Raw genomic sequence first — 54,781 nt, 5'->3', positions numbered from 1 at the left:
CGACGCTGTCCGAGTGGCCGTTAAGATATTTTGTCGTCGAGTGAACGACGATGTCGCAGCCGAGGTCGAGCGGCCGCTGAAAGTAAGGCGACATGAACGTATTGTCGCAAACGACCTTGGCACCGCGGGCATGCGAGAGCTCGGCGACGGCGGCGAGGTCGGTGACCGTCATCACCGGATTGGTCGGCGTTTCGACAAACACCATTTTCGTGTTCGGCTTAAAGGCGTTCTCAAAGGCGGAAAGGTCGGAGCTATCGACCAGATCAAATTCGACGCCGTAGTTGCGCAGTACGCGATCGAAGAGGCGGAACGTGCCGCCGTAAGTATTATCGCCGAGCAGGACGTGCTCGCCGGCCTTGACGAGCTTGAGCACCGTATCGATCGCCGACATCCCGGAGGCGAAGGCAAAGCCGAAGCGTGCATTTTCAAGTGCTGCAATATTTTTCTCGAAAGCAGTGCGGGTCGGATTTTGCGTTCGAGCGTATTCCTTAAGCCCTTGTGCCGGCCAAGGCCGTCCTGTGCGTAGGTCGAGGTTTGGTAAATGGGGACCGATACCGCGCCGGTTGCCGGATCCGGTTCGTTTCCGGCGTGGATCGCAATTGTTGAAAATCCCATACTAGATAGAGCAGAAACGCTGAACTTGCTAATCAGCCATTTTATCTACTTTTGAGGAAATTGACCAACGCGGCGGGACTTTGATCGCCAACCGAAATGGTATCGGTCGAAGTCTTGTATGTCAAACAAGTTAGGGCCGAAACAAGGGCTCCGGAAAAGTGCGGAGTGTAAGGCATCTCGGGCGCTTTTTGGCGAAAATTTGAAAATCGACTCGGTTTATAATTGAAAGTTATAAAACTATCGGATAGGATAATCTCACAATCTCTGAATTAAGATGGATATTAACCAGCTTGAAGTACTAGTGACGGTGGCCAATGAGCGGAGCTTCTCAAGGGCGGCCGAGATACTTGACCGAACGCAGCCGGCAGTAAGCCAGGCGATCAGCCGGCTTGAGCAGGACCTCGGGCAGCGGCTCTTTGATCGCTCGTCAAAGGACGGTACGCTGACCGATGCCGGCGAGATACTGGTCGAATACGCACGGCAGATACTGAACCTCCGCCGCAATGCGGAGCTTGCGGTAAAGGAGCTTTCCGGAACTCCACCGCGGAAAGGTGACGATCAGCGTAACGAGCACACGGTCTTTTACCTGCTGCCGTTGATAATCGAATTTCGCCAGCGGCATCCGCAGATCAAGGTCGAGGTCAAACGCGGCGTCGCGAGCCGGATACCGAAAGAGATCGCCTCGCGTGAGGTCGAGCTCGGCGTGCTTTCATTCAAGCCTGCCGATGCCGGTTTGAAGGCGATGCAGGTTCTAACTGATGAGCTTGTGCTGATCGTCGCACCGGGTACCGGTTTTCGGGAGCCGAGATCATCCCGATCAAAGAACTGGCGGAAGAGACCTTTATTGCACACAATGCGAAATCGCCTTATCGCGAAAAAGTGATAGAGTGTTTTGCAAGTAATCGGACCCCGCTGCGGATAACGGTCGAGCTGCCGTCGCTCGAAGCGATAAAGCGGATGGTCGAGCAGAATGCAGGCGTTGCTCTCGTGCCCAGATTGACGGCAGCGGCTGAGATCGAAAGCGGACACTTGATTGGGATCTCAGTTAAAGAAATGAGGCTCGAACGGCGGCTTCACATAGTTTACCGCCGAAATTCGCCGCTCTCACACGCGGCCAAGGCGTTCCTCGAACTTGCGGAGCAAATGGCAGCCCCGGGCGAGCCTGCTGCCGAAAGCACAGCGGCATAAAAGCAGTTAACAGAATAGAAACACCGCCTGAATATTCTTAGGGAAGGAAGAGACACTAAATGTTTGAACAATTCACACTCGGCATCGAAGAGGAATTCCAGATCGTCGACCCGCACACACGGGAACTAAAATCTCATGTTTCCGAGATCCTCGATGAGGGCAAGCTGCTGCTCGGCGAGAAGATCAAGCCGGAGATGATCCAGTCGATGATCGAGGTCGGGACGGGCGTTTGTGCCAATATTCAGGAAGCTCGCGAAGATATCACGAAGCTTCGCTGCATCATCTCCGGGCTCGCTCGCCGAAAAGGAATGGCGATCGCTGCGGCCTCGACGCATCCATTCTCAAAGTGGTCCGAGCAGGAGATCTACGAAGGCGACCGCTACAAGCTGCTCGTGGACGAGCTGCAGATGGTAGCCGCAGCCTGCTGATCTTCGGCGTTCACGTCCACGTGGCGGTCGAGGACCTGGACCGGCGGATCAACATAATGAACGCGGCCCGCTATTTTCTCCCGCACGTTCTGGCAATGACGACCTCGTCGCCGTTCTGGCTTGGCTTTAATACCGGCCTCAAGTCATACCGCTCGGAGGTTTTCAAGAAATTCCCGCGAACGGATATTCCCGATCATTTCGAGTCGTTTCAGCAGTATCAGCGTTACGTCGATCTGCTCGTCAAGATGAACTGCATTCAGGACGGTACGAAGATCTGGTGGGACGTGCGCCCGCACTGCAAATTCCCGACGCTCGAATTCCGGATATGCGACATCCCGACCAGGGTAGACGATACGATCGCGGTGGCGGCCTATTCCAGGCGATCGTTGCCAAGCTGAACGTGCTGATAGACAAGAATCTGGGTTTCCGGCTTTATCATCGCCGTCTGATACAGGAGAACAAGTGGCGGGCGGTCCGTTACGGGCTGGACGGTAAGCTCCTCGACCTCGGCAAGCAGAAAGAGGTGCCGGTAAAGGACCTGATCCGCGAACTGCTCGATTTTGTTGACGATGTGCTTGATCCGCTTGGTTCGCGGAAGGAGGTCGAGCATATCCATACGATCCTTGAACGGGGAACTTCGGCCGACAAGCAGCTGAAGGTTTACGAGGAAACAGGCGGTGATTTCAAGGCCGTAGTCGATATGTTGATCGAAGATACGCTCGAGAACGTTCCCGAGCACTGTTTCGATTGATCGGCGACGGTTTCGTAGAAGCAACGAAAAAGGCTGCCTCGAATATCGGGGCAGCCTTTTTTAAGCTTTCGTATATGGGCTAGCGGTGTTGCTTTGCGAGCTTGAGGAAATTTTCGAAGAGGATGCGGCCATCGCGGGACTCGTTCGGGTGTTCCCAGCGGGTCGGGTTCTTTGACCAATCTTCGAACGACTTTTCGAGGTGGAACTGAACGCAGTAGATCATCTGTCCCTCGGACCGCTTGACCATCATCTGGTTGCGGCAGAGGTATGAGCTGGCAAGCAGATGAAAGCCCTCGGGCACGCCCATTACCTGGACGCCATGGTTCTGCCAAACGCGGAGGACGTCGCTCTCTTTGGTGTAGTCCTGCCAAACGCCGGACATCGTATCGTCGATCCCATCGAAGATCGGGTCCGAACGGTCGGTGATCTTGACGAAGCGGTACTGATATTCAACGAGCCGATCCGAACGTTTTTCGTGCAGCTCAAGACCATCGAGCGTTTTGAGCTCAGAACCATAGGCGACGCCGACGAGCTGATGTGCTCCGCAGATGGCGAGCACGGGTAGCTTTGTCTTGTGAATAAACTCCTTGAAGCTCTCGATGTGCTCCGGATTGTAGTAGTCAAAATCGCTAAAGGTTCCGCTTAAAACGATCGCCTCGGGGCGAAAATCGGCCACTGCCCGAGCGATCTCCGAGAGGTGAACTGTGATCGATTTTGGCGAACGCACAAGCCGGTTGAGGTTCTGTGCGATGTTGTCGGTCGCCATTCCGGCGACCTTGCGTTCAAATCGAAGCCGCGAGGGGATCGAGTCCTGCCAGTCCTCAAACGCCAGCGGCGAGAGGTCGGTTTCGTAACGCAGCAGATTATTGACGATCAGGACTCGGGCGCTGTCGATTGTCTTTTCGATCGGCTCGTAAAGACAGAAGGTTCGGTTTCCATGTGGGAACGGCAACTCTTCTCGAACGGCGGATTGGCGAACGGCATCGAACATAAGCGTTAATCTACTATGAACTGTTCCTTAACCCGTAATTCCGGGTTAAGAACAATTTGATGATTATATCAGTCTTTCCTTTGCTTGGTCGAGGTGTCAAAGAGCGGCATCAGTTCGCCGGAGCCGATCTTTGCGATCTCCGTCCGCATTTCGCGGACGACGGCGGCCCGTTGGGCATTGAACGCGAACGCGGCCGACCTTAAGCTCGCAGCCGAGCAGTGTGTCCATTATCTCCGGCGACGTCTCGCGTTCGGCGATGTCCATCTCAAAGGCTCGCGTCCTCAGCGGGCGAACGCGGTCCGCATAAATATGCGGTATCCATGCTTCGCCGATGGCTTCCGCGGATCTCTTGAGCTCGCTTCATATGCCGAATGCTTGTCGGTTTAAAATACCAAAGCCGGATGTAGCGCTAGGGCTCTGACATCCGGCTCGGTCGATCAACGCTGTGAAACGGCCTCGGCGATAGGCTGGCTGCTGAACCGTTCGATGACGCGGTTGCCGAAGATGCCGAAGTAAAATGTGCCGATGACCGTAACCAGGATCGCCGCGGCGAGTGCCGACGGAATTCGGGGCTCGACCCAATCGGACGCACGCTCCTTGAAGAACATCACGACGATCATACGCAGGTAATAGTAAGCCGAGATCGCGGTATTGATAACGGCGGCGACGACCATGATCGTCAGCAAAGGGTTGTTTGCCTCGAGAGCGGGCCGAAAGACGAGCACCTTGCCGATAAAGCCCGCGGTCAAAGGCAGCCCGAGCAGGCTGAGCATAAAGAGCGAGAGCGTAAAGGCGAGCACGGGCGATTTAAAGCCGATGCCGTTGAAATCCTCAAACTCAGTCCGGCGGTCGTTCTTCTGGCCGAGCAGGGTGATGATGGCAAATGAGCCAATGTTCGCCACCGCGTAAGAAAGCATATAGAACGCGACCGCGGCGATGGCGGCGTCGCGGTTCGATTGGGTTAGGGCGACGCCCGCTCCGACAAAGCCGACAAGGGCATAGCCTGCATGAGCGATCGAGGAATACGCAAGCATACGCTTGACGTTGTTCTGCATTATCGCGGCGACGTTGCCGACCGTCATCGTTGCGATGGCCATGACGGCAAGGGCGGTCGTCCACGAATAATTTAGATAACCTGCGGCCTCGAGCCCGCCGACCACCGGAAAGCCGATGACGAATATCCGAAGGAACGAGGCAAATGCCGCAGCCTTGGGCCCGGCGGCCATAAAGCCGGTAACGGGCGAGGGAGCACCCTCGTAAACGTCCGGCGTCCAGACGTGGAACGGAGCGGCCGCGACCTTGAAACCGAAGCCGACGACGAGCATCGCCGCACCAACGAGAAGAAGGGCGGGGAAGTTCGGGTCGGCGGCCTTGGCGGCGATCTCGGTGATGTTCATCGTTCCGGTCGCTCCATAGACCAGGGCCATTCCATAGAGCAGAAATGCCGAGGCGAGAGAACCGAGGATGAAGTACTTCATCGCGGATTCGTTCGACTTGAGGTCCGACTGCAGGAGCCCGGCCATGACGTAGGTGGCGATCGAAAGCGTTTCAAGCCCGGGGGGAAAATGATGACGAGGTCATTGCCGAAGACATCAGGAGCATGCCGAATGTCGCAAAAAGGAGCAAAGCGTGATACTCACCGCCGGGCACATCCTCGCGTTCGATCCAGACGCTCGAGACCAAAATCGTAAGCGCGGCGACGAGCAGAAATACGACCGAGAAACTCAGCCGGAGGCTGTCGTGAACGATCATTCCGCCCCAGGCCGAGGTCGGCACCGAACCGCCGGGCCAGATCAGTGCGATAGAGATGGCGGCCGCCGCAATGCCGATGAGCGACATCGTGCCGGTTATCCCGCGGTTCTTCGGGAAAAAGCAATCGTAGAGCATCACGACAACGCCGGTCAGGGCGATGATGATCTCCGGCATTATGATCAAAAGATTTACGTTCGGGTCAGACAATTGCATACAAACTTTCTCGGGCCGTTATTCCTTTTCGAAGGTCTCAACCACCTCGACCGTTCCGCCGGCCTGTTTCACAACGCGTTCTTGAATCGCGACGACCGCATCACGCGAGCGGTCAAGGAACGGACGCGGATAAACACCCATGAAGACCATAAGGAAAAGAAGCGGGATCATAATGCCGATCTCACGAGGGCTGAGGTCGACGAGGCCGCGATTCTTCTCATTCGTCACCTTGCCGAAAAAGACCCGCTGGATCATCCAGAGTAGGTAGACGGCGGCGAAGATGACGCCGGTTCCGGCGGCCATCGTCGCGATGTAGTTCCAGTTAACGGTTGCGGTGACGGCGAGGATCGAGGACTTCCACATCCCGATCATGATCAGGAACTCACCGACAAAACCATTAAGGAATGGCAGGCCGACCGACGACATCGCTGTAATGACGAAAAAGGTCGCATAGATCGGCATCACGTTCGCGAGGCCGCCGAATTCGCTGATCTCGCGGGTGTGCCGGCGTTCGTAAATAAAGCCGACGAGCAGGAAGAGTGCACCGGTCGAGATGCCGTGGTTGAGCATCTGGTAAAGTGCTCCCTGCATTCCCCATTCGGTGAACGAGAACATTCCCAAGATGACAAAGCCCATGTGGGCAACCGATGAATAAGCGACGAGCCGTTTTACGTCCGGCTGTACCATCGCGACGAGGGCACCGTAAATGATACCGATGATCGCGAGGACGATGAAGATCGGGGCAAGCTCGCGGGCCGCCTCAGGAAAGAGCGGAAAATTGAACCGCATCAGGCCGTAGGTTCCCATCTTGAGCAACACGGCGGCAAGGATCACGGAGCCGGCCGTCGGTGCCTCGGTGTGCGCATCCGGAAGCCATGTGTGAAACGGGAAAAGCGGCACTTTGATCGAGAACGCGAGAGCGAACGCGATGAACAGCAGCAGCCCGGTCGATGCCGAGAAGGCGAGCGTTCCGGATTCGATAGAGCCGAGGAGCGTGACGAAATCGAACGTGCCGACGCCGGTCGCCTGCTGATGCATGAAGTAAAGCGCGATGATCGCAACGAGCATCAGGAGGCTGCCGACTGCCGTAAAGATAAAGAACTTGACCGCGGCATAAATGCGGTTGGCTCCGCCCCAAATGCCGATAAGGAAGAACATCGGGACGAGCGAGGCCTCGAAAAACAGATAGAAGACCAACAGATCAAGCGAGACAAAAACGCCGATCATCGCGCTCTGTAAAAGCAGCAGAAACGCGTAGAACGCCAGCGGCCGCTTCTCGACGGCGTGCCAGGTCGAGAGGATAGCGATCGGCATTATGAACGTCGTCAGAATGACCAGCCATAGGCTCAGCCCATCGATGCCGACGTGATAATTCGTATTGATCGCCTCGATCCACGGGACATTCTTGACGAACGAGAAACCGCCTGCCTTCGTTCCGCCCTCGCCAGCAGTGAAGCGAAAGCAGGAAGATCACCACCGTGATGGCGAGTGTGACCCATTGAGATGCTCTTCCTGCTTCCAGAACATCTGATGGGCGACGAGGCTACCGCGCCGAAACCGGCAGCAGGATAAGCAAGGTCAAAAGATTTTCAGATACAAAGTCCATTTTTGTTCTTCTATCCGGAGCCTACGGTGCGGCCGGATAAAGGTCATCTGTTTTCAGCCAACCGCGGGTCGTGCGGCCGGTGTCGTTCTTGAATATCGCTTCAGCCCAACCGGCCCGAATTTCCGAAATGCGGACGACGTCGTTCTTTACAACAAACGCACGGCCCTTCGTTTTCGCATCGGCAGAGCTATGAAAATAAGCCTTCGCTGCCTTGGCCATTCTGATCTCCGGTCAATCGCCGGGCGATGTCAGATCAAAATCGACGCCCTCGTCTTCTTTAAGCATCGGAGCTACATTCCAGCAGCCGCCGTGCTCGCCTTCGAGCTTAATCCGAAGGCCGGAACGCCCGTCCATTTCAACGAAAGAGAGTTCGCCCTCGATGACTTCCTCGCGAAATTCCGGATGCCATGTTTTGATCCGATAAAAGCCATCGTCGCCCGTTTCGCCCCGGATCACGAACGAGCAGGTAAAACGCGGTCGGCCATTTTCGTCCATTCCGGTGGTTTCGCGGAAATGGCCGGTCAGCGTTCCATCGGCGGCAACACCGATAAGCAGGCTGCCGTATTCGCCGCTCTTGATCGCTTGCGAGCCCGCAGACGCTGCGACGGCGAGCAATAACACTGCAAAGATCGACCGAAAGAAAAGCATACGAGAAAAACTAACCGATCAGCTTATAGCCGAAATAAACGAAATAACCGAGCACCAGAACCGCACCGCCGATGATGAACGCCGCATAGGAGCGGACAAATCCGCCCTGTATGTTTCGAGCGATGCCGCCGAGCTCGGAGACGAAGCTCCCGATGCCATTGACAATGCCGTCAATAAAGCCGAGGTCAAAGCCTTTCCACAAAGTGTTGGTCGAGAGCCGCGTCAGTGGATCAACAATGTAACCGTTGTAAAGCTCGTCGAGCCGCCACTTGTCCTCGAGTATCTTCGGCATCTTCCGGAGCGGGTTGCTGCGGAAGCCAAACCAGCCGATGGCAATTCCGACCGCAGCCAGAACGATCGAGAGCAGAGCAAGCCAACGCTCGGTGCTGATAGCCTCGGGCGAATGTGCCTTGGCATTCTCGCGGGCCTTTTCGGCGGCCGGGGTATGGACTTCGGCGACGACGGGCTCGAGCACATGCTCGAAGTGATTAGCTTCCTTGCCAACGATCGAACTTACGACCGGAAGCGAGCTCATCGCATAGGGAATGCCGACGAGGCCTCCAACGGTCGAAAGGAATGCGAGGACGATGAGCGGAACCGTCATCACCCACGGCGATTCGTGCGGCTTGAAGTCCGGCGGAAGAGCATGGTGGTGCTCGTCTTCGTCGTTATCGGTGTGAGCATCAGCACGAGCGTCCTGATGCTCGGCACCGTGAGCATCCGCGTGAGCGTCATCGTCGTGGCCGTGATGCTCTTCGCCCGGCAGCACCTCATGGAAACGCTCCTCGCCCCAGAATGTCATCACCATCATCCGCGTCATATAGATGGCGGTCAGGATGGCGGTGACGACCGCAACGCCCCAGAGGATCTCGTTGCCGGGGAAGTAGCCGTTCTGGAAATATTTATCGGCGGCAAAGGTCTTGTAAAGTATCTCGTCCTTTGAGAAAAAACCGGCCCAGATCGGGATGCCCGCAATTGCGAGCCAGCCCATCACCATCGTGATGAAGGTGATCGGCATATATTTTTTCAGGTTGCCCATCCGCCGCATGTCCTGCTCGTGGTGCATTCCGTGGATAACAGAACCGGAGCCGAGGAAGAGAAGTGCCTTGAAGAAGGCGTGGGTCATCACGTGGAAAATGGCGACGACGAAAGCGCCGACGCCCGCCGCAAGGAACATAAAGCCGAGCTGCGAAACGGTCGAATAGGCGAGCACCTTCTTGATGTCGTTTTGAGCAATAGCGATGGTCGCGGCAAAGATCGCGGTCGCGGCGCCGATAACGGCGATGATCCACATCGCGGTCGGCGAAAGCTGATATATTGCGTTCGAGCGGACGACGAGATAGACGCCGGCGGTGACCATCGTCGCGGCGTGGATCAGGTCAGGCCGCCGGCGATGATCGCACCCCAAGTGAAGGGCTCGGCCTGCATATTGACGAGCACGTAGGTGAAAACGCTCTGAACCTCGACGCCGTCAACGGTCTTATCAAAGAAAGAGATCGACCCGGTCAGCGTAAAGATGAGAAAAATTCCCATCAGCACGCCCCAGTCGCCGATGCGGTTCATCACGAAAGCTTTCTTTGCAGCCTCGCGGGCTTCGTTCTTTTTAACGTAGTAACCGATGAGCAGATACGAGCACAGCCCGACGCCTTCCCAGCCGACGAACATCAGCAGGTAGTTATCCGCGAGCACGAGCGTCAGCATCGCGAACATAAAGAGGTTCAGGTAGGCAAAGAACCGGTAGAACCCGCTGTCGCCGTGCATATAGCCGGTGGCGAAGATGTGGATCAAGAGCCCGACGAAGGTAATGAAGCAGGCATAAATGCCCGAGAGCGGATCCATGCCGAGGGCGAAGTCCGCTCGGAAGCCGGCGACATTCACCCACGTCCAGATATGGTCGAGGGTTGGCTTTTCGTTGAACAACGCTCCGCCATTCGCAAAAAATGCGAGATAGAAGGCGACGACGGTCGAAATGGCGATAGAGCCGCAGGCGACCAGGCCGCTGAACATTTCGTTCTTTAGCCTTCCGCCGACGAGCCAGTTGATCAACGCACCCGCAAGCGGGGCGAAGATGATTATGCTTAAGAGATTATTCTCGATCATTACATTTCACCGGGTATATCCAGTGTCGCTTGAAAATTCCCCGTACGACCAACTGCAACCGCTAGAAAGTCTTCAGCGGATCTTCAATTCCTTTTACGCGGCTGCGGCTTCGCGGTCGCCGCCGGCAGCACAAAATCGTCGGCCACCGTGATCTGGTGTGTCTGGATAAGCGAGGCCAAAAGCTTTCGCTCTTTCTCAGTTTCGATCTGCTGCCGAGCATATTCGCGAACCGGCAGTCCGCGTCCTTCGGGGGCGTCCGGATCGGCGATGGTCGTACCGATCAGAATATGGCGCACGTCGAACGTTCCATCGGCAGACGGTCCTTTCGCTCGGGTTTGACGACGCGAAGTCGGTCTCGACCAACGTCGGGAAGATTTCCCCGGGTTTGAGCGAAAGTGCTGCTTGCTCGAACGCGGGAAGAAACACGCCGCGGCCTACACCTTTATAAAGCCCCCCCAACTTGCCGCTCTCATCGCCGTTTCCCGGATCTTCGGTGAATTCATTCGCTAAAGCCGCAAAGTCCTCGCCCTTTTGTGCACGCAGTAATATCTGTTCCGCTTTTGCCTTTTTTGCAGAATTGTCCAATTCCGGCCGTGCGGTAATGAACTTGGCAATCTCATCATCGGAAGCAGAGATCTTGCTCCCGATCGTTTCAGCATAACGGCGAGCAAGGAACTGTGCCTGCTGAAGCTTGATGTTCATCTCGATCAAGCCTTTGGTCCGGTCTGAGACCTGAGTTTTCCGTGACTCAAACTCGCTTACGGCGATCTTTGTTCGAGCGAAAAAGTCCTCTGCCTGCACGCGTTCCTCCTGTGCTACTGTCGTAGCTTCGCCGTCGGGCGAATGCCGCTCGAGCAAAGCGAGCTTGACCGAAAGAAACCGTTCAAACTGTTCTTTGCGGCTGGCGGCTTCTTGTGTATTGTTGCCTTTCCAGAAGTCAGCGACCTGCTCCTCGCTTATGGTGTCGCGGAAGAGCGTCTTAGCCTCGCCGTCCCCAAGCCAGAAGTGGCCGGCGACCAACTCATCTCGCAGGCTTGCGAGTTCGGCACAATTGACGTTTTCGGAAGCAAGGCCATCCTTTACCGCCGCAGACGCAAACGCGAGTAGCTCGCGAATATTCTCGACCTGGGCTTTTCGCAGCTCCGGCTCGTTGCGTAGCCGTTCGATCATTACCGGGTTTGCTTCCGCGACGTCAGCAATCAAGGCTTCCATTTCGGCCCGGCTCATCGACCTGAATGCCGATTCGGCGGGCAGCGAACATTCATTTCCCGTCTGTCCAAACGCCGATGAGGAGGCCGCGGCAAAAGCCAGACACCCAATTACTGCAATTTGTCGAACACGCCAGTTCATTCGTTAAAAGCGTCCTAAAACTTCAAAATACTTGCATCGTCCACATCGACCGAAAGCCGGTTGCGGAAGAACGCGATGATGATGCCGAGGCCGACGGCGGCTTCGGCCGCGGCGACGCTCATCACCATAAAGACGAACAATTGCCCCGAGACATCTCCGTAGTAACGCGAGAATGCGACGAACGTCAGGTTAACGGCATTGAGCATCAGCTCGATGCACATGAACATCCCGATCGCGTTGCGCTTATAGACGACCCCGACCGCACCGATGGTGAAGAGGATGCCCGAGAGTGCCAAATAGCTTTCCAATCCTGGCTGCATTTTCTTATCTCGTACTCGGCGGCTCACCGCCCTAAAATCTATCTCGATCGAAGTTTTCTATTACTTCTCGTCCTCGCCTTCGCCGACCAATTCAAGATGCGGGTGCTCCATTTTGCGGACAAGAATGACAGCGCCGATTATCGCCATCAGGAGCATCACGCCGACGATCTCGACCGGCAGCAGATATTCTGTGTACATCGCCCGGCCAATTGACATAGTCTTGCCAACCGTCGTATTCGGGTCAACCTCGGCCTTCGGCGCTTTGAGCACCGCATAAAAAATAAAGAATGTCTGAGCAAGCAACGCAACCCCGAGCCCGCCGCCAACGGCGTAAAGATACTTAAGCCGGTTGAGCGGCTTGTCCTCATCCAAGTTGAGCAGCATGATCACAAAGATGACAAGGACCATGATCGCTCCTGCATAGACGAGGATCTGCGTGATAGCGATGAACGGCGCCGCCAGCGTCAAATAAAGAGCCGAGAGAGCCAGAAACACGCCGATCAGTGAGATCGCCGAGTAAAGCGGGTTGCGGTGATAGACCATTGAGATCGCACAAGCGATCGCAAAACCCGCAAACAGAAAGAAAAGGACAGTGCCTGCCATAACTTGTTACCGCGACGGCTCGCGGAAGCCAAACGGTGAACTACCGATTCAGAAAGAAAACAACGATCGTCGTCACAATGACGTTGCCGATAGCGACCGGCAACAAAAACTTCCAGCCGAAACTCATCAACTGGTCAAACCGGAAACGCGGCAGCGTTCCCCGTATCCAAATATAGAGAAACAGGAAGAAGAATATCTTCAAAAGGAACGCCACGTGGCTGACGAGTGCGTACGGAATAGAGCCAACCTCGAAGATGTGGCTCAGGCCCGGCACATACCAACCGCCGAGGAAGAGCACGACGCACATCACCGAAACGGTGAACATGTTTACATACTCTGCCATGAAGAACAGCGCGAACTTAAGTGCCGAATACTCGGTATGGAAACCGGCGACGAGTTCGGTCTCAGCCTCGGGCAGGTCAAACGGCACCCGGTTCGTTTCCGCAAATGCGGAGATCAGGAACACGATAAAGCCAATGAACTGCGGGATGATGAACCAACGCATATACCACGGCGAATTTGCCTGGGCGTTGATGATGCCGTTGAGGTCGAGCGTTCCGGCGAGCATTACGACGCCGAGCACCGACGCTCCCATCGCAAGCTCGTAAGAGATCATCTGGGCCGAGGAGCGAAGTCCGCCCATCAGCGAATATTTGTTGTTGGACGACCATCCCGCCAGAGCGATGCCGTAAACACCGACAGACGTGACCGCCAGAACGAAAAGCACACCGATATCGATCCGCGCGATCGTCAGCGGCATGTTCTTCGCCTGCTCGGCGATCCATGCGACGATGTTCGGTTCCGCACCGAGTGGAATAACCGGCAGATAGGGAACCAACCAACTGAGTGGATCGCTGAGCGGCGGGCCGAAGGGATAAACGACCATCGGCAGAAATGCCGCCGTCAAAGCTACGATCGGAGCTAGAAAATATACGAACTTGGTCGATTTATCCGGGGTAAGGTCTTCCTTAAGGATGAACTTAAGCAGATCCGCAAAGGGTTGGAGCACGCCCCACGGGCCGACGCGGTTAGGGCCGATGCGGCCCTGGATCCAGCCGAGCACTTTGCGTTCGGCGAGAACGGTGTACGCGACGATCATCATCACGCCGCCAAACGCCGCAACAATGCCGAGCGAATAAACGATGAACGGAAAAGCCGTTTTGAAAGCAGTTTCCATAAAGAGATTTACTTCGTGCCTCCGACTTGGGCTCGGTCCGCAATGCCGACCGTGGCCGATTCCGCCTCTTCACGCGGCGTCCCGTCTGGGTTGAACTGTACGAGCGGAGCGACAAGCAGGTTATCTGGTTTCGGGTTGCCATGGGCGAGCAGGTGGAACTGGGCCGTCTTGCTCGTCATGGTCGTCAACCGATGGAGCTTATGTCCGATCCGTGGGGTCTCCGTGATCTTTTCGCCGGGCTCCAGCGACGCCGCAGATGCTTTTAGTTTGTCGATGATCGCTGAGATATCGCGGCTGGGTTCGATCGAGTATTTTGCCTGGACCGGTTTCGATTCGTCCTTGAGCGCCGGATAGCGGAGCCCTTCATAAGCCGGGACTGCATCAGCGAGTGCCCGAAAACGGCCGGGGCAGAAGTTAGTAGCGAGATCGACGCCCATCTCGGCGGCGATCAGCGAGGTGATCATCCAATCGGGTTTTGATTGATGGACGGGGTCGATCGACTTGCGGACACGCTGGACGTTGCCGGCATTGTTGGTGAATGTACCGTCCGCCTCGGCGAATGATGCAGCCGGAAGCACGACATCGGCATGGTCGGTCGTTTCCGTTTCGAAAAGCTCTTGAACGACGACAAATTCCTTGCCAGCAAGCACGGAGGCAGCTTGAAGGCTACCGCCGATGAGCAGTGCCTTTGAGGCGGAAACGACATCCTCAACCCGCTTTGCCCATGGCAAAATGTCCACGCCGCCCATTGAATTATTGTGAAGCAGAAGCGGATGCAGAAGGACGCGACGGCCCTCGCCGGCAAAGCTCGCGGCTGAGGCGGCGATCGCCGCTTGGGCCGCCTCGGAGAGCTGGTTCCCGGCCATTATCACAACGTCGCCCGAGGCTTCGCTGATGACGGTGCGGATCGCTTCGATCTCGTCCGAACCGACGCCGGCATTATCGAGTGAGAGCTGTCGCCGCCCGCAAAGGCTAGAGCGAAAGCATCGTAGCTTGCGGGGTTGATGTGAACGAACTGCGAGGCCTGTGCCCGGAGCCTGATCGGCGTGTCGTTGACCATGACGAGTTTCGCTCCATCGTTCCGGACGGCCTGCCGAACCTGCTTTGCGGTAAAGGTCTGTTCTTCTTCCGGCTCGCCGCCGATGATGACGATCGCCGAGGCGTAGCGAATATCGTTATGCGTCGCGAGCGGAGCACTCAGATTGGCCATAAAGGCGGCCATGCTCAGCGGGTCGGCAACGGCGAGGTTGTCGCTATTGACGACTTCCTTTGCAAAGCGGCCGAGCGTGAAGAGCGATTCATTTGTCAGCCGTGGGCTGGCGATAACACCGACTGCGGAACCGTACTCGGCAAACCGATCGGCGATCATCGTGATGGCCGCGTCCCAGGTTGCGGGAATCAGCTTTCCGCCCTTTGAGTAGCGGATCATCGGCGTCTTGATGCGGTCGGGGTGATTGATGAATTCGTGTGCAAAGCGTAGCCTACATCGAGGAACTCGCCGTTGAGCCCGTTGACGTAACGGTCGCGGGCGACGATGCGATGCACCTTGCCGCCACGTGACCCGATAGAGATCTGCATTCCGTCCGAGCTGTAAACATCGGTCGAGACGGTCTGGTCTAGCTCCCAAGGGCGTGTTTCATGCCGGTAAACGGCGTCGAGAAGCGTCCCGGTCGGGCAGACCTCGATGCAGTTTCCGCACTGCGAGCAATTGAGCCACCCGCCGTAGGTGCCGATAACGGTATTGACGCCGCGGTTGCCGGCCTCAATGGCGTCCTCGCCCATCCATTCGTTGCACACGCGAGTGCAGCGTTTGCAGAGAATGCACCGCTGCGGGTCGTTAGCAACGATCGGCGAGAGGTATTTCTCGGGCTGGACGTTCTTGCGTTCAGTAAAACGCTCTTCGACGTCGCCCCAATCGAAGATGACCTCTTGCAGTTCGCACTCGCCGCCGCGGTCGCAGACAGGGCAATCGGGCGGATGGTTGGCAAGCAGAAACTCGCCCATCGCCCGCTGTGCCTTTTCGATCTCAGGGCTCTCGGTCGTTACGACCATTCCGTCGAACACTTTATGGTGCACGAGGTCTGGAGCTTCGGCATCTTGTCGATGCGGACAAGGCACATCCGGCATGAGGCCTGCGGCTCGAGGTCCTTGTAATAACAGAAGGAAGGGATGTTCTCGTCGTTCTCACGACAAACATCTATCAGGACCGCACCTTTATCGGCCTCGACCTCCACTCCGTTCAAGACTACTTTTACTTTCTCTTGTGACATTAAGAGTTTACATCCGGCCGCGGCCGGGCATTATCAAAATCAGGCCTATTCGCCGGTCTTCGGTTGGCCGCCGGTCTTTTCTTGCCGCCTTTCGGGCGGGTCTTTCCGTAGCTTCCGGCTGAGATCTTTCCTTTCCGTGTTCGTTTATCGCCTTTTCCCATAATTACCTCTCTCAGTTGTTCGGCTGAGTACCGTTTCCATTGGTCTTCCGGCGATCCACCTCTTGAAATCATCCGGAAACTGTTTTATCGCGCTCTGGATCAGCCACGCGGCCGCATCGCCGAGCGGACAGAATGACTTGCCCTCAATGTTGTCGCAGATATCGAGCAAAAGCTGAGCGTCACTCGGCTTTCCGCCTCCGGCCGCAATGCGGTCGAATATCTTGACGATCCAATCCGTGCCCTCGCGGCAGGGTGTGCACCAACCGCAAGATTCGTGTTTGTAAAACTCCGAGAGGTTCTTGGTCGTCTCCATTATGTCGACCGTTTCATCCATCACCATCATCCCGCCGGTGCCGAGCATGGATCCGGCCTCGACGAGGCCTTCGTAGTCGAGCGTGACGCCCTGGCCAAGGATCTGGCCGGCGTTCATTATGTAAACGCTCGATCCGCCCGGGATAACTGCCTTAAGCTTTTTATCGCTCCGGAGCATGCCGCCGCAGTCTTCCATAATGAACTTTTCCATATCGGCATAGCCCATCGGAAGTTCATAGACGCCCGGTTTCTTGACGTGACCGCTGATGGACCAGAGCTTGGTGCCGCCGCTCTTTTCTGTGCCGAGGTCGCGCCAGGCAATGCCGCCCATTTCGATGATCTGCGGGACGGAGGTCAGCGTCTCGACGTTATTGACGATGGTCGGACATGCATAGAGCCCCTCGACCGCCGGAAATGGCGGCTTCATTCGCGGATGGCCACGAAAGCCCTCAAGCGAACTGAGCAGGGCCGTTTCTTCGCCGCAGATGTAAGCACCCGCACCGGTGTGGGTGTGGATGTCCATCGAAAAGCCTGAGCCCAAAATGTTGTCGCCGAGCAGACCGGCCTCACGGGCTTCTTTTAACGCCTCATCCATCACGTGGATAAGATAGTTATACTCGCCGCGGTAGTAGATGTAACCGGTTGCGGCTCCGAGGGCGAAGCCGGCGATGATCATCCCTTCGATCAGCGAATGCGGGTCGAACTCGAGCAGATAGCGGTCCTGAACGAGCCCGGCTCGGATTCATCAGCATTGCAGACGATGTACTTCGGCTTTGGCGAATCGCGGGGGACGAAGACCATTTCATCCCGGTAGGGAAGCCGGCACCGCCGCGGCCGCGGAGGGACGAATCTTTGACCTCCTGAATGATCGCATCCTGCGTCATCCCGAAAGCCTTTTCCAGCGATCTGTAGCCGCCGGTTTCGCGATAAACCTTGAGCGTGTGGCCATTTTCGATATAGACACGCTTTAGCGAGAGAGGTTCGCAGCCTATTGCTTTGATTTCCATCTTAGTTTCCGTTGTAGAAGCCCTTTTTTATCTGAACTACTTTTGAATAGATCTGGCTTCGTTCAATCGTCGGATCTTTCCATTGTCGGCTATCTAAGCTTTCTGGTCGATTGTCACCCAGCAGAAAGTACTTATTCGGTTCAACGGTTATCGGCCCAAAGTTCTTTCTTTCAATCGTTACATCAAATTCCTGAATCAACTTCTTCCCGTTAATCAACACCTCTCCATCACTAAGCTCAACAACTTCACCCGGAAGGCCAATAACACGCATCATCAGACGCATACCAGGCTCGCGTGAAATCAACTTGATCTCCTCCGGCGAAAACAACAATGTCAAACCGCTCGACGTCGTTGAACGTATAGTGAACCGGGTTTACGACCGCCATGTCGTCGGGAGTGATCGTCGGAGCCATGTTCGAACCGGGCAAACGATAAGCCACCCCACTACACCCAACCAGACAACAAACAAAGATCAAAAGAATGAGAGCAAAAACAAGTCGCATTTTCGCTTCCTGTTGGCGATCATTACTGCGCCAGATCCTCAATCAACGACGCAGCCGGAGCAATCTACAACCCAAGATCGCGATGTATCATCAGCGTATCCGTGTGCTGACGAAAGCGGACGACCTTTCCGTCGCGGATCTCCCACTCATGGGCGAACGGGACCTTTGTCGTTTTGCCGTTTCATTGAACTTGCCCGAATATGTGCCGGTCGCGATGACGTTCCCATCGCCGCCGTCCACTATCTTTTCCGGGACGGCGGCAAAGCCTTCCCATTCGGTCCTGAGCCGCATAAATACATTCTTAAGAACGGCCTGCGGGACCTTCATAAGTGCCGGCATACATAAACCCCGCGGCCTCGGTCCATGAGATATTCGGGTCGAATGCTCCCAAAACGCCCGGACATCGCCCGCCGCAAATGCATCGTAAACGCCTTTTATAAGTTCACCGTTGGTCATATTTTCCGAGCCGACCTAGACTTTGCGAATTTCGTTCAAGCCAAGCACGTCAGTTTCTGTATCCGACCAATACCAAATTGTAACGACGCCTGAGCTTTGATCTTCCGAATGCGAAATGCTAATCAACCGTTCGGGCCCAATTAACGTCGCGATATTTGCAGCCTGATCAAAAAGCGACTCCCACGAGCCAAAACTGCTTCGAATTATTTCGAATTTGACCTGTTTTGACATTCAGCTTCGCTCGTCCGGTACTCGTCTCCGTGTTTAGCCCTTACTTACGTGCGGGCTACTGACACACTACTTACAATCTTCGAGGATCTTATCGACCTTTTCGATCGTCAGATCCTCGTGGTAATCAAAACCGATCTGCATCATCGGGGCGGTGCCGCAGCTGCCGAGGCATTCGACGAGCGAGACGGTGAACTTGCCGTCGTCGGTCGTTTCGCCGGGATGAATTCCGAGTTTCGAGCAGATATGGTCGGTGATGTCCGGTTCGCCCATTATCTTGCACGAAAGCGTCTTACAGATCTGAATGTGGTGGCGGCCGATCTCGCGAAGGTTGAACATCGAGTAGAACGTCGCCGTTTCCCAAACATCGGTCACCTCAAGGTTCAGGAACTTCGCCAAAAAATTCACGCCCGCGTTGTCGACGTAGCCGCGTTCCCGCTGAATAACGAACAGCAGCGGTATCAGTGCAGAACGGGTCCGGTCCGCCGGATACTTGGCCAGATGCGACCGCATCTCCTCGACGACCTCGGGCGAAAACTCAGCCACCTCGTCCGTGTAAATTATTTGGTCCGTATAACTTGTAGGTGTTGCTGCAGCCATCTTTTTACCTGTCAATTTCGCCCAGAACAATATCCAGACTTCCGATGATCGCTACTACGTCGGCGACCATTTCGCCTTCGCTCATTACGGGCAGGGCGGCGAGGTTTACGAAGCTCGGGCCGCGGAAGTGCACTCGTTCGGGCTTCGGCCCGCCGTTGGATTTCATATAAACGCCGAGCTCGCCTTTTGAAGCCTCGATCGGAAAATATACTTCGCCGGGAGGTACATTAAAGCCCTCGGCGACGATCAGGAAGTGGTGGATCAGCGAGTCCATATGCTTCCGCATATCGTCGCGGTCGGGCAAAACCACCTTCGGGGCATCGGCCTTGATCGGGCCGGGTTTGAGCCGGTCAAGTGCCTGCCGAACGATCTTGTAGCTTTCTTCGAGCTCACGCATCCGGACCATAAAGCGGGCCCAAACGTCGCCGCCCGTTTCCACCGGGACATCGAAATCGTAGGTCTCGTAACCCGTGTAAGGATTATCGCGGCGAAGGTCGAGGTCGACACCGCTTGCCCGGAGGCACGGACCGGTGAGGCCCCATGAAATGGCATCTTCTTTGCTGATGTAGCCAATATCCTTGGTCCGGCTCTGCCAAATGCGGTTTCCGGTCACGAGCGTGTCGAAAGTTTGCATCCCTTCCGGAAAATCTTCCAGAAATTGCCGAACTCGCCTGTCAAACCCCGCGGGAAGGTCCATCATCAGCCCGCCGATTCGGAAATAGCTCGGCGTCATTCGCCCGCCCGAGGCTGCCTCGATCAAGTTAAGGATCTTTTCACGCTGGCGGAAGCAATAGAAAAACACCGACATCGCACCGATATCAAGGCAGTGCGTACCGAGCCAGACCATGTGCGAGGCGATCCGCTGGAGTTCGCACATCAGCACGCGGACGACCTGAGCCCGTTCGGGGATCTCGATCTGCAGCAACTTCTCCGCCGCCATCACATAAACAAGGTTATTGCCGAGCGGATTGAGGTAATCCATCCGGTCGGTGATGACGATGCCCTGCTGATATTTCTTGTATTCAAAGAGCTTCTCCATTCCGGTATGGAGATAACCGATGTCCGGAATGGCCTTGACGACAAGCTCGCCGTCAAGCCGCAGATCAAGCCGGAGCACGCCGTGGGTCGAGGGGTGCTGCGGGCCCATTGAAAGCGTCATCTGCGTTTCAAGCGGCTCGTCGATCGCGTCGAAATCTGCGGCAATGGTTTCAACTGCTGATGTCATCGTGGTTCTGTACTAGTTCATGCTGTAAGGCTCATAGCCGCGCAGCGGGTAATCTTTTCTCAGTGCATGGCCGTCGAAGTCGGACGGCAGCAGGATCCTTCTCAAGTCCGGGTGATTCTCAAAGATAACGCCGACCAGGTCGAAGGTCTCGCGTTCATGCCAATCGGCCGTTTTCCATATCGGCACAACGCTCTCGACATTTGGGTCGTCCTCGCTGAGGAGTACCTTGAGCCGAAGCCGTTTGTGGTGCGTTGTCGAGAAAGGTGATAGTTCACCTCGAACCTCGGCTCCTCCTCCGGCCCGCGGTCGCAACCGCAAAGATCCGCAAGCAGATCAAAGCCAAGCGAATCGCGGAGAAACTCGCAGGCGGCAAAGATATGCTCGCGCGGAACGGTGACGGTCACCTCGCCGAGGGCGTCTTTCACATCGCCTACCCATTCGGGATTTGCAATTTTGAGTGATTCCACGAATTCGCGGAGTTTTTCGGTCATAATCCGATAAAAGGCACACCTCGCAAGGCGTGCCGAACCCAATAAATTAGGACCTCGAAACAAATGCGGCCTAGAACGACCGGCGGCGTTCGTGCCGCGACAGGATCGTATAGGGCCGCGAAACATTATTCTGAGCAACCTCGACCTCGGTCTCGCGTTCGAGGGCAGTGCCTTCCGTGACGGGAAGCGTGCCCGGGACCAAGGACTCGCGGGATTCTGACTCAATGGTATCGGTCCGATCCTTGACCGATTCCTTCATTATCTTGTCCTGCAGCATCGTGATGGCATGGACGAGCATTTCGGGCCGCGGCGGGCAGCCCGGCACGTAAACATCGACCGGCACGATCTTGTCAACGCCCTGAACGATGGCGTAGTTATCAAAAACGCCGCCCGAGGTCGCACAAGCGCCCATTGAGATGACCCATTTCGGCTCGGGCATCTGGTCATAGATGCGGCGGAGCACCGGGGCCATCTTACGCGAAACGCGGCCCGAGACGATCATTACGTCCGCCTGCCGCGGGCTCGCCCGGAAGGTTTCCGCACCAAAGCGAGAAAGATCATTTCGGGCAGAGACCGTGTTCATCATCTCGATGGCACAGCACGCAAGGCCGAAGGTCGCCGGCCAGAGGCTCGATTTTCGGGCCCAGTTGACGACGGCGTCGAGCCTTACGGTCAGGACGTCCGGAAGCGACTCAAAAATTTTGTTCTCTAAACCCATACTTGTTCTTATTAGGCCGCACGCTGCAGGTCGCCGTGGCCATCAACCTCTCTCGACCGCGATTTTCGCATCGCGATCGCCTGAGCTCTTGCTGAAGCCCGAGCCTGCGAACTCCAGTCAAATGCTCCTTTCTTCCAGTCGTAGATCAGCCCGATAACGACCGTCGCCAAGAAGATCATAATGCCGATAAAGGCAATGGTGCCATACATTACGCCGGTCATCTTCTCAATGCCGAGCAGCGATTTGAAGGCCACGGCGAACGGGATCATGAAAAGAATTTCGAGGTCGAAGAGAAGAAATGTAACGGCGACCACATAAAACTTGATCGAAAAGCGGTCGCGGGCCGAACCGACCGGGTCTTTTCCGCACTCGTAGGGCATCAGCTTGGTCGCGGTCCGTTTCTTTGGGCCGATGAGCTGGGTAACGAGCAGTTGGCTGAGACCGAACCCGATGGCGACGAGGAACATCAAGCCGATCGGGGCGTAATCCATTAGGTTGAAAGTGGCCATTTTCGTCCCTTGAGCAGGAATAGGAAACGCATCGAAGACGCTACTTCAACGCTTTCTCATGCGGTTTCCTTGTCTTCGATTCAAAGTAAATCGTATGTTAACCCCTTGATAGTGTCAAGGCACATAGGTCTCGGCATTCCTGCGGCGTTTGCGGACATTCCCGGAAGCCTTCGCCGACGTTGCGAAGCCGCGCCGATTGCATCAAAAACATTGACCCATAAGCGGTTTTCGTGCTAATTTCATAATGGTTTCGCGAAGCCGCCTCTCGCATTTTTCCTTTCCGCTCCGCTTACGATACGCCACAGTGATCTCAGGATTCAATACAGATATCGAGTTTGAAGGTGTTGTCTATCACGTTCAGACCGAAGATAAGGGCCTTGAACGGCCGATAATTCTCTCGTTGGTTTATATCGGCGGGACGATCCTTGCTGCAAAGCGGTCGCCATATGACGACCTGGTCAAAAAGGGATTTGACGAAAAGGCGCTTGAGGAAAGGCTCAATCGCCAGCATCGGCTGATCTGTGCGGCGATAAAGGCCGGAAGGATCGAGGACCTGAAGCGGATGTCCGCGGGCGAGCCGGCCATTGCGACGAACGGCGGCGGTGTGATGCCCGAGCCGATCGCGAAGCCGTTTGACCCATTTGAGGCACGCGACAACGGCATTCCGATACCGATGCCGGACGTTGAGGCCGATGTTTTTGCCGATCCGCTGATCGAGATCGAAGAGCTGTTCATCGATGCCGTTGAGGTGGTCGAGGAGCCGACGGAGGTTCCGGAAAGTGCGGTCGCCGTTGTAAGCGACCTCGCGGGGCGCGAACGGGCCCAGACCGAGCGGCTAACAATTGAAATGGTCGGCGACCAAAAGTTTAAGGGCGGCGAGCGACGGTCGGTGACATTAATGATATGCCGTGGTGCCGAGCGGCGAGTGGTCGGCAACGCGCAGATAATGGTAAAGGTGCTCGGCTCGGCCTTTCGGCCGCTGATCTTTCACGCAAGCACGGACGCGAACGGCATTGCCCGACTGAACGTGCAGTTTCCGAGGTTTAATACCGGCCGTGCGGCTTTTCTGGTCAGGGCAATGAGCGAGGGTGAGGAAGCCGAGATCCGCCGGCCGATAGTGCATGGTTAAGCCGCGACGGGTTTGAATTCCGCCGCGGATAAGCGAAAATCGTCGTAACAGATGGTTACGATAGTCCTAAATGGCGAAAAGAAAGAGATCGAAAGCGAGGTCACGCTTGACCGGCTTCTCGATCTTTTTTCATTGCCGCGGCAACGGGTAGCTGTAGAGCAAAATAAATCGGTCGTCCGTAAGTCGGATTGGCCATCGACGCCGATCCGTGACAGCGATGTGATAGAAGTTATCCACTTCGTCGGCGGAGGCTAGTGGGGAGAAGAGGAGAAGAGGAGAAGAGGAAAAGGGGAGACCGGGAAAGGCGGAAAAGTGCGGACGATGAAGATCACGCGGCATCAGGAACTTGAGGTGTATCGAAAGGCATTTTCGGCGGCGATGCGGATTTTCGAGCTAACCAAACGCTTTCCAAAAGAGGAAACCTATGCGATGACCGATCAGATCCGTCGTTCGTCTCGCTCGGTTTGTGCGAATCTCGCAGAGGCTTGGCGAAAGCGCCGTTACGAGGCAGCCTTTATCGCAAAACTGAATGATGCCGAAGGCGAAGCGGCCGAGACGCAGACTTGGCTCGAATTCGCTGTTAAATGCGAATACATCGAAAGAGATGTTGCCATGGAACTGTATCGGTCGTTTGACGAAGTAATTGCGATGTTGGTGTCGATGGCTTCGAATTCTAAGCAATGGGTTTTTGCCAACAAGCCAGCTCCACGCAGATGACTCCGGAAACGTAGAGCAGGCACTCTCATTTTCTCCTCTTCTCCTTTTCTCTGATAACATTGCGCTATGGACAGTGGATTCACACTTGCGGGCAAGGCCTTCGGGTCGCGTTTGATCATCGGAACGGGGAAGTATCGTTCGTTTGACGAGATGAAGGCGGCGCACCGGGCTTCGGGGGCGGAGATGGTTACGGTCGCGGTCAATCGCGTTCCGCTTGACCGGAAGACGGAGTCGTTTCTCGACCACCTCGACCCCGAGATGCAGATCCTGCCGAACACGGCCGGCTGTTACGACGCCGAGCACGCTATTCGCACGTCGCGACTGGCCCGCGAAGCGCTCGAAACGGACTGGATAAAGCTTGAGGTGATCGGCGACCCCGTGACGCTCCTGCCGGACAACGAGCAGACGCTCGAGGCGGCTCGGGTTTTGGTCAAAGAGGGCTTCATCGTCCTGCCGTATTTCACGGACGACCTGATAATGGCGAAAAAGCTGCTCGATGCCGGCTGCCCGGCGGTGATGCCGCTGGCCGCGCCGATCGGTTCCGGGATGGGCGTGCAGAACCCCTCGAACCTTCGCATCATGCGTGAGCAACTGCCGGACGCGACGATCATCGTCGATGCCGGGGTCGGCGTGCCCTCAGACGCCGCGATCGCGATGGAACTCGGCGCCGACGCGATTCTGATGAACACCGCCATCGCCGAAGCCGGCGACGCGGCCCGAATGGCAACCGCGATGAAACTCGCCGTCGAGGCCGGCCGCCTAGGCTACCTCGCCGGCCGCATGCCAAAACGCCTCTACGCCTCAGCCTCAAGCCCGATAGCAGGAGCGATCAGATAACGGGTTCAAATCGAATTCGAAGGCCGTTTCAATAGCTACGCACGTCCCGGGGTGGATTAACGCTTAGGAGAACCTATGAAGATTTTTGTTTTGTTCATATTTTTATGCACCGGCTGGGTCTCTGGTTTTGCTCAAGAAGGCGTCGAGAGCTTAAAGATCGGTCAGGTACTTCCGGCGAGGTTTCTTGCTTTTGATTCAAGCGAACCGATGAGACTGATATCTACAAGTACTAGTGGGTTCGATCCTTACGTAACTATAAATGAGAAAGGCGTGGCCTTCGATGTTGTTTACAGAGGGGACGATAGGAAAATCGTCCAGATCAGGAGCAAGGATCCAAACTTCGAAACCGAGGATGGCCTGAAGGTGGACTGCGAGATCGAGGTCGCAAAAGAGGATTTCTTTTGGATCTGGCAACTCGAAATTCGAGCACCTGCCACAAAAGACGGGTGGCATCCGTTCGTCGGTTACGATATTGAAGGCATAGAAAGAAAGCTGAATTTTGTCGATCAGCTGTCTCCTGGAGAAAAAACCAAGGTGAAGATTCTAGGCTTCATTAAGGATCAGTATAGCCTCGGCAAGTCGCGAAGGGATTCAAGGTGACGGTAACTTTGTTTTTTTTCGGAGCCGCAGCCGATGCAGCCGGAACCCGCGAGGCTGAGGCCGAATTGGCGGAGGGCATGACTGCGGGCGAACTGGTCGAAAGCCTAAGATCCAAACACACCGGACTCGCCGGACAAAAGCTCCTCATTGCCGTAGATCAAGAATACGCCGACCCCGCAACGCCGCTCCAAAACGGCAGCGAGGTCGCCATCTTCACCGCCGTCTCCGGTGGATGAACCGCGGGAGGCATAGCCTCCGAGTATGTTCTATGGGCACCTGACGGAGAGGCGAGCCTCTCCGCGGTGCGAGTGGGCAAAGCCATTGACGACGACTCGGACAATTCGGGAGAGTTATTAAAAAGCAGTTCGAAAGCAATGAAGTGCGGCGGGGCAATAATTTTGCGGTAGAATATCGGGAGAGAATATGACCGAGAAGCAGTTCTACGAATGGCAGATCTTAGGCGATGGAACAGAGTTTTCGCAGGCTGTTCAAAAGCTTGGGAGGGATCTTGTTTGGCTGATCGCTCGTGACGGCAACGAACTGATCTTCAAAAGCTCTACCTTGGAAGACACTTTGCAGGGAAAGATCCGTGCATGGAGCGATCCGAAACGACGGCAGAGTAAACGGCTGAAAGACCTTGCGGACATCGCCCGGCTAGTCGAGGCACATCCGGAGCTTTGGGATAGCTTGACCGATGAACTCCGTCATCAAATAGAAATGCCTTAAGAAAACTAAGTGTCAGATCGAAATTCTCTAGGTTTCATAACGCGTTAATTGGTGAGAGGTGCCAAGATGCCACGCAAAGCTTTATCACATACTTTGATCTTGATAGCGGTTGCGTTCCTTCCGGCCTGTAACTCGTTAGGGTCCGGGTTCATACCATTCGAGTATTCAAAGGATGAGTTCGGAGATGTTTCCGTTCGGTATGTTCAGCGTGTTGACTCCAGCGATGAGAGCGTGGTTAACAAATTTCCGATAGATGCTCCTGCCCACGTTTGCTACGACCTCGAGTCAAAACGACGTTTGCCTGCCTTGGAAAAAGGGTCCAGATATTTCCATCCCGCTTCTAGCTTCGTATGCTTTGTGCCTACATCGGAAATCTGGATGAGTGATTTTGCTTCCGCTTTTCCTAATTTCAGCGAGGCCGATGAAAAACTACAGGCATTGCTAAGAACCAGACCGAATAACTTTCACCAGTTCGAAGACCTGTTTGATTTTCCATACAACAACGCGGGCTGGTCCTTTGTGGCGAAGGAGGACTATTTAGATTTTGAAAACGTTCCAGGTGTGTTTTTTCTTACGCAGTATAGCAATGAGGTCGCTCCAAATCCCGCGAACAACGAGGAGCTAACGGCCAATTTTCAAGGCCGCACAAGCGACGGTAAATACTATGTTGCTGCGAGGTTTGCTATAGCCCATCCGAATTTGCCAAAGGGCATCGACTTTACTGATGAGTGGCCGCGTTCCGACGCCCTGACTTCAGGAAACGCTGACGTGTTGCGCGAGCGAGTGCGGTCGTATTTGGAAAAAGAGGAACAAAAGGTCGAAGAGCTCAACGATGATGGGTTTGTTCCTTCGATACAAGCACTAAAGCGAATTCTCGCCTCGGTATCTCCTTAGAAGCATGACAGAGTTTGGGGAGCTTTTTCCCGCAGAGCTGCAGGCGGAATTGATCGTCCTATTTGATCAAATATGAAAGTTCCAGATAGCATGCAAGCGCAACTATCAGCGTGGAATGAAGGCTCCGGCATCGATCTGGAGTCCTGGATCGGCTGTGAAGGTTCATTCTCGTTAGCTATCGGATACGCGTCCATATTTTGGCCAACGTTTGTCGTTTTCGAAGACTATATTCTGCGAGAGGGTTTCAGTGTAGATTCATTGAGGGGTTTTGAGGAAACATATTCAGGCGACAGACTCGCTGTTGAAACGGTCATGAATCATCTGCACATTTCTGATATTCACCACGCTGGATGTGAAGACCTAACATTAGATAAGGCGATCTTGCTTGGTGAGACCCTTGCCTCGATATACAGAGTGAAACTTGCACACGACTTCCCAGATCGGCTATGCAAAGTCAATTTTTATCAACCTGACGATCCTGAGAATTTGGATGAATTCGAGATCTCATTTTGGCAAGTAAAGCACGAAGCTGAGCATTCTTGATGGATTTCTACGAACTTACAACCGATCCGATCGATCTTGCGGCTGTTGCCCGGCGGGTTGTGCCGGCTGAATGCGGGGCGACGGTTACGCTTGATGGCTACGCGAGGCGGTTTACGAAAGACAAAGCGGCGGGCGAAGTGCGAGAGACCGAGTATCTGGTTTACGAGGCCTATGAGCCGATGGCCTTGAAGGAGATGGCGAAGCTCATCGAGCGGGCGAAGGCGGAGTTTGAGGTCTCGGCGATCGGCATCGTGCATCGGCTCGGGCGGCTTGAGATCGGCGAGACGAGCGTTGTTATCTCCGTTGCCGCACCGCATCGCAAGGCCGCCTTCGCTGCCTGCGAATGGCTGATCAAGGAACTGAAACGAACGGTTCCGATCTTCAAGAAAGAGGTTTACGCCGACGGCGAAGCATGGTCCGAGGGCGAGGCCGATAATTCCAACTGATATTTACCGCGCTTGTTTTCCGCGTTAATAAGAACGGAGGACCTTCTGATGCGATTTTTCTTTCTTTTTGCAATTCTCTTACTTGCCGTCTCTGTTAGTGCTCAGTCACCCGAGCCGGCGGCTCCGCCTGCCAAGTCGGACGCGATCGGGTTCGCACTCATTCACCCGCTCTTCAATGCTGACTATATGTGCAGCGAGCATTTCGAGGGCCAGCTGAAGTATCCGGGCGATGATCTCGGCGCGGATTGTATCGTCACCGGCGGCCTTTCGGCGGACGAGAGTTCCGGGTTTTCGAAGGCTTACAAGACCGACGGAAAGACGAACGAGGATTGGTACGGCTGGAAGGAGACGGTCCTTGCTCCGATCAATGGAACCGTCGCACGTATCCACATCAATCCTGTCGTCAATAAACCGGGCGAGATGGGCAAGCCGCCTGCGAGCTTTGTCGTATTCAAGCACGACGACGGCCTGATGGTCCTGGTCGCACACGTGGCCGACGTCACGGTCAAGGAGGGCGACAAGGTCACCGCCGGCCAGCCCTTCGCGAAGGTCGGCAACAACGGCTTTAGCCGCTCGCCGCACATCCACATCGGAGCGTGGCGAGAAAAGACCCCGCTTCAAATACGTTTTGATCTTCGGGCCAAAGGGCTGCTCCGGAAAAAGAACTAGGCGAACTTTGCCTTTGCCTTCGCGGCGGCATTGTCAAAGTGTTTTTCGAGCTCGGGGTTCACACCTCTCAGCCCGGCGACTACGCGTTCGGCCCATTCGATATATTCCCGTCGGCGTTCCTGCGGCCAATCGGCTGGCGGGTGGTTCGTTACGTCGGTTACGTTGCTGATCTTGTCGGCGAGCTTGATCGCCTTTGCGCCCGGCGTGAGGTGCCGAGCGTGCTCGACCTGCAACTGCTTTCGCTCTGCCTTCGGCAGGCTTTTGTCGTCGGTCACCTCAAGCACATAGCCGGCGACCCGTTCGCCAAATAGCTCGCGGATCTCGTCGCCGGTCGATTCCGTGTCCTCGACCGTGTCGTGGAGAATGGCCGCAGCCAGGATCTCGGGGTCGTCGATGCCGCCGATATCGCACAGCATATTGGCAACGTCGAGCGGGTGATTTATGTAAGGTTGGGCGTCGCTGCCTTTGCGGCGTTGATCGCGGTGGCGGTAGGCCGCAAAGCTCGCGGCGTGGAGTATCAGTTTTGTAGTGTTCATATTCCAGTCTGCCGAAACAAAGAAAAAAGGTCAATGGCACCGGCCACTGACCTTACTTTTTTTCACGTGGTTTCGGCCTACCGAACTACGACGATCTCGAGCTTCTGCTCGCCCGAAATTATCATCTCCGATTGCGGGACCATTGCCTCGACGACGACCGTTTCAACATGAGACTTCGACCCGCCCGAGCTTCGCGAGCTTGAAAGCGTGGCAAGGACCGATGGCGGAAGATTTGTCATCTCGGCCGAGCCTATGATCATACCCTTTGAAGCTCGCGTCACCTTTAGGTAAAGCCGATCCGGCGTTCGCGTCTTATTAACACCGTCTATAAGTTCGGTGAGCGAGCCCGGGGTGAAGTGCTGAACGGCGTCGGTCTTTAGCACCGCACCGCCATCGCCGAGGAGAATCGAAAGCTGCCCGGCCGGGGCGTCGCTCGGGACGACGAAAGGAATCCGTTCTGTGTAGATGCGGCCATCGGTCGCCCGAGCGTATGCGGTGATCTCCACCGTTTCGCCGGGGCGAACATCAGAACGGTCGACCGATATGCGTTCGAGCGAGGCGGTCCGACTGCCGTCGATCATCTTGAGGTCGAGCTCGATGCCGGTCATATCGAGGTCGTCGAACCGGCTCCGGAGCATTGCGTTCACCGGTGCCGCGATCGAGCCCGCCGCCATCATCGCGGACTGGCCGCCGGCAAATCGGCGATCTATCTTCACGGGCTTCTGTCCGTTGAATCTGATCTCGCCGTCGAGGAACACGGTCGTCTCGCCGATGGTCCGCTCTTGTGCGACCAGCGAATTATAAATGGCAATGTTGAGCAGCAGCGGCGTTAGGAACTCGTCTTTCGCCATTTCAAAATTGATCGTGTCGCGTTTGCCGCGGCTTGATTCGATGTTGAGTTTCACCGGGATCATTTTCGGTGCCTGGCCGAGTTTGCCGAACACGCCGGTCGCCCGGTCCTGCGTCATCGTCCCGACCATTGCCGTCGGCACTGCGAGCTTAAAGGAATTGTTGACGTTCGGCACGACCGTCACGACGCTCGATTCTGACATCGGAAGGTCAGAGACTCCGAGGCTTAAAAACGGATGGCCGAAGGCGTAAATGCGGTCGCCCTCGCGGAGCGTGACCGTGCCGGAAGAGGCAAGGCTGTAGTCGCCGCGGGTCATCTGCATTGAGACGGAAGCACCGGGCTTCAGAGTATTCTCATCGGCCGCTTTCATCGGAGCGATCGGCGAAGTTCCTCCGGCCGCCGCGACCGGAACAAGTCCGGCACGCATTAATTGCGGGGCGAAGGCGTCAAGCGTTTGCTGAGATATTCCGTTGAACGTCAAGGGAACGCCGATCGGCCGAAAGGTCTGCCCCGCGATCGACGCCATCATCGGATTTGTCGATGTCGTAGCGGCGAGCATTCCGTTATCGACGGTGTGCGTCAGCTCCGGCATCTTCGCGGACGCGATATCAGCAAATGATATCGCCTGCGGCGCCGACGTTCGGCGATTCGACTCGTTCGATTCAAAGATCTCGACCATCTGTTCGATCGGCGTTATCCCGCAGATCGGCTCTTTTGAAAAGGGAAATGCGTATGAGATCGCACCGATCAACTTGCCGTCAACATAGACCGGCGAGCCCGACATTCCGGCAAAAACCGCCGTTCGATCCGCACCGCCGCCGCTTATGCGGCCGATGATAAGGTCCTGTTTCGGCCCAACGCCGCCTGGCAAAATGCCGATTATCTCTACGTTAAATTCCTCCGGCTCCGTGCCGCGAAAAACTGTACGGGCCGTTCCGCGCATGCCCTCGCGGACCTCAGCAAGCCTGATTATCGGCGTCCGAAGCCCCGTGGCCGAGCCAGATGTGCCCGACGAAACGGCAGTCTGAGCAATGACCGGGAACGAAAACACAAAAATTGTCAGGAAAAAAGCGGCAGGACGGGTGTTGAACATAGTTAAAAACCTCTTTAACAGATGGCACCTAGTATGCTATCATTCCAATTGGCTTTGCAGAAGCCATTTTTCTCAACGTTCATTTGACTCCGCAACAACCTCCACGGTTGCACGCCCCATACATCACTACAACGCACGCTGTTATTACCGCTATGGCTAAGACCAAAAGACTTTTCAAGAGCATTGTCCGCCTTGTAACTCCGACCATCGTTCTTTTTGTGATCGCGATCGCGGTCGCAGGCGTTTGGCTTGTCCATGAGACATCGCGGCCCGGAACTCGGGTGTACATCGTTACGCCCAAGCAATACGGAATGTTGAGCTCGCGTGGAGCCCAGGTCACTGAAGAGACTTGGCAAAACCGGGACGGCTCGGCCGCCCGCGGCTGGCTGCTTCGCGGTATCCCGAACGCTCCGGCCGTAATACTACTTCATCGTTTTGGAGCGGACCGTTCACACGTACTGAACCTCGGCGTCAAGCTCAATGAAGCGACGAACTTTACCGTACTTATGCCGGACCTTCGCGGACACGGCGAGGATCCTTCAACAGAATGTTCGTCATTCGGCGGATGTGAAGGCGACGATGTCGCCACGGCGATCGGCTATCTTCGCTCGCTTCGTTCGCCGGAGCAGATGCCGCAGGTTGGCAAAGACATAGGCATTTATGGCGTCGAGATCGGAGCACTTGCCGCGCTTAACGCCGCCTCAAAGGACCAGACCGTAAAGGCGTTGGTGCTCGATTCGGTTCCTGCGGATTCTGACGCCTTGATGGAACGAGTGATCGGCGAGAAGTTCCCGTTTGCAAGTTCTGTAACGTCAAAGGTCGCCTCGCTTGGCACCTATTCTTATTTTTATGATGGCTGTTACGGCCGCGTCTCGGGCTGCGAGCTGGCAAAGTCGGTCGCAGATCGCCGGACGATGCTGCTTGGCGGCGTTGACGCACCGGCGCTTCAGGATTCGACCAACAAACTGGGCAAGTGCTTTCCGGCATCGACGACCGTTGATGCAAAGATGGACCTGAGCCCATCGGGAATGGGTCTGATCACCGCTTCGATGGAGCTTTCTGAGACGTACGAGCAGCGAGTGATAGACTTTCTGAAAGCGGCGCTGACGATGCCGTAAGACCGACCGCCGAAGCTAAACGTCGATCTTCTTTTTACCGTGGCCATTCGTCTGAGCGGCTCGAAAGATCTCAGCATTCTCTTCCATTTGATCTACCGACTGCTTAAGGATCGTTGAGAGCCGTTCCAGCCGGGCGGCGGTCGAACGCTCTTCGAGCAATTCGTACTTTACTTCGGTTTCCAGATTAAACGCCGCCGCGATCAGGAACGATAGCTGTTCCGGTTCGGCCCGCGGAATATCGGGCAAACGTCCGCGGCCGCCGCCGAGCTTGTACGCCGCTTTCGCTACTCGCTCAAAAAGCGAATAGGCCTCGTCCGCGCGTACCTTTAGCTCCGGCCCGACATCTTCGGCGTCTTCAAAAATCTCGATCTCGGCCGTTAGATACGGCATTCCTTCATCCACAAAATCCAAAAGCCGATAGCGGGCAACGCCCATTGTCAGGATGTTCGAGCGCCCGTCCTCCATCGTCTGTACCTCGCGGACCTCGGCGATGCAGCCGACGCTGCCGGCGGCGGGCCGGTCCTCAAAACCGGTTTCGGGGTCGAACATCGATATCCCAAAAAAGCCGTTGGCGTTCTGAACGTCATCGAGCAACTGCCGGTATTTCGGTTCAAAGATGTGAAGCGGCAAAAGCTCGTAGGGCATTAGCACGAGCGGAAGCGGGAAGACAGGTACCCGGCGGAGGTCGCCGAGCTTTTCGAGGGCTTCTGACATATTATTCGGCCGCTCCGGCGGCGTGAGCTTGTGCGGCGGACTTTTGAGCGATGAACTCGGCGATCTTCTCGGGGTCTTCGCCGTCGAGTGCCTGCCGCTTTGCACCGATGACCGCCTCGGCTAGTTCGGGCATCACCTTTCTGTAACGTTTATCTCGGGCGACGAGGTCGCCGACCACGTGCCGCTCAAGTGTCTCGCGATTTGCCGAGCGGTCAACGTCTTCCGCGACGGCGTATTCGATCGGGACCGAATGGTTTTTGACCAGGACATGAAACGCCGAAGTGATCTTCTTCACTTCGTCGCGGATCTTCTTTAGCTCAAGAGCCGAATTGGCAAAACCGAGCTGGCCTTTCAGCGTTATCTCAAGCACCGGCGGCGGAAGATCGGCGGTTGCCTCGCGGGCATTCTGGCGGACGTATTCGATCGCGGCGGCGGTGAGCTCGGCCGGCTGCTCGAACCGATCAACCTCAAAGTAAAGCCGCTGAAACGGCCGGTGTGTGTATTCGGTAACGTGCCGGGCAGAGACTGAATTGTCGTCAGCGACATCGACGATGAATGCCCCGCGAGTCTCGCGAAACTCGGAGATGTTGGTGACCTCGATCGAGCCCGGGTTGAACGCCCAGTTGTCGATCTCGTAGTGCATATGCGTGTGGCCGAGGGCGACGTAGTCCGTTACGGCTTTAAGCTCTTTCAACGCCGAGATCGAAAGAGCAGGGATCGGATGCTTCTGATGGCCTTCGACGTCCGTGTGGAGCATCAGCAGGTGAAATGCGTCCTCGCGGCGGTGATCGCCGATCGCTTCGGTCAGCATGGGGATCGCCCAATTCGCCGCCGCTCCGTACCAGTTCGAGCCAAATATGCGTGCCCGGCCGATATCGACATAACCGCCTTTCTTATATTCCTCGTCCCAAGCGGTGTAAATAGCCTTGCCGTCGCGGTTTTCCGGTTCGAGCAGGATCAGAAGGTTCCAGAAGGCGAGCGACCGAAGCCAGCTATATTCGCTATCGGCAAATTTCTGGTCATGATTGCCCTCAATAGCGACGACCGGAATGCCGGCATCTTTCAAAAGCGTCAGGCCCGCGACGGCGTAATTCATCGTCTCCGGCGGCACGTTGCGCTTATGGAAAAAGTCGCCGCAGATGATGACGAAATCGACCTTTTCTTCTATCGCATATCGCTGCAGAACATCGACCCAGGCATCGAAAAAATCTCGCGGGCTTTCGGGCAGGTTGTATCGCGTACATCCGAGATGGACGTCCGCAATGTGAAGAAACCGCATAGCCCGAGTTTATCATAACGGGCCCTATGGTAAACTCGCCGCTATGGATAAGGTGGTCTTAATTACTGGTGCTTCGAGCGGTATCGGAAAAGAGACGGCGAAGCTGTTTCAGAGTAAGAATTGGAAAGTCGCGGCGACGATGCGTTCGCCCGAAAATGCCGAGGACCTGAAGAAGATAGTCGACCTTCGGCTATTTCGGCTTGATGTCACCGAGCCCGACTCGGTCCGCTCCGCGGTCGCCGAAACGCTCGAACATTTCGGCCGCATTGATGCGGTCGTTAACAACGCCGGTTACGGTCTGCTCGGGCCATTTGAGGCAGCGAGCGAGGAGCAGATACGGCGGCAGTTCGAGACGAACGTTTTCGGGCTGATGCACGTTTGCCGCGAAGTGATTCCATATTTCCGCGAACAGCGGCGCGGAACGATCGTAAACATATCCTCGATCGGCGGTCGGACCGCGTTTCCTTACAGCAGTCTTTACCATGCAACGAAATGGGCGGTCGAGGGCTTTACCGAATCGCTTCAATACGAACTTGACCCATTTAAGATCAAGGTCAAGATCATCGAGCCCGGCCCGATAAAGACGGACTTCTATGGCCGTTCACGTGACATTCCGGATGATGCGACGCTCGCATTTTACCAGCCGGCATTCGGCAATTTCATGGACTTTATGAGCAAAGGCGGCGAGGAAGCGCCCGATGGACGGGCGGTCGCCGAGGTGATATATGGCGCGGTCACCGATGGAACTTCCAAGCTCCGCTACGGGGTCAATACAAAAGGGCTGCTCACGCTCCGCCGAATCTTGCCGGAAAGTTTTTTCCGAGCATTGACGAAGAAAATATTTTTAAGATAGCTTTATGCACTGAAAAATGGCATCATTCGGTTTGGTCTAGTTTCCAAATTACAGTGTTTTCTATCCCCCTGAAATACTGTGGATAGGAGCTTAAATTACGCTATCCGCTTGGGTTTTGCTTGCGAATGAAAATACTTCTTTATAATCCGGATAACGGGATCACCCGTAACTTCATGCCGCATCTTTGGATGTTTTTGCTCCAATCGCTTACGCCGAAGGAACATGAGGTCATCTTGATCGATGGTAATGCAAAGGCGATGAGCCGCGAGGAGCTCGTCCGTTTTTGCAAGGATGAAAACATCGGCCTGGTCGGCATCGGAGCGATGACGCGAATGGTTGCTCGTGCTTATAAGGTTGCGGATTCTCTCCGCGAGGCCGGCATTCCGGTCGTTATGGGCGGGCCACACGTCACCGAATGTCCGGATGAAGCGCTTGGCCGCGATGGCGGGCCGCGACACGCCGATGCTGTTGCATTAGGCGAGGCCGACGCAACGTGGCCGCTGATAGTTGCAGACGCCGCCCGCGGTGAACTAAAAGAGGTTTACACACCCGAGCTCGACGCGAAGGGAAATGACATAAAGCCGAGCTTGCAGTCTTATCCGCACATCCCGTGGGAGACGCTTGACCTCGACCAATTTTCGCTTGTACCAAAGTTTCTCCAGCCGATGCTGTCCAAAATGGGCGCGGGTTGGGGCAAGTTTTTCGTTGTGCCGATCGAGACCGGCCGCGGTTGCCCTTACGGCTGCGAGTTTTGTACGGTCACCGGCTTTTTTGGCGATTCCATCCGCTTCCGTTCTAACGAAAGCGTTGTCGAAGAATTACTTCGCTTGAAAGAACGTGCAAAGCGTGAGAAGGGCCAGATCGCCGTATTCTTTATCGATGACAACCTCGCGATCAATAAAAAGCGTCTCAAGGGTTTGCTTCGCGATATGATCGCGGCCGGGGCAACGCTGCCGTGGGTCGCTCAGATCTCAGCAAATCTGCTTGGCGACGAAGAGCTCGTCGATCTTATCGCCGAGGCGGGCGGGAAATGGATCTTTATCGGGATGGAATCAATTGACCCGGCGAATATGGCCGATGTCAACAAGCAATTCTCTAAGCCGGCGGATTACAAGGCCGTGCTTGATGGGCTCGCAAAGCGAAATATCTACGCCATCACATCTTTCATTTTCGGAATGGACAATGACACGGTCGGGGTCGCGGAACGGACCGTCGATCAGATCGAAAGCTGGGCTCCGGGGCTTCCGGTCTTTGGCCAGCTTACGCCTTTCCCGGCGACGCCGCTCTATGAGCGGCTCGAGAAAGCCGGCCGCCTCAAGCGAAAGAAGCACTGGCTCGACTTCGCCCCATTCGTCATGGCTCACGATCCGCTCAAAATGACGATCGAAGAGGCTAAGGAAGAGACCTTCAACGCCTGGTCGCGAAGCTACGGCCCCGAGCGTAACTGGGAAGCGATCAAAGCGATCCGCCATGCGCCGATCGAGACACGCATCGGCCATCTGGTCGCCCGGCTCTTCTTCCGCGGAATCTATTTCCCGCAGATGAGCAAGCGGGCGTGGTTGAAACTTCTTTTCGATAATCGCCGTTCGATCATCCAGCTTTCCCGCGAGGGGTTTTCGACATACTGGGCTTTCAGGCGCAGAAAGCGGGTCGAAGGCCGCGAGCTGAAAGCTGCACAGTAATTCTCTTTACTAAGCTGACCTATTATTTGTAACCCGAACGCGGCCGAAATCCGTAAGGAGCGGCCGCAGTCGTTCGATCGTCGCTTTGTGAACGGCGCCATTCGTCGCCACTATTCCGCCCCAATTCTGCAGGTCGCGAACGTCATACCGATACGGCGTTCCCCAAAGGTCGGTCAGCCGTCCGCCAGCTTCCTCCAAAATCATCTGCGGTGCACATGTATCCCAAAGCTTTGTCCGGTGCGAAAGATGGATATAAAGGTCGAAGGTTTGCTCGGCGACGGAGGATTCTGGAACAATCGGTTGCAGCGAGTCTAGAGCAAAGTGTTTAGTGACGGTTTAAAGCATCTGATATTTAAGGATGACTCTTCACCGTTCGCGAGTTTTCTCGCTTAGCCGTAGGGTTATTTCGACATCCTTCTTTCCAGGGCTCAGTTCGATGGGTTCGGCAACGAGCAAGCGTCTGTTCTCAATATCGGTGTCGAGATCATCGACCCAGTAGCGGGCCCCGAATTCGTAGGTCCGCTCCTGATATGCTTTGAACTCGAAGCCCTCAACTCCCAACCGACTCGCGAAGCCGCCAAAGTTGCGTATTAGGCCATTCTTAGTGAATACCTGAAGCAGGTTCGGTCCGGCGGCGGAGCCATCTTCGTTAACTACTTTGATAACGACGGTACGAATCTTATGCTTTTGGGGCAATTTCAGAAGAATGTCGCTGACTGAGCCGCGAGGCTCAACTGAAACGACTCGAGCATTATGTTTTAATTCAACCCCGGGAGCATACGTTCGCGGATAAGGACTATCGTCAGACGAGTCGTGAAGGACAAGGTAATCCCCACTCTCTAGGTCCTCAAAGCTGAACGTCCCATCCGATTTCGTTTCGGCCGAGTGCCTATAAGTCTGATACCATTCGCCGTTCGAGTTTCGGCGAAGCAGTTCGACCCTGGTGTCCATCACCGGTCTGCCGAGATGGTCAACGACTTTTCCACCGATCCGTACATCTGCTCGCAGTTCCGGAAAGACCAAATAACATCCACCCTTCGTGACCGTAATTGGTGAATCTTGCTTGTATGGAATAAATGGACTGAGGGTGCTGCTGATGAAATACGAGCCGGGTGGAACTGAGCCAAATGCAAACCATCCATTGTCGCCCGAGCGTACCGACAGTTTCTGTTGACCCATTTCTAAGAAGACTTCTGCGTTTGCTACCGGAGTGCTTTCGGATTCTTGTGGGTACCCAATCGACCTAACCCACTGCAAGACGCGACCATAAACTACTGTTTCAGTCTCCCCGTTAAGGTAACGATCGAGAAAAGCTAGATCAGATTCAGAGGCGGTTCTTGAACCATTACACGGCCCGGAATGTACCCAAGGTTTATCGGGTCGAGCCGAATTGCTGCCAAATATTATGTACTGTATCCCTGTCGAGTAGCTCGTCACGCAGGACCCGAAACCGGGAACAACTACAACTTCGGTTCTATCAAATTTCAATCCTTTATAGACCTTATCTACACGAAATCGATATGAACCCGCCATTTCTGAGCCGGGGCGGATCTTCTCGATGACCGTGCCGGCAAAAACTACGTCTGATGTCCCGATTTTTTGACAAGTAGGCGCGCCCGCCTCAGGTGTGCACGAACAAGCGTAAATCGAAAGTTGAGCGAAAAGGAGATATGCTACCGATACGATTAGAAACGAAAAAAATTTCATGGAGATTTCATTGATCACTCATTCGCTTTGAAACTCGATGCACCGAAACAGTTGCTTCGGGCCGTGACTTTATCTATCGCTTCGGGACCTGTATTTTACCCTTCCAAATTCACGCATTAGCGGGCGGAGCCGTTCGATGGTGGTCGCATGAACTGCGCCGTTGGTCGCGACGATGCCGCCCCAATTCTGCAGATCCCGAACGTCATACCGATAAGGCGTTCCCCAAAGGTCGGTCAGCCGCCCTCCGGCCTCCTCAAGAATTATCTGCGGAGCACATGTATCCCAAAGCTTTGTCCGATGCGAAAGGTGAATGTACAGGTCGCAGGTTTGCTCGGCGATGAGCCCGATCTTGAGCCCGACCGAACCACGCTGCATCTCGCCCTCGACGCCAAACTCGGTCAAAATGGCATTGATCTTCGGGCTGCGATGGTTTCGCGAAACGGCCATCTGCATCGAAGCGAAGTCCAGTTTTTCCGACGTTCTCAGCCGTTCGATCTTTCCTTCCGATTCCCGAAACGCACCGGCATCGCGGGCCGCAAAATAGGTGACGTCATGATATGGAAGCAGCACGACACCGACGACCGGTTCGCCCGCGACCGCGAGCCCGATCTGCACCGCAAAATCGCCGTCCTTTTTTACGAAGCCGGAAGTTCCGTCGATCGGGTCGATGATCCAAACCCTTTCGGAGGAAAGACGCTTTTCGACCTCGTCAACTTCTTCTTCTGAAAGTATTGCGTCGGCGGGAAAGGCATCGGCAAGCCGCTCAACGATGATCCGGCTGGCCTCGCGGTCGGCGATCGTGACCGGTTCTTCGTAGCTATCGACGCCGATCTTGCTTTCGGTCTCAAAGCCATCGCGGTAGTGTTCAAGTGCCCGCACACCGGCGGCCCTGGCCGCTCCGATCGCGGCGTCCAATTCCTTTTTGTACATCAATTTCAATCTAGCACAGCGGACGGCGGCTTCAGAAGATGTCGATAAGTTCGGTGATGCCGCATCGCGGGCACATCAGCGTGCGGCGTTCGGGGTCAGCCCATTTTGCAAGCGCCTCGTTGGTCAGCCGCGGTGCTCTGCCCTCGGCCTCACCTTCGGTCATCAGGCGGGAAAGCGAATCGCTTTCGTCAGATGCGGAACGGCTGAGTTCGCGATGGCAATGCCTGCAAACCCAGCCGAATCCGTCGTTAAAGAAATCGTTCGTTTCTTTCATCTGCCGTGGCCGTTACTGCGTCCGCCGCGTCGTGCGGCCCTGTGCCGGCGGCGGTGTCAGCCGTACCGGGATCGTTTCGCGTTCGCCTCCGCGGAAGATCTCGACGTTGATGGTGTCGCCGAACTGCTTCCGGTCAAGCAGGCGATAGATGTCGTCAAGCGTGTTCATCTCTTCACCATCGACCGAGAGGATGATGTCGCCGAGAAGTACGGAGCCGTCGCCGTCGCGCATTAGCCCACGAATGCCTGCATTCGCCGCCGGACCGTTCGGGATCACCGAACCGACGAGCAAGCCGTTCTCGACCGGAAGGCGATAGCCGCGCTCAACGTATTCTGCCACAGGACGAAGCTCCGCGCTCAACTTTGGCCGGCGAACTTCGCCAAACTGAATGAGCTGCGGCACGATCCGCTTTGCCGTGTTGACCGGCACCGCGAAACCGACGCCGACCGAACCGCCGGCGGGCGAAAGGATCTGCGAGTTTATCCCGATCATATTGCCAAATTTATCAAGCAGCGGCCCGCCCGAATTGCCGGGGTTGATCGAGGCATCGGTCTGGATCGCGGCGTCAATCGGCCGATTGTTGCGGGCACGGATCGGCCGCTGAAGCCCGGAGATGACGCCGGTCGTCAGCGTGCGGTCAAGCCCGAACGGATTGCCGATGGCTAGCACCTTTTGCCCGACCTCGAGCTTGTCAGAGTCGCCGAGAGCGACGACGGTCAGGCCGCTCGCCGGCGGGTCGATCTTGATCACGGCAAGGTCGGTGTCCGGGTCGCCGCCAATGAGCTTCGCCGGATAAACGCGGTCGCCGCCGAAGTTGACCGTTATCCGCTGGGCTCCTTCGATGACGTGATAGTTAGTGAGAATATGGCCCTGGGCGTCGATCACCGAACCGCTGCCGTTGCCGCGGCCTTCCTGAACATCGCCCCACCAACTCTGGGTATAGGCGGTCGTGTTGATGAACGCCACACCCGGGGCAAGGGCCTTGTAGACTTCGATGTTGTTCTGTTCATCAGAGACCGCCGAGGGGTCAGAGATGCTCGGCGGCGGAGCCTCGGCCAGCGAAACAGCAGATGGCGAATTTGCCACCCAGTAGCTGTAGCTAAAAAGTATCGCGGCCGTGATGCCGACCGCCGCAAAGGCGGTGACAACACCAAGGAGGATTATTTGTCGTGCTGAAAGCTGATAGACCGGTTTTGTATTCATCTTCGTATTATTTCCAAGCAAAAAATATCTTACGCATTTGATGCCGGTTTCATAAAACGGCGTTGCGTATTGGATTACGAAAATGAGATGTGATCGGTTTCGGGCGGGGAAGCTTAACCGAGAAACAGGGCGATCACGGGCTTGAAAAAGGCAAAGGCGCCGCTTACGGTGCCGTTTGAGACAATTCCGGCGGCGGTGAGTCCGGTCAGGAAATGAATTCCCATCAGGCCAACGTAAAGCACCAGGGCGATCGAAACGCCGATCTTCGCGATCCGGAAATAGCCCCATTTCAACAACACGACCGCGGCCAATAATCCGACAGCGAGTTTGCCCGAAAGGAACGCGACGTCGCTTATATTGAGCAGCTCGGCCATCAGCCGGTTTCCTTCTTCCGCAACGCCGTTCCTTACCCAGATCAGCGTCAAGAGCGCATCCAGAAGATTGAGTCCGAAGAGCAGGAACGTTTCGCGAACGAGATACATAATATTAACGCTGGTAAACGAGGTTTAAACCTCGGTCCTTAGAACAAACCCCCGGCTTATCAGGCCGGGGGACTCGGAGCGTTGTGAATGAATCGAACTTCAGTTGTCGTTCACACCAAATACGCAATCCGAAAAGTTTCCAGAAAACTCCCCGACAAAAATTCACATCGCATCAACGGATATCTGGTAAAATACCTCTTATCCGGGATTTGTTCAAGGGAATTGCGGCCGTGGCGGTTGTTGGAGTCAAAAGCCTACGAACATGCGGCGGCCTTTCTGGGAGGAAACTATGAAGAAAATTGTAAATGGAACCTTGCTTGCCGGCGTGGCGGCGATGATGTTGTTGGCGCTCGGCACGGATGTGCTTGCGCAGCGTTCGCAGAACTTTCGAGTCGATGCCGGAACGCGTTTCCGCGTGCGGATGAACGAAACGCTTAGCTCGAAGACGGCCCGCGTCGGAGACAAATTTGCAACCACCGTCCGGGAGCCGGTCTATTCGACAAATGGCGTTGTCGTTATCCCGGTCGGGAGCGAGGTCATCGGCCGGGTCGATGCTGTAAGGAAGGCCGAACGCGGCGGCGACCCCGGCACGATCGACGTCAGCTTTACAGAGGTGAAACTGCCGAACGGGACAAAGCGTGCGATCAACGGCTCGCTTACAGATCTCGTCAGCGATGACGCCAAGAGCGACACCGAAGGCACGGCAAGCGGCGACAAGATGAAGAATCGCAAGATCATCTTCATCGGCGGCGGTGGTGCTGGCGGTGCTGTGCTTGGAGCGGCGATCGGCGGCGGCAAGGGCGCTCTGATCGGCGGAATAATCGGGGCCGGAGCCGGCTTGCTAGGCGAGCGGCTTACCAAAGGCGAGGATGCCGAGGTCAAATCGGGAACCGAGTTCGGGGTTTACCTGAACCGTGCGATCACGCTGCCGCGGTTCACCGAGGTCGGCACCGAGGAGGGCCGGTATGAAGTTCCGCCGGGTGCGAGGACCTATATTGTTCGGCCGGGCGACACACTCGGCTCGATCAGCCGCCAGTTCTACGGAACCTCGGCCCGCTATATGGACATCTACAACGCCAACCGCGACCGGCTTTCGAGCCCGAACAGCGTAACTGTCGGGCAGACCCTGATCATTCCGTAAGTTTCGGTCCATTTCAAATTAAGAAGGCCGGGTTTGTCGCCCGGCCTTTCTCTATTTCAACCCCATGTTCTTTTCCTCTTCGGCCCCGAGCGATTCGAGCCGTTTGACGACCCGTTTTATCAGCCACTCGGGCGTTGAGGCTCCCGCGGTAACGCCCACGGTTTTGACGCCCACGAGGTCTTCGGGGTTGATGTCATCTTCCGTCTCGATCAGGAAACTCTTCTCGCAGCTTTCTTTACAGACACCATGCAGCTTTACGCTGTTTGACGAGTGAGTCGCGCCGATTACGTAAAAAGCATCGACCATTCCCGAGAGTGCACGGGCAGCGTCTTGCCGATCGCGGGTCGCGGAGCAGATGGTGTTGACCACCTCGACCTCGTCGTCGGTCCTGGTCTTTACGGCCTCGGCGGTGTCGAAAAATGTTTTTGCCTTGATGGTCGTTTGTGAGACGACGAGCGGATTGCGAAGCCACGGGAGCGTTGCAACCTCGGTCTCGTCTTTGATAATGAAAGCGTGGTCGGGAGCATACCCTTTGACGCCGATCATCTCTGGGTGGTCGGAACTGCCGACGATGACGACGTGGCGGTCCTGTGCGGCCGCTCGCGAGGCAAGCCGCTGAACACGGGTGACAAACGGGCAGGTCGCATCGACGACCTTACCGGCCTGCTCCTCGAGTGCCTTCTGAACATCCGGCGTAACGCCGTGGGCGCGGATAACGGCAGTCTCGCTGCGGGTGATCTGCACCGGCTCGCTGATGGTCGCGACGCCTTCGGTGGCCAGCCGCTTCATCTCCTGCTCATTGTGGATGAGCGGCCCGAGCGTCCGGACCGTCTCGCCCTTCTGGACAGACTCCTCGACCATCTCGACCGCCCGCTCGACCCCAAAGCAAAATCCGTATTCGTCCGCAATTAGAACTTTCATACCCATTGTATTCGCCGGCACCGCCGCCGTGGTTTTAGTTTAACAAACCGGATGGCTAATTTCGATATCTAATCGGGACTGCAATGAGTCTAGTCCGCAATTTAGCGATCACGAGGCAGGCTCCATCGGCTGGTCGGTCAGCGAGAGTTTGAGGTGCGGATGGTCTTTCTCGATCTGCTGCAGGTGCCAACGGCTGCGGAAGAGGAGAACCGGCCGGTCATTCTGGTCTTTGTAAAGGTCGGTTTCGGAAAGGCCGTCCACTGCGAGCAGGTCGTTCCAATCGACATTGACCCATCGGGCTGCGACGAAAGAAAGTCGATCGAGCCGCGTTTCGACGCCGTACTCGGTCCGGAGTCGATACTGAGCGACCTCGAACTGAAGCTCGCCGACCGCGGCAAGCACCGGTTCCTGCGAGGATCCGCCGTGATAGGGCTGCAGGATCTGGATCGCCTTTTCCTCTTGCAACTGGGCAACGCCCTTCACAAATTTCTTGGCAAGCGATGAATTAGTATTCCTGAGCTTGGCAAAAAGCTCCGGCGAGAACGAAGGAATCGGCGGAAAGACGACCCGCGGCCCGGTATATAGGGTATCGCCGATGGTGAAAGCCCCGGGATTGCTAAGGCCGATGACGTCGCCGGCGAAAGCCTCTTCGAGCGATTCGCGGTCGCGGGCGAAGACCTTTTGAGGCCGCGTAAGCCGCACCTTCTTGCCCGTCCGCGCATTCGTCACATTCATGTCCTTTTCAAACTGGCCCGAACAAACGCGGACGAATGCCAGAGTGTCGCGGTGTCGCGGGTCCATATTCGCCTGCAGCTTGAAGACAAAGCCGGTGAATTCCGGGTACGTGGGTTCGATCAAGCCCAAATTGCTCTTATGAGCGCCCGGCGGTGCGGACATATCGAGAAAGGCATCGAGGAATGGCTCGACACCGAAATTCGTCATCGCACTCCCGAAAAAGACCGGAGACTTCTGGCCGCTGAGGATAAGTTCGCGGTCGAGCGATGATCCTGCACCATCAAGTAACTCAAGCTCATCTCGCAACTGCTGAAGCTCTTTCTCATCGATGAATGTCGTGAGCCGCGGATCATCGAGCGCGATGATCGTCTCCTCGGCCTGCTTCCGGCCACGCGGATTGCGGTCGTACAAGTGCACGTTTCCGGTCATCCGGTTGTAGATGCCGCGAAAGGTGTCGCCGTCGCCGATCGGCCAGGTCACCGCGAAGACTTTCAGGCCGAGTTCCATCTCGATCTCATCGATCAGTTCCATCGGGTGCCGTGCGGGGCGGTCGAGCTTGTTGATGAAGGTGAAGATTGGGATATCGCGGAGCCGGCAAACCTCAAAGAGCTTGCGGGTCTGCGTCTCGAGCCCCTTTCCGGCGTCCACAAGCATCACCGCGTTGTCGGCAGCGGCCAGCGTCCGGTAAGTGTCTTCACTGAAGTCGTGGTGGCCGGGTGTGTCGAGCAGGTTGAGGTGAAAGCCGTCGTACTCAAACTGCAAAACCGTGGATGTGATCGAGATGCCACGTTGCCTTTCAAGCTCCATCCAGTCCGAGGTGGCGGCTCGTTCGGCACGGCGGTTCTTTACCGCACCCGCTTCGCGGATCGCACCGCCGTAAAGCAAGAGCTTTTCGGTCAGCGTGGTCTTACCGGCATCGGGATGCGAAATGATCGCAAACGTCCGCCGCCCTCGCTGAGCGGGCGTTTTGCGTTCGGCCGACGGGTCGGCTTTTTGTTCAATGGATGTTCCGAGCATGTATCAAATAAAAACAGGTCGCAAAACAGGAAAAAGGCGGCCAACGGGCGGCGTCTTCAAGCGGCGGGATTTCGGGATTATCTCACATCGGAATTGCCTTAGAGCAGATAACTCAGGATGCCAAATCGCATTCAAGACCGCCGGAGGATCGCTTTTGATCAAGCCCTCTCGCCTGGAAAGTTGAACCCGCACGCTGGACCTTGACCCGACGAGATCATGACGTCAAGGTTGTAAGAAATTTTCGCTTGGTAGAAAATTGCCGATTTTCTCCTGATCCGTTCAGCCTTCTCGCATATACATTGAGAAGGTGCTCATTGATGTTTGAGGCGAGATTCTGAAAAAGCTCGGCCATGGCTGCCTCGGTCAGCCAAACAGTCTCGTCCTCCAGCCGCGTTTCGATCCGCGTCCGGCCGTCGTCGGTCTGGTAGATTATCAGTTCGCTGTTGTTCATTTTCAATCCCCGAACTCCTGCCCCGCGTTCCAGATTATAGCTTTCCGTTCCGGAATTCCGTATTCCGAACTCCGCCTTCGATTTAATGAGCCCTCCTACGGTCGGGCTGTCGTATCCCATTCTGCTTTCCATGGTTTTTGGAATGGGCGGGGGTTGGTGTATTCTCTCGGTGCAGTTCTTTTCTCTCTTGATCCGGATATGTTGTTTGTTACAAAATCGGCCGCGGTTTATGGCATTGATGCGCTCGTGGTCGATATCGAGGTCAATCTGCGGCCGGCGAGCGGCGAGCAGGACCAGAACAACATAACGATCGTCGGGCTGCCGGATACGGCGGTCCGCGAATCGCGCGAGCGGATCCGTGCGGCGGTCAATAATAGCGGCTTCTTTTTTCCTTTTCTCAAAACTACGGTCAACCTCGCCCCGGCGGACGTCCGCAAGGAAGGTGCGAGCTTTGACCTGCCGATCGCGCTCGGCGTGCTCGGGGCCAATGCCGACCTCGGCGGCGGCGAGAGCCTTGTCGATACGCTGAGCGTCGGCGAGCTATCGCTCGATGGGCGCGTCCGGCCGGTCCGCGGAGCTCTTTCGATCGCTCTCACCGCCCGCGAACAGGGCTTTACCAATTTGCTCGTCCCCGAAGAGAATGCGAAAGAGGCGGCGGTCGTCCGTGGTGTGAATGTCTATCCGGTGCGGAGCCTGAAAGAAGCTGCGTCGCTCGCCGCGGAGCTCATCGCCGGCCAGCCAACCCGCATCCCGCCGCTTGTGCTCAGCGAGGACGAGTTTCGCAGCAACGCCGACGCCTATCGTGCCGATTTTGCCGAGGTCCGTGGTCAGCAGACGGCCAAGCGTGCGCTTGAGGTCGCCTCGGCCGGTGGCCATAACATACTCTTCGTTGGCCCGCCGGGCTCGGGCAAAACGATGCTCGCCAAGCGGCTCCCGACCATCCTCCCGCCGCTCGAATTTGAAGAGGCGCTTGAGATAACAAAGATCCATTCCGTCGCCGGGCTTACGGGCCGCAGCGGCCTCGTCACCGAACGCCCGTTCAAGTCGCCGCACCACACCGTCTCGCAGGCCGGGCTGATCGGCGGCGGCTCGATGCCAAAGCCCGGCGAGGTCTCGCTCGCACATCTCGGCGTGCTTTTTCTCGACGAACTCCCCGAGTTTGACCGCAGCGTGCTTGAGGTCCTGCGGCAGCCGATGGAGGACAAACAGGTCACCATCTCGCGGGCCGCTTCGTCGCTGACCTTTCCGGCAAATTTCACGCTCGTCGCCTCGATGAACCCGTGTCCGTGCGGCTACTTCGGCTCGGGCCGCGAGTGCAAGTGCTCGCCGATGCAGATCCAGCGTTACGTCGGCAAGATCTCCGGCCCGCTGATGGACCGCATCGACATCCACGTCGACGTGCCGGCCGTAAAATTTACCGAGCTCCGCGGCCGCTCCAACGGCACCGCCGAGCCCTCCACCGACATCCGCGAACGCGTTATCGAAGCCCGCGGCCGCCAGCTCGAACGCTTTCGCGGCGAGGGCATCTTCTCCAATTCCGCAATGTCGCCCGGCCAGATCCGCAAGTTCTGCGCCCTTGATGCCGCCGGCGAAACCCTGCTCGAACGGGCGATGACACGCCAGGGGCCTCTCCGCCCGCGCCTACGACCGCATCCTCAAGGTCGCCCGCACCATCGCCGACCTCGCCGCCGCCGACCGTATCGACTCGGCCCACCTCGCCGAAGCGATCCAGTACCGCTCCCTCGACCGCGACTATTGAGCTAGGCCGGCGCTACGAGGTGCGCTCCTTTCGATCATTTAGCTAGGCGTTGGAGGGCGGCGCGGAGGAGTTTTGGACGTTGAGCTCGGCGCCGTCCTCGAGGGCTTGCTGCAGGGCCTTTTCGGCGGCGTTCTTTTGGTAGCCGAGGTTGACGAGGGCGGAAAGCGCATCATCGACGACGGCGTCGCTTTCAAGCCCGGCGGAAGTTTGAGTGCCGGAACCGGCGGCCGAGCTAAGGGCGATCTCGCCGACCTTGTCGCGAAGCTCGACAATGAGCCGCTCGGCGGTCTTGCGGCCGACGCCGGGAATCGAAGTGAGCCGCTCGATCTTGCCGGCACGAATGGCAGCGATGATCTCGTCGGCGCTCATTCCGGAGAGCATCGTGATGCCGCTTTTCGCCCCAAACCCTTGAACTGCGATCAATTTCAAGAAAAGTTCACGTTCGCGCTCGGTGCGAAATCCGTAAAGCTGGATCGCGTCCTCGCGGACGAGCGTGTAAATGCGGAGCTGGACATCGCCACCCGGTTCGCCGAGTTCGTAAAAGGTCGAGAGCGGTATCGCGACATCGTAGCCGACGCCCCCAACGTCAATAACGACCGACGCCGGATGCTTTTCGAGGATCTTTCCCGAAAGAAATGCGATCATAGATTGTTAACGAGACGAAAACTGCGTCGAGCCTGCCCAAAAATAGTAAGGGATTGCGGCCCGGTTGGCAAAAGAAGGGCATCGGGCCGAAAAAAAATCTCGTCATTTTAGCCGAACCCGGAATATAAACCTTCACATCGAGGCATAAAACCTTTAGAATGGAATTTGGCAGCGGCCACCGGGCTTTTTTCCCCGCGTTTCTCCGGCAAGGTGAAACCGTTCCCGGCGAACCGACGTATTCATTCTTGAGGTAGTTGAGGTGTAGTATGCAATTTCTTTCCGTAATCAAACGCGTCATTCCCTTCGTTTTTGCTGTGACCATCGGTGTGCTGATCGCAAGCATCTTCGTACCGCTTTCATCGCCGACCGAATCTTTTAAGAGCTCCTTTAAGAACCGGCATGACTGTAAACGCTTCAAACGCGAAATGCGTGGGCTTCGTCGCGAGAACGTTCGGCTTACAATGGAGAACGAGGAACTGCGAATGACGGTCGAGCGGCTGAACAATATGGCGTCCGAAATTACTGTCACGCCGCCGATGCCGCCGGCCCCGGCTCCTCCGGTTTACGATGGCCGCGTTACTTTCGAACGCGTCCGGTAAATATTCGTACAAGTTTCGATCCACAGGTTAACGCGACCGCGGTGTTGTGTTAATCTGTGGATTCTTGTTTATATGGACGAATCATCGGCCAGAAAATTGATCATCGAGATCGGCAAGCTGCTCTATGAACGGAGCTATGTCGTCTCATCGGACGGCAATGTCAGCATCCGGCTTGACGAGAACACCGTGCTCGCAACGCCGACGATGACCTGCAAAGGCCGTATGACGGAAGATAGCCTTGCCCTGACGGACATGGACGGCAAGCCGCTTTCTGATAAGCGTGCGTCGTCGGAGCTCGCGATGCATTTGCTGATCTACAAGATGCGGCCGGATGTAAAGGCCGTCTGTCACGCACATCCGCCGCACGGGACGGCGTTTGCGGTCGCCGGTTTGGCCATCGATAAACCAATTTTAAGCGAGGTTATTCTGACGCTCGGCTGCGTACCGCTAACCGATTACGGAACGCCATCCACGAATGAGCTGACCGAGGCGATGAAGCCGTTTGTTGCCCATCACAACGCGCTATTGATGGCGAATCACGGCGCGGTCGCATATGGCGACGACCTATGGCAGGCGTTTGACCGGCTCGAGACGCTCGAGCACACGGCCCGCATTGCAATTCTCGCGAAAGCACTCGGCGGTGCCAACGATCTGCCGAAAGACGCCATCGAAAAGCTCATAAATATAAGAGAAAAAGCGGGTTACCTGAAAGAAAACGCCCGCTGCCAGGCGTGCGGATATCTGCACGAAGCGAATATCACATGCGAGCTTGATATAAACTATCCGGCCGCGAATAAGGCAAACGGGCAGAAGATCTCGCTCTCAAGAGAAGAACTTATCGAGCTTTTGAGCCAGGCGGCGAATTTAGGTTAAACTTACGGTTCAGTCGGACTACTGTCCCTTTGCAAATCAGGAGAAAATAACTAAATGCAGGAAGCATTAGGAATGGTCGAGACGAAAGGTCTCGTTGCGACGATCGAAGCGGCGGACGCCATGGTTAAGGCGGCGAATGTGCAGCTGGTCGGTTATGAAAAGATCGGGGCCGGGTTCGTTACTGCCATCGTCCGCGGCGACGTTGCTGCGGTAAAGGCCGCGACGGATGCCGGAGCCGCGGCCGCTCGGCGCGTAGGCGAGCTTATCAGCGTCCACGTGATCCCCCGCCCGCACTCGAGCGTGGATGAAGCCTTGCCGGTAGTTCTTAAATAGTGGTAAGTGGTCAGTGGCCGGTTGTCAGAACTTCTGACGCTGAACACTGACCACCGATCACTGGCCACTGTACATGATTATTGGACGCATCTTAGGGACGGTCGTTTCGACCCAGAAGGACGCACGGCTCCACGGAAAGAAGCTGCTCATCGTCAAGCCCGTCAATCTCGACGGCTCTGACCAGAGCGGCTATGTTGTTGCTGTCGATACGGTCGGTGCCGGCTATCACGAAAAGGTGATCGTCGTCGGCGGCTCGTCAGCCCGGATGGCCGAAGGGAACAAGGATTGCCCGGTCGATTCGGCGATAATCGGCGTGATCGACACCATCGATCTTACCGCTGCAGACCGATCGAAATAATGCAGATCGCTCGGGTTATCGGAACGGTCGTCTCGACCGTTAAAAATGCGACGCTCGACGGGCGGAAGTTCCTCATTGTCCAGACCCTGGACGCCGACCTCAAAGATAAAGGCAAGCCGATGATCGCTCTTGACGCCGTCGGAGCAGGCGAAGGCGAGCTTGTCTTCTGGTGCCGCGGTAAAGAGGCATCTTTCCCCTTCAAACGCGACGAAACGCCGACCGATTGTACGATAGTCGGAATAATCGATTCAGATTCGCATGTTTTGAATCGGGGATAGGTTTAAGTTTTACAATGCTTATCGCAAGGGTTATCGGCAATGTAGTAGCGACGCAAAAGAACCAACGCTACGAGGGTTCGCGGATAATGCTTGCCGGCAGATCACACCCGAGGGCGAAGATATGGAATACACCTGCCTTGCTCTCGATTCGGTCGATTCCGGCGAAGGCGATATCGTCCTCATTGCCCAGGAAGGCTGGTCAGCCTCGACCGCCGCAACCGGCAAACCCGGTGCCGCTATCGATTCTGCGATCGTTGGTGTCGTTGATCGGGTCGATCTTACTGCGTAATGAAGCAACCTGATCTACAGTTACGCAACGAAGCTCGATTTCCGGATTCGGACATCCGCTCGGGCCATTCGAGTTTTGACCAATTTTCGATCGCGGAGGCGATCGCGGACAGGATCTTTGAAGGTCTTGGAGAGAGTAAGGCCTGTCAGTTCGAGCCGAACGACAGGCCTTGTGATCATTGTTCTATGTGCAGTTCCCGAGGATTTTGAAACGGCTTAGTTGTTTGCGGCCGGCGCTTGCTGCCGCCTAAGCGTATTCGCATCCCCTACCGTCGGTGCTTGTCTCGCATCTGGATCAGCCTGGAAGAAGGGCTCTTCTTTGAACCCGAATAGGCCTGCCGTAATCACCGCCGGGAACGAGTTGCGGGTCGTGTTGTAATCCGTAACGGCCTCATTGAAATCGATCCTGGCCGTGTTTATGCGGTTTTCAGTTCCCGAGAGCTCATCCTGAACCTTCATAAACGCATCGCTTGAGCGAAGCTGAGGGTATTGTTCCTGAAGGCTAAGAAGGCGGCCAATCGTGCCGCCGAAGCTATTGTTTGCTTCGATGACGGCCTGCCGCTGCTCGGGGCTCTTGTCGCCTTCGACGCCCTGACCGGGCTGCTGCTGAGCGTTGAGCAGACGCGACCGGGCTTCGGCGATCTGGCCGAAGACCTCTTGCTCTTGCACGCCGGCCATTTTCGCAGTTTCTACCAGGTTCGGGATAAGGTCGGCCCGCCGCTGCATCGAGCTCTCAACGTTAGCCCATTTGCCTTTTACGTTCTGCTGTTTCGCCGTCAGTTCGTTGTAGCTGCAGCCGCTAAGAAAAGTGGCCGAAAACATCGCTATTGTAAGTAAGATCGCTCGTTTCATCATCTTTTTCTTCCCCGGCAATTGCCGTTAACTTTTCCCAATACTATCTATTGAATCTATGGTCTTTTCGACCTGCAAAAGGTAGCGTCCATATAGATCGTCGGCCCCTTTTTCGTCCATCTCCAATGTGTGGTCATTTTCTCTTATTCTGAATAACAATTCAAAGACCTCACCGTCGAGTCCCAGCCTTGCGACGGCCCGGTCGACGATTCCGCGTTTCTTGTTTGGCGCCTTTTCGCCAAGCATCAGCAGTATCGCCCGGAAGAGGGCCGAAAAGCTCGTCAGGCTTTCGCCCATCAGCCTTTTGAGCCCTTCGGGTGAAGCCGAGGCCGGAATATACTGACGCCGAAGCAGCAAGAGCTTGCTTCGGAGTTCGTATTCGATCTGGTGGCGGAGAAAATCGTCGTGGATCTCGAGGCCTTCGAGCACGTCTGAGCCGTAAAGTACCTTGTGGGCCATTTCCATTTGGTGAAACTCAATGGGGAAGACGTCCGCCGCGTTCTTAAGCTCGGAGACCGTGAAATAGACCGGCACCGGATGCCCGAGTTTATGCCATTCGCGGATGCAGGCGTGGGAACTGCGAAGTTCCTTTGGCGTTATCTCGTGCAGGGCGATAAGGATGTTGTAATCCGACCGCGTCGGGATAAAATCTCCGGCCGCGGCCGAGCCGTAAAGAACAACCGAAGCGAGATTGCGGCCGTGGGTCGTCTTTAGGTCATCGATAAATGCGAAAATTGATTCTGCATAATTGTTTCCGCTACCAATCACCGCCGGCACCGCCTCCGCCAAAATCACGCCGCCGCCAAAGCGCCCCAATCCGAGCCGCCACCACCGCCCCAGTCCCAGGATGACGAACTGTCAGACGAACTGCCGCCGAGCCGCCGAGAATTATCCAGGCAGTGCACCACCCCCGCCGAACCGCCGCCGCCCCAACGGTCGTTATCATCATCCGATCGGCCGCGTTTGCTACGGTTTGACCACGCCACAAGTATCAAAAAAAGCATGATAGCGAGACAGCAAAATATGCGAAAAGCGGAGCCTCGCTTGGCCTTCGTTATTCGGCAGCGTTGGTGTGAGCACCGAGCGCTGCTGCCGTTCTCATAAGTGCGGATATACATTTCGACCGTATCGGCGATGCCTTTGCCGTAGTTGCCTTTGCGAAATTCTGGCACAAGGTAACGACGCTGAAGATCGCCGACAAGGCCATCAGGGAGTTCGTCCTCGAGATCTTTGCTAACGTGGGTAAAGTATTTACGGTCATCGACCGCAATAAAAAGCAGGGCCGCCGGATTATCGTCCTGATCAAGCCCGATGCCCCATCCGCGGGCAACGGCGAGCGAATAATCGAAGATATCGCGTTCGCCGGTAGTCCGAACGACAGCAACGGAGATCTCAACTCCGGTCGAATCGCGAAACTCGCGAAGCCGCGTCTCGACGTTGATTTCTGAGCTGCCGGGCTCGCTCCGGCGTAATCATTTACAAATCCGGTCGGTGCTGGCAGCGGCGAGCGATTGATCGAGAAGGGTTCGTCCTGGGCAACGGCCGGCAAAGCCACCGCGAGGTGGAAGATCAACAGAAGGAAAGCGGCGAACGGAGCTTGGCTTTTCAGATTCATTCCTTACCGCTGATTGTCGCAAAAATCGCGGCTGCGGCAAAGCTACTTCCGGCAATTCACTTGTCCGCTCGGCGGACGTCGACCAGCTCCGCCCGGAAAAGCTTCAGCACTTTTCGGACGTCGGGCCGGTTGCCGGCATATTCAAGAAGCACGTCGGCCGAAGCGTCTGTGGGCGGCGGTTCGGGCATCGTAAGGTCTTCCTCGGGTTCGGCGGGCGGACGGGCGAAATCGGGGATGACCCTTTCGCTGTCTCGGACATAGTTTCGATACCGGGCAGACGACGACCCGGCACTGGCCGCGGCCACGGCAGCGGGAGCCATTTGTGCTCTCAGCTCTGGGCTGACGCGAAAAAAGACCATACTCTCGCCGGAACGGAGCACGGCTTCTTCAAATGCAGAATCAAGAGCCGGAGCATCGAAATGTTCGAGCTCTTCGGCGGTTCGCGGCGGGATCTTTGACGGAAGATCATCGGGGACGGCGAATTCGACCCTTTCCCGAACGGGGTCTATCGGCGTGGGTTCGGGATCGAAAGGCGGCTCTTCGGGATAAAATGGCGGTTCCTCGGGCCGCGGCTCGGCAAATCGGGCAGCCGGCTCAGGGTTCAGAGTTTTTTTCCGGGATCGGTGCTTTCGGGCTCGAAGCGTTGGCGGTCGCGGCACGCGGTTCGCCGAGCCGAGCGAGTTCAAGTTCCGCCAGCCTTTGCAGAAGCTCTTCGACGGGCGTAACGCGTTCATCTCGGCCAGACGACGAGCCTGCGCTCGAGCACGTAGCGGCTCTGAGAGCTTCTTTAGCCGTACTTCTGTTTCCGCAAGCGAATGGAAGATGCGGAAAAGATCGGAGGCCTCGAACGCCCCGGCGATCTGCTTCATCTCGTCGGCGGCAAAGGCCGAGCCGTCGATAAACTCTTCCGAGCCCGAGACCTTGAGCACCGAAAGATCGCGGACAAAGCCCAGCAGGTCTCGGCAGAAGTTGCGGAGGTCGTGCCCGCCGGAGACGAGGTCATCGACCACCCGCAGGATCGCGGCGGCATCATTCTCGGCGACGGCTTTGATGACGGCGGAGAGGTTATCCGAACCCGCGATGCCGAGAGCGGAAACCACATCTTCGCGGCCGATCTTTGCTCCGGAAAAGCTGATCACCTGGTCAAAATTTGACTGGGCATCGCGCATTGAGCCCTCGCCCGAGCGAGCGATCTCGCGAAGTGCCTCGTCGGCAATATCTATCTTTTCCGCGTCGGCGATAAGGCGGAGCCGCTCGAAGATCTTCTGCTGCGGAATGGTGCGGAAAATGAACTCCTGGCAACGCGAGGTTATGGTCTCCGGCACCTTGTGGTGTTCGGTCGTCGCCATTATAAAGACGACATTCGGCGGCGGCTCCTCGAGCGTTTTGAGCAGGGCGTTGAAAGCTTGCCG

At 56.1% G+C, this 54,781-nt stretch carries 63 protein-coding genes and 7 pseudogenes (2 of these 70 cut by a window edge); 25 read left to right on the top strand and 45 right to left on the bottom strand.

The window, feature by feature from the left end; all coding sequences use genetic code 11:
- Positions 1-615 (bottom strand): annotated as a pseudogene (locus tag IPM21_02915) (cystathionine gamma-synthase); it reaches 521 nt to the left of the window's first position.
- Between the two features lie 274 nt (positions 616-889).
- Between IPM21_02915 and IPM21_02910 the strand changes: the two are divergent.
- Positions 890-1,803 (top strand): annotated as a pseudogene (locus IPM21_02910) (LysR family transcriptional regulator).
- Between the two features lie 59 nt (positions 1,804-1,862).
- Positions 1,863-2,982: pseudogene (locus tag IPM21_02905) on the top strand (carboxylate-amine ligase).
- 79 nt (positions 2,983-3,061) lie between these two features.
- Here IPM21_02905 and IPM21_02900 read toward each other — a convergent pair.
- Positions 3,062-3,973, bottom strand: coding sequence for a hypothetical protein (locus IPM21_02900; protein MBK9162856.1), 912 nt, complete (start codon positions 3,971-3,973; stop codon positions 3,062-3,064).
- A gap of 93 nt (positions 3,974-4,066) precedes the next feature.
- Between IPM21_02900 and IPM21_02895 the strand changes: the two genes are divergently transcribed.
- Positions 4,067-4,360, top strand: a complete 294-nt coding sequence (locus IPM21_02895) for a hypothetical protein (protein ID MBK9162855.1) — start codon at positions 4,067-4,069, stop codon at positions 4,358-4,360.
- Positions 4,361-4,410: 50 nt separating this feature from the next.
- Here the strand turns inward: IPM21_02895 and IPM21_02890 are convergent, their stop codons facing one another.
- The 25 genes and pseudogenes from IPM21_02890 to ndhC form a co-directional block, all read right to left on the bottom strand.
- Positions 4,411-5,496, bottom strand: a complete 1,086-nt coding sequence (locus IPM21_02890) for an NADH-quinone oxidoreductase subunit N (GenBank protein MBK9162854.1) — start codon at positions 5,494-5,496, stop codon at positions 4,411-4,413.
- A gap of 25 nt (positions 5,497-5,521) precedes the next feature.
- Positions 5,522-5,938 (bottom strand): hypothetical protein, encoded by a 417-nt coding sequence (locus IPM21_02885; protein ID MBK9162853.1) that lies wholly within the window; start codon positions 5,936-5,938, stop codon positions 5,522-5,524.
- Positions 5,939-5,956: 18 nt separating this feature from the next.
- Positions 5,957-7,330, bottom strand: a complete 1,374-nt coding sequence (locus IPM21_02880) for an NADH-quinone oxidoreductase subunit M (GenBank protein MBK9162852.1) — start codon at positions 7,328-7,330, stop codon at positions 5,957-5,959.
- A 235-nt stretch (positions 7,331-7,565) separates the two neighbouring features.
- On the bottom strand, positions 7,566-7,763 hold the full coding sequence (locus IPM21_02875; GenBank protein MBK9162851.1) for a hypothetical protein: 198 nt from the start codon (positions 7,761-7,763) through the stop codon (positions 7,566-7,568).
- Positions 7,764-7,775: 12 nt separating this feature from the next.
- Entirely contained in the window at positions 7,776-8,192 is a 417-nt protein-coding gene (locus tag IPM21_02870; protein ID MBK9162850.1) for a hypothetical protein, read from the bottom strand.
- 10 nt (positions 8,193-8,202) lie between these two features.
- On the bottom strand, positions 8,203-9,552 hold the full coding sequence (locus tag IPM21_02865; GenBank protein ID MBK9162849.1) for a hypothetical protein: 1,350 nt from the start codon (positions 9,550-9,552) through the stop codon (positions 8,203-8,205).
- A gap of 14 nt (positions 9,553-9,566) precedes the next feature.
- Positions 9,567-10,292, bottom strand: coding sequence for a hypothetical protein (locus IPM21_02860; protein ID MBK9162848.1), 726 nt, complete (start codon positions 10,290-10,292; stop codon positions 9,567-9,569).
- Positions 10,293-10,487: 195 nt separating this feature from the next.
- Positions 10,488-11,642: a peptidylprolyl isomerase gene (locus tag IPM21_02855; GenBank protein MBK9162847.1), complete on the bottom strand. Its 1,155-nt coding sequence runs from the start codon at positions 11,640-11,642 to the stop codon at positions 10,488-10,490.
- Positions 11,643-11,656: 14 nt separating this feature from the next.
- Positions 11,657-11,962: an NADH-quinone oxidoreductase subunit NuoK gene (gene nuoK / locus IPM21_02850; GenBank protein MBK9162846.1), complete on the bottom strand. Its 306-nt coding sequence runs from the start codon at positions 11,960-11,962 to the stop codon at positions 11,657-11,659.
- A gap of 60 nt (positions 11,963-12,022) precedes the next feature.
- Entirely contained in the window at positions 12,023-12,565 is a 543-nt protein-coding gene (locus IPM21_02845; protein ID MBK9162845.1) for an NADH-quinone oxidoreductase subunit J, read from the bottom strand.
- Positions 12,566-12,605: 40 nt separating this feature from the next.
- Positions 12,606-13,742, bottom strand: a complete 1,137-nt coding sequence (gene nuoH, locus IPM21_02840) for an NADH-quinone oxidoreductase subunit NuoH (GenBank protein MBK9162844.1) — start codon at positions 13,740-13,742, stop codon at positions 12,606-12,608.
- Between the two features lie 8 nt (positions 13,743-13,750).
- Positions 13,751-14,608 (bottom strand): molybdopterin-dependent oxidoreductase, encoded by an 858-nt coding sequence (locus IPM21_02835; protein MBK9162843.1) that lies wholly within the window; start codon positions 14,606-14,608, stop codon positions 13,751-13,753.
- Between the two features lie 2 nt (positions 14,609-14,610).
- Positions 14,611-15,171, bottom strand: coding sequence for a molybdopterin-dependent oxidoreductase (locus tag IPM21_02830; protein ID MBK9162842.1), 561 nt, complete (start codon positions 15,169-15,171; stop codon positions 14,611-14,613).
- Positions 15,168-15,806 carry a 4Fe-4S dicluster domain-containing protein gene (locus IPM21_02825; GenBank protein ID MBK9162841.1) on the bottom strand — a complete coding sequence of 213 codons (639 nt, stop codon included), beginning with the start codon at positions 15,804-15,806 and terminating at the stop codon, positions 15,168-15,170. The genes IPM21_02830 and IPM21_02825 overlap by 4 nt, the downstream gene beginning before the upstream one ends.
- Positions 15,785-16,012, bottom strand: coding sequence for a (2Fe-2S)-binding protein (locus IPM21_02820; GenBank protein ID MBK9162840.1), 228 nt, complete (start codon positions 16,010-16,012; stop codon positions 15,785-15,787). Before IPM21_02820 ends, IPM21_02825 begins: the two co-directional genes overlap by 22 nt.
- Positions 16,012-16,173 carry a 30S ribosomal protein THX gene (locus IPM21_02815; GenBank protein ID MBK9162839.1) on the bottom strand — a complete coding sequence of 54 codons (162 nt, stop codon included), beginning with the start codon at positions 16,171-16,173 and terminating at the stop codon, positions 16,012-16,014. The genes IPM21_02820 and IPM21_02815 overlap by 1 nt, the downstream gene beginning before the upstream one ends.
- A pseudogene (gene nuoF, locus IPM21_02810) lies at positions 16,157-17,492 on the bottom strand (NADH-quinone oxidoreductase subunit NuoF). The gene IPM21_02815 and the pseudogene nuoF overlap by 17 nt, the downstream one beginning before the upstream one ends.
- Before the next feature lies 1 nt (position 17,493).
- A complete protein-coding gene (gene lepB / locus IPM21_02805; GenBank protein MBK9162838.1) occupies positions 17,494-17,796 on the bottom strand; it encodes a signal peptidase I in 303 nt (100 codons plus the stop codon).
- Entirely contained in the window at positions 17,738-17,995 is a 258-nt protein-coding gene (locus IPM21_02800) for a hypothetical protein (protein ID MBK9162837.1), read from the bottom strand. The genes lepB and IPM21_02800 overlap by 59 nt, the downstream gene beginning before the upstream one ends.
- 64 nt (positions 17,996-18,059) lie before the next feature.
- Positions 18,060-18,451 (bottom strand): annotated as a pseudogene (locus IPM21_02795) (nuclear transport factor 2 family protein).
- Between the two features lie 297 nt (positions 18,452-18,748).
- Complete coding sequence (locus tag IPM21_02790; protein MBK9162836.1) at positions 18,749-19,192, bottom strand: NAD(P)H-dependent oxidoreductase subunit E; 444 nt, start codon at positions 19,190-19,192, stop codon at positions 18,749-18,751.
- 91 nt (positions 19,193-19,283) lie between these two features.
- Complete coding sequence (gene nuoD, locus IPM21_02785; GenBank protein MBK9162835.1) at positions 19,284-20,504, bottom strand: NADH dehydrogenase (quinone) subunit D; 1,221 nt, start codon at positions 20,502-20,504, stop codon at positions 19,284-19,286.
- A 12-nt stretch (positions 20,505-20,516) separates the two neighbouring features.
- A pseudogene (locus IPM21_02780) lies at positions 20,517-20,995 on the bottom strand (NADH-quinone oxidoreductase subunit C).
- Positions 20,996-21,065: 70 nt separating this feature from the next.
- Complete coding sequence (locus IPM21_02775) at positions 21,066-21,713, bottom strand: NADH-quinone oxidoreductase subunit B (protein ID MBK9162834.1); 648 nt, start codon at positions 21,711-21,713, stop codon at positions 21,066-21,068.
- A gap of 11 nt (positions 21,714-21,724) precedes the next feature.
- Positions 21,725-22,222: an NADH-quinone oxidoreductase subunit A gene (gene ndhC, locus IPM21_02770; GenBank protein MBK9162833.1), complete on the bottom strand. Its 498-nt coding sequence runs from the start codon at positions 22,220-22,222 to the stop codon at positions 21,725-21,727.
- A 304-nt stretch (positions 22,223-22,526) separates the two neighbouring features.
- Between ndhC and IPM21_02765 the strand changes: the two genes are divergently transcribed.
- From IPM21_02765 to IPM21_02715, 11 genes are all read left to right on the top strand, one after another.
- Positions 22,527-23,351 (top strand): hypothetical protein, encoded by an 825-nt coding sequence (locus IPM21_02765; GenBank protein MBK9162832.1) that lies wholly within the window; start codon positions 22,527-22,529, stop codon positions 23,349-23,351.
- Between the two features lie 51 nt (positions 23,352-23,402).
- Positions 23,403-23,606 carry a sulfur carrier protein ThiS gene (gene thiS / locus IPM21_02760; GenBank protein ID MBK9162831.1) on the top strand — a complete coding sequence of 68 codons (204 nt, stop codon included), beginning with the start codon at positions 23,403-23,405 and terminating at the stop codon, positions 23,604-23,606.
- A gap of 66 nt (positions 23,607-23,672) precedes the next feature.
- A complete protein-coding gene (locus IPM21_02755) occupies positions 23,673-24,068 on the top strand; it encodes a four helix bundle protein (GenBank protein ID MBK9162830.1) in 396 nt (131 codons plus the stop codon).
- Between the two features lie 66 nt (positions 24,069-24,134).
- Entirely contained in the window at positions 24,135-24,905 is a 771-nt protein-coding gene (locus tag IPM21_02750; GenBank protein MBK9162829.1) for a thiazole synthase, read from the top strand.
- Between the two features lie 75 nt (positions 24,906-24,980).
- The gene (locus IPM21_02745; protein ID MBK9162828.1) at positions 24,981-25,505 is read left to right on the top strand and encodes a hypothetical protein; all 525 of its coding nucleotides are present in this window, start codon (positions 24,981-24,983) and stop codon (positions 25,503-25,505) included.
- A gap of 8 nt (positions 25,506-25,513) precedes the next feature.
- Positions 25,514-25,741 carry a MoaD/ThiS family protein gene (locus IPM21_02740; GenBank protein ID MBK9162827.1) on the top strand — a complete coding sequence of 76 codons (228 nt, stop codon included), beginning with the start codon at positions 25,514-25,516 and terminating at the stop codon, positions 25,739-25,741.
- Between the two features lie 187 nt (positions 25,742-25,928).
- Entirely contained in the window at positions 25,929-26,231 is a 303-nt protein-coding gene (locus tag IPM21_02735) for a hypothetical protein (GenBank protein MBK9162826.1), read from the top strand.
- 378 nt (positions 26,232-26,609) lie between these two features.
- Complete coding sequence (locus IPM21_02730) at positions 26,610-27,125, top strand: hypothetical protein (protein ID MBK9162825.1); 516 nt, start codon at positions 26,610-26,612, stop codon at positions 27,123-27,125.
- A gap of 72 nt (positions 27,126-27,197) precedes the next feature.
- Positions 27,198-27,668 carry a hypothetical protein gene (locus IPM21_02725; GenBank protein MBK9162824.1) on the top strand — a complete coding sequence of 157 codons (471 nt, stop codon included), beginning with the start codon at positions 27,198-27,200 and terminating at the stop codon, positions 27,666-27,668.
- On the top strand, positions 27,668-28,114 hold the full coding sequence (locus tag IPM21_02720) for a molybdenum cofactor biosynthesis protein MoaE (protein MBK9162823.1): 447 nt from the start codon (positions 27,668-27,670) through the stop codon (positions 28,112-28,114). Before IPM21_02725 ends, IPM21_02720 begins: the two co-directional genes overlap by 1 nt.
- Positions 28,115-28,162: 48 nt before the next feature.
- A complete protein-coding gene (locus tag IPM21_02715) occupies positions 28,163-28,783 on the top strand; it encodes a M23 family metallopeptidase (GenBank protein MBK9162822.1) in 621 nt (206 codons plus the stop codon).
- Here IPM21_02715 and IPM21_02710 read toward each other — a convergent pair.
- Both IPM21_02710 and IPM21_02705 read right to left on the bottom strand, forming a co-directional pair.
- Entirely contained in the window at positions 28,780-29,319 is a 540-nt protein-coding gene (locus IPM21_02710) for a bifunctional (p)ppGpp synthetase/guanosine-3',5'-bis(diphosphate) 3'-pyrophosphohydrolase (GenBank protein MBK9162821.1), read from the bottom strand. The two genes, IPM21_02715 and IPM21_02710, sit on opposite strands and share 4 nt — an antisense overlap.
- A 77-nt stretch (positions 29,320-29,396) precedes the next feature.
- A complete protein-coding gene (locus tag IPM21_02705; GenBank protein MBK9162820.1) occupies positions 29,397-31,262 on the bottom strand; it encodes a hypothetical protein in 1,866 nt (621 codons plus the stop codon).
- Between the two features lie 152 nt (positions 31,263-31,414).
- On the opposite strand from IPM21_02705, the gene IPM21_02700 reads away from it, so the two are divergent.
- On the top strand, positions 31,415-32,380 hold the full coding sequence (locus IPM21_02700; GenBank protein MBK9162819.1) for a hypothetical protein: 966 nt from the start codon (positions 31,415-31,417) through the stop codon (positions 32,378-32,380).
- Between the two features lie 15 nt (positions 32,381-32,395).
- On the opposite strand, the gene IPM21_02695 is transcribed toward IPM21_02700, so the two are convergent.
- Together IPM21_02695 and IPM21_02690 are read right to left on the bottom strand one after the other, a co-directional pair.
- Positions 32,396-33,094, bottom strand: a complete 699-nt coding sequence (locus IPM21_02695) for an LON peptidase substrate-binding domain-containing protein (protein MBK9162818.1) — start codon at positions 33,092-33,094, stop codon at positions 32,396-32,398.
- 1 nt (position 33,095) lies between these two features.
- Positions 33,096-34,373, bottom strand: coding sequence for an exonuclease SbcCD subunit D (locus tag IPM21_02690; GenBank protein MBK9162817.1), 1,278 nt, complete (start codon positions 34,371-34,373; stop codon positions 33,096-33,098).
- Between the two features lie 43 nt (positions 34,374-34,416).
- Between IPM21_02690 and IPM21_02685 the strand changes: the two genes are divergently transcribed.
- Both IPM21_02685 and IPM21_02680 read left to right on the top strand, forming a co-directional pair.
- Complete coding sequence (locus IPM21_02685) at positions 34,417-35,226, top strand: SDR family oxidoreductase (GenBank protein ID MBK9162816.1); 810 nt, start codon at positions 34,417-34,419, stop codon at positions 35,224-35,226.
- 125 nt (positions 35,227-35,351) lie between these two features.
- Entirely contained in the window at positions 35,352-36,908 is a 1,557-nt protein-coding gene (locus tag IPM21_02680) for a B12-binding domain-containing radical SAM protein (GenBank protein MBK9162815.1), read from the top strand.
- Between the two features lie 9 nt (positions 36,909-36,917).
- On the opposite strand, the gene IPM21_02675 is transcribed toward IPM21_02680, so the two are convergent.
- From IPM21_02675 to IPM21_02650, 6 genes are all read right to left on the bottom strand, one after another.
- Positions 36,918-37,214 carry a hypothetical protein gene (locus tag IPM21_02675; protein ID MBK9162814.1) on the bottom strand — a complete coding sequence of 99 codons (297 nt, stop codon included), beginning with the start codon at positions 37,212-37,214 and terminating at the stop codon, positions 36,918-36,920.
- A gap of 60 nt (positions 37,215-37,274) precedes the next feature.
- Positions 37,275-37,859, bottom strand: a complete 585-nt coding sequence (locus IPM21_02670; protein ID MBK9162813.1) for a hypothetical protein — start codon at positions 37,857-37,859, stop codon at positions 37,275-37,277.
- 825 nt (positions 37,860-38,684) lie between these two features.
- Complete coding sequence (locus tag IPM21_02665; protein MBK9162812.1) at positions 38,685-39,545, bottom strand: 3'(2'),5'-bisphosphate nucleotidase CysQ; 861 nt, start codon at positions 39,543-39,545, stop codon at positions 38,685-38,687.
- A 31-nt stretch (positions 39,546-39,576) separates the two neighbouring features.
- Positions 39,577-39,819, bottom strand: a complete 243-nt coding sequence (locus tag IPM21_02660) for a hypothetical protein (protein ID MBK9162811.1) — start codon at positions 39,817-39,819, stop codon at positions 39,577-39,579.
- A 12-nt stretch (positions 39,820-39,831) separates the two neighbouring features.
- Positions 39,832-41,022: a trypsin-like peptidase domain-containing protein gene (locus tag IPM21_02655; protein ID MBK9162810.1), complete on the bottom strand. Its 1,191-nt coding sequence runs from the start codon at positions 41,020-41,022 to the stop codon at positions 39,832-39,834.
- Positions 41,023-41,135: 113 nt separating this feature from the next.
- On the bottom strand, positions 41,136-41,504 hold the full coding sequence (locus tag IPM21_02650; protein ID MBK9162809.1) for a hypothetical protein: 369 nt from the start codon (positions 41,502-41,504) through the stop codon (positions 41,136-41,138).
- A gap of 289 nt (positions 41,505-41,793) precedes the next feature.
- Here IPM21_02650 and IPM21_02645 point away from each other — a divergent pair, with 289 nt between their 5' ends.
- Positions 41,794-42,645 (top strand): LysM peptidoglycan-binding domain-containing protein, encoded by an 852-nt coding sequence (locus IPM21_02645; GenBank protein MBK9162808.1) that lies wholly within the window; start codon positions 41,794-41,796, stop codon positions 42,643-42,645.
- Positions 42,646-42,696: 51 nt separating this feature from the next.
- Here IPM21_02645 and ispH read toward each other — a convergent pair whose 3' ends face one another.
- From ispH to IPM21_02630, 3 genes are all read right to left on the bottom strand, one after another.
- The gene (gene ispH, locus IPM21_02640) at positions 42,697-43,566 is read right to left on the bottom strand and encodes a 4-hydroxy-3-methylbut-2-enyl diphosphate reductase (protein ID MBK9162807.1); all 870 of its coding nucleotides are present in this window, start codon (positions 43,564-43,566) and stop codon (positions 42,697-42,699) included.
- Positions 43,567-43,674: 108 nt separating this feature from the next.
- Positions 43,675-45,318: a peptide chain release factor 3 gene (gene prfC / locus IPM21_02635; protein ID MBK9162806.1), complete on the bottom strand. Its 1,644-nt coding sequence runs from the start codon at positions 45,316-45,318 to the stop codon at positions 43,675-43,677.
- Between the two features lie 214 nt (positions 45,319-45,532).
- Entirely contained in the window at positions 45,533-45,769 is a 237-nt protein-coding gene (locus IPM21_02630; GenBank protein ID MBK9162805.1) for a hypothetical protein, read from the bottom strand.
- Positions 45,770-45,967: 198 nt separating this feature from the next.
- Between IPM21_02630 and IPM21_02625 the strand changes: the two are divergent.
- Positions 45,968-47,528: pseudogene (locus IPM21_02625) on the top strand (YifB family Mg chelatase-like AAA ATPase).
- Positions 47,529-47,570: 42 nt separating this feature from the next.
- Here the strand turns inward: IPM21_02625 and ruvA are convergent.
- Positions 47,571-48,173, bottom strand: coding sequence for a Holliday junction branch migration protein RuvA (ruvA, locus tag IPM21_02620; protein ID MBK9162804.1), 603 nt, complete (start codon positions 48,171-48,173; stop codon positions 47,571-47,573).
- 266 nt (positions 48,174-48,439) lie between these two features.
- On the opposite strand from ruvA, the gene IPM21_02615 reads away from it, so the two are divergent.
- From IPM21_02615 to IPM21_02590, 6 genes are all read left to right on the top strand, one after another.
- Positions 48,440-48,772 carry a hypothetical protein gene (locus IPM21_02615; GenBank protein ID MBK9162803.1) on the top strand — a complete coding sequence of 111 codons (333 nt, stop codon included), beginning with the start codon at positions 48,440-48,442 and terminating at the stop codon, positions 48,770-48,772.
- 72 nt (positions 48,773-48,844) lie between these two features.
- Positions 48,845-49,645 carry a class II aldolase/adducin family protein gene (locus IPM21_02610; protein ID MBK9162802.1) on the top strand — a complete coding sequence of 267 codons (801 nt, stop codon included), beginning with the start codon at positions 48,845-48,847 and terminating at the stop codon, positions 49,643-49,645.
- A gap of 54 nt (positions 49,646-49,699) precedes the next feature.
- Positions 49,700-49,978 carry an ethanolamine utilization microcompartment protein EutM gene (gene eutM, locus IPM21_02605; GenBank protein ID MBK9162801.1) on the top strand — a complete coding sequence of 93 codons (279 nt, stop codon included), beginning with the start codon at positions 49,700-49,702 and terminating at the stop codon, positions 49,976-49,978.
- Between the two features lie 73 nt (positions 49,979-50,051).
- A complete protein-coding gene (locus IPM21_02600) occupies positions 50,052-50,336 on the top strand; it encodes a EutN/CcmL family microcompartment protein (protein ID MBK9162800.1) in 285 nt (94 codons plus the stop codon).
- Complete coding sequence (locus IPM21_02595) at positions 50,336-50,614, top strand: EutN/CcmL family microcompartment protein (protein MBK9162799.1); 279 nt, start codon at positions 50,336-50,338, stop codon at positions 50,612-50,614. The genes IPM21_02600 and IPM21_02595 overlap by 1 nt, the downstream gene beginning before the upstream one ends.
- Complete coding sequence (locus tag IPM21_02590; protein MBK9162798.1) at positions 50,604-50,903, top strand: hypothetical protein; 300 nt, start codon at positions 50,604-50,606, stop codon at positions 50,901-50,903. Before IPM21_02595 ends, IPM21_02590 begins: the two co-directional genes overlap by 11 nt.
- 215 nt (positions 50,904-51,118) lie before the next feature.
- Here the strand turns inward: IPM21_02590 and IPM21_02585 are convergent, their stop codons facing one another.
- From IPM21_02585 to dnaX, 4 genes are all read right to left on the bottom strand, one after another.
- Positions 51,119-51,754: a LemA family protein gene (locus tag IPM21_02585; protein MBK9162797.1), complete on the bottom strand. Its 636-nt coding sequence runs from the start codon at positions 51,752-51,754 to the stop codon at positions 51,119-51,121.
- Positions 51,755-51,781: 27 nt separating this feature from the next.
- On the bottom strand, positions 51,782-52,531 hold the full coding sequence (locus tag IPM21_02580; GenBank protein MBK9162796.1) for a hypothetical protein: 750 nt from the start codon (positions 52,529-52,531) through the stop codon (positions 51,782-51,784).
- A gap of 14 nt (positions 52,532-52,545) precedes the next feature.
- Entirely contained in the window at positions 52,546-53,196 is a 651-nt protein-coding gene (locus tag IPM21_02575; protein ID MBK9162795.1) for a TPM domain-containing protein, read from the bottom strand.
- 229 nt (positions 53,197-53,425) lie between these two features.
- Positions 53,426-54,781, bottom strand: the 3' portion of a protein-coding gene (gene dnaX, locus IPM21_02570; protein ID MBK9162794.1) for a DNA polymerase III subunit gamma/tau. The gene runs 420 nt beyond the window's last position; 1,356 of the gene's 1,776 nt are visible here — the last part of the coding sequence; its start codon lies off the right edge, out of view; its stop codon occupies positions 53,426-53,428.

The sequence above is a fragment of the Acidobacteriota bacterium genome, from assembly GCA_016716435.1.
GTDB lineage: Bacteria > Acidobacteriota > Blastocatellia > Pyrinomonadales > Pyrinomonadaceae > OLB17.
This window is presented reverse-complemented; position numbering and strand designations above follow the sequence as displayed.

Excerpts from the sequence above, each read along its gene's own strand:
- IPM21_02900 (MBK9162856.1), bottom strand. The coding sequence starts at position 3,973 with ATGTTCGATGCCGTTCGCCAATCCGCCGTTCGAGAAGAGTTGCCGTTC.
- IPM21_02890 (MBK9162854.1), bottom strand. The coding sequence starts at position 5,496 with ATGGCCGGGCTCCTGCAGTCGGACCTCAAGTCGAACGAATCCGCGATG.
- IPM21_02885 (MBK9162853.1), bottom strand. The coding sequence starts at position 5,938 with ATGCAATTGTCTGACCCGAACGTAAATCTTTTGATCATAATGCCGGAG.
- IPM21_02875 (MBK9162851.1), bottom strand. The coding sequence starts at position 7,763 with ATGGCCAAGGCAGCGAAGGCTTATTTTCATAGCTCTGCCGATGCGAAA.
- IPM21_02870 (MBK9162850.1), bottom strand. The coding sequence starts at position 8,192 with ATGCTTTTCTTTCGGTCGATCTTTGCAGTGTTATTGCTCGCCGTCGCA.
- IPM21_02865 (MBK9162849.1), bottom strand. The coding sequence starts at position 9,552 with ATGGTCACCGCCGGCGTCTATCTCGTCGTCCGCTCGAACGCAATATAT.
- IPM21_02860 (MBK9162848.1), bottom strand. The coding sequence starts at position 10,292 with ATGATCGAGAATAATCTCTTAAGCATAATCATCTTCGCCCCGCTTGCG.
- IPM21_02855 (MBK9162847.1), bottom strand. The coding sequence starts at position 11,642 with ATGAACTGGCGTGTTCGACAAATTGCAGTAATTGGGTGTCTGGCTTTT.
- nuoK (MBK9162846.1), bottom strand. The coding sequence starts at position 11,962 with ATGCAGCCAGGATTGGAAAGCTATTTGGCACTCTCGGGCATCCTCTTC.
- IPM21_02845 (MBK9162845.1), bottom strand. The coding sequence starts at position 12,565 with ATGGCAGGCACTGTCCTTTTCTTTCTGTTTGCGGGTTTTGCGATCGCT.
- nuoH (MBK9162844.1), bottom strand. The coding sequence starts at position 13,742 with ATGGAAACTGCTTTCAAAACGGCTTTTCCGTTCATCGTTTATTCGCTC.
- IPM21_02835 (MBK9162843.1), bottom strand. The coding sequence starts at position 14,608 with ATGGCCGGGAACCAGCTCTCCGAGGCGGCCCAAGCGGCGATCGCCGCC.
- IPM21_02830 (MBK9162842.1), bottom strand. The coding sequence starts at position 15,171 with ATGATCCGCTACTCAAAGGGCGGAAAGCTGATTCCCGCAACCTGGGAC.
- IPM21_02820 (MBK9162840.1), bottom strand. The coding sequence starts at position 16,012 with ATGTCACAAGAGAAAGTAAAAGTAGTCTTGAACGGAGTGGAGGTCGAG.
- IPM21_02815 (MBK9162839.1), bottom strand. The coding sequence starts at position 16,173 with ATGGGAAAAGGCGATAAACGAACACGGAAAGGAAAGATCTCAGCCGGA.
- IPM21_02800 (MBK9162837.1), bottom strand. The coding sequence starts at position 17,995 with ATGCGACTTGTTTTTGCTCTCATTCTTTTGATCTTTGTTTGTTGTCTG.
- IPM21_02790 (MBK9162836.1), bottom strand. The coding sequence starts at position 19,192 with ATGCGGTCGCATCTGGCCAAGTATCCGGCGGACCGGACCCGTTCTGCA.
- nuoD (MBK9162835.1), bottom strand. The coding sequence starts at position 20,504 with ATGACATCAGCAGTTGAAACCATTGCCGCAGATTTCGACGCGATCGAC.
- IPM21_02775 (MBK9162834.1), bottom strand. The coding sequence starts at position 21,713 with ATGGGTTTAGAGAACAAAATTTTTGAGTCGCTTCCGGACGTCCTGACC.
- ndhC (MBK9162833.1), bottom strand. The coding sequence starts at position 22,222 with ATGGCCACTTTCAACCTAATGGATTACGCCCCGATCGGCTTGATGTTC.
- thiS (MBK9162831.1), top strand. The coding sequence starts at position 23,403 with ATGGTTACGATAGTCCTAAATGGCGAAAAGAAAGAGATCGAAAGCGAG.
- IPM21_02755 (MBK9162830.1), top strand. The coding sequence starts at position 23,673 with ATGAAGATCACGCGGCATCAGGAACTTGAGGTGTATCGAAAGGCATTT.
- IPM21_02750 (MBK9162829.1), top strand. The coding sequence starts at position 24,135 with ATGGACAGTGGATTCACACTTGCGGGCAAGGCCTTCGGGTCGCGTTTG.
- IPM21_02745 (MBK9162828.1), top strand. The coding sequence starts at position 24,981 with ATGAAGATTTTTGTTTTGTTCATATTTTTATGCACCGGCTGGGTCTCT.
- IPM21_02735 (MBK9162826.1), top strand. The coding sequence starts at position 25,929 with ATGACCGAGAAGCAGTTCTACGAATGGCAGATCTTAGGCGATGGAACA.
- IPM21_02730 (MBK9162825.1), top strand. The coding sequence starts at position 26,610 with ATGAGTGATTTTGCTTCCGCTTTTCCTAATTTCAGCGAGGCCGATGAA.
- IPM21_02725 (MBK9162824.1), top strand. The coding sequence starts at position 27,198 with ATGAAAGTTCCAGATAGCATGCAAGCGCAACTATCAGCGTGGAATGAA.
- IPM21_02720 (MBK9162823.1), top strand. The coding sequence starts at position 27,668 with ATGGATTTCTACGAACTTACAACCGATCCGATCGATCTTGCGGCTGTT.
- IPM21_02715 (MBK9162822.1), top strand. The coding sequence starts at position 28,163 with ATGCGATTTTTCTTTCTTTTTGCAATTCTCTTACTTGCCGTCTCTGTT.
- IPM21_02710 (MBK9162821.1), bottom strand. The coding sequence starts at position 29,319 with ATGAACACTACAAAACTGATACTCCACGCCGCGAGCTTTGCGGCCTAC.
- IPM21_02705 (MBK9162820.1), bottom strand. The coding sequence starts at position 31,262 with ATGTTCAACACCCGTCCTGCCGCTTTTTTCCTGACAATTTTTGTGTTT.
- IPM21_02700 (MBK9162819.1), top strand. The coding sequence starts at position 31,415 with ATGGCTAAGACCAAAAGACTTTTCAAGAGCATTGTCCGCCTTGTAACT.
- IPM21_02695 (MBK9162818.1), bottom strand. The coding sequence starts at position 33,094 with ATGTCAGAAGCCCTCGAAAAGCTCGGCGACCTCCGCCGGGTACCTGTC.
- IPM21_02690 (MBK9162817.1), bottom strand. The coding sequence starts at position 34,373 with ATGCGGTTTCTTCACATTGCGGACGTCCATCTCGGATGTACGCGATAC.
- IPM21_02685 (MBK9162816.1), top strand. The coding sequence starts at position 34,417 with ATGGATAAGGTGGTCTTAATTACTGGTGCTTCGAGCGGTATCGGAAAA.
- IPM21_02680 (MBK9162815.1), top strand. The coding sequence starts at position 35,352 with ATGAAAATACTTCTTTATAATCCGGATAACGGGATCACCCGTAACTTC.
- IPM21_02670 (MBK9162813.1), bottom strand. The coding sequence starts at position 37,859 with ATGGACACCAGGGTCGAACTGCTTCGCCGAAACTCGAACGGCGAATGG.
- IPM21_02665 (MBK9162812.1), bottom strand. The coding sequence starts at position 39,545 with ATGTACAAAAAGGAATTGGACGCCGCGATCGGAGCGGCCAGGGCCGCC.
- IPM21_02660 (MBK9162811.1), bottom strand. The coding sequence starts at position 39,819 with ATGAAAGAAACGAACGATTTCTTTAACGACGGATTCGGCTGGGTTTGC.
- IPM21_02655 (MBK9162810.1), bottom strand. The coding sequence starts at position 41,022 with ATGAATACAAAACCGGTCTATCAGCTTTCAGCACGACAAATAATCCTC.
- IPM21_02650 (MBK9162809.1), bottom strand. The coding sequence starts at position 41,504 with ATGTATCTCGTTCGCGAAACGTTCCTGCTCTTCGGACTCAATCTTCTG.
- IPM21_02645 (MBK9162808.1), top strand. The coding sequence starts at position 41,794 with ATGAAGAAAATTGTAAATGGAACCTTGCTTGCCGGCGTGGCGGCGATG.
- ispH (MBK9162807.1), bottom strand. The coding sequence starts at position 43,566 with ATGAAAGTTCTAATTGCGGACGAATACGGATTTTGCTTTGGGGTCGAG.
- prfC (MBK9162806.1), bottom strand. The coding sequence starts at position 45,318 with ATGCTCGGAACATCCATTGAACAAAAAGCCGACCCGTCGGCCGAACGC.
- IPM21_02630 (MBK9162805.1), bottom strand. The coding sequence starts at position 45,769 with ATGAACAACAGCGAACTGATAATCTACCAGACCGACGACGGCCGGACG.
- ruvA (MBK9162804.1), bottom strand. The coding sequence starts at position 48,173 with ATGATCGCATTTCTTTCGGGAAAGATCCTCGAAAAGCATCCGGCGTCG.
- IPM21_02615 (MBK9162803.1), top strand. The coding sequence starts at position 48,440 with ATGCAATTTCTTTCCGTAATCAAACGCGTCATTCCCTTCGTTTTTGCT.
- IPM21_02610 (MBK9162802.1), top strand. The coding sequence starts at position 48,845 with ATGGACGAATCATCGGCCAGAAAATTGATCATCGAGATCGGCAAGCTG.
- eutM (MBK9162801.1), top strand. The coding sequence starts at position 49,700 with ATGCAGGAAGCATTAGGAATGGTCGAGACGAAAGGTCTCGTTGCGACG.
- IPM21_02600 (MBK9162800.1), top strand. The coding sequence starts at position 50,052 with ATGATTATTGGACGCATCTTAGGGACGGTCGTTTCGACCCAGAAGGAC.
- IPM21_02595 (MBK9162799.1), top strand. The coding sequence starts at position 50,336 with ATGCAGATCGCTCGGGTTATCGGAACGGTCGTCTCGACCGTTAAAAAT.
- IPM21_02585 (MBK9162797.1), bottom strand. The coding sequence starts at position 51,754 with ATGAAACGAGCGATCTTACTTACAATAGCGATGTTTTCGGCCACTTTT.